This window comes from Collinsella sp. AM29-10AC (assembly GCF_003469085.1).
Classification (GTDB): Bacteria; Actinomycetota; Coriobacteriia; order Coriobacteriales; family Coriobacteriaceae; genus Collinsella.
In genome coordinates this window covers 93,776-151,446 of sequence record NZ_QSKB01000001.1, presented here as the reverse complement: position 1 = coordinate 151,446, position 57,671 = coordinate 93,776, and the positions used below count along the sequence as shown (strand labels likewise).

The following is a 57,671-nucleotide window of genomic DNA, read 5'->3' as shown; positions in this document are numbered from 1 at the left end:
GGTTTGGGTATGGCTTCGCCAGGGCGCTTGTGCGCGAAGGCGCTCCATATTCAAACCCTGAGCCCAGTTAGACAAGCACGTGGCTCTGCCCCACCGTGAACGGTATGTACAAATGCAGTTGCTAGAGTCGCGGACGTGTATCGCAAAAATGACCGTGACCCCAGCTGGCTGCGTGCGAACCAGTCAAGCGAGTACAAAACTGGACCGCACGCAAACAGCTATAGGACTGCTACGTTTTGTCATGCTTACTAACAAGTATTTGCATCTCATATCTAAATCGATGCAAATTAAAAAGTCGCATGACTTCTTTATTGGAGCTCGTGGTATTTCTAACACCGCCGTTACGACCGGATGCTGATCAACCCCGTGCTATGTGGCCTGTTAGAGCCGTGAGCACAGTTGAACTCATGTAACGTTAGGTATCCTAGCACAAACTGGTAGCGAAACTGATTTGGGTTGCGTTGGACAACATATCGTTCATTTGGCGTGCTTAAGGGGGTTGTTTTTGGATGTTGTTCACGTTGGCGCAGGATATTGGGGTGCGAGCGGTGATTAAGGGCGATCCTGAAGCGCAAATGGAACGGCGAGCTGCACTGATAATCACGTTTGTCTAACAAACTATGTACAGACATGGGAAATAAATTGTGCAACTTTTTGTTGGTGTGGGTGGGGTTTGTGGCGCGAGGTATTTTGGCATGAAAAAAGGCCTTCGGAATTCCGAAGGCCTTTGCATTCACGATGGTGGAGACGAGGGGGATCGAACCCCTGACCTCTTGACTGCCAGTCAAGCGCTCTCCCAGCTGAGCTACGCCCCCGTGACGACGAGATACTATAGGGGAAGTTGGCTCGACGTGCAAGGACTTTTTTGGGTCAGACTTTAAATGCCTAATGATATAGGTAAGCGATGGCGGTGCCGGTGTGGACTTGGATCGTGGCTGTTGATCTGACGACGTTGCTGATGCCCGTATCCGCCAAGAGTCCTAGCGGGGAATGGTTTAGCTCCCACTCTAAGCCGAGTTCGCTAACCACGGTGTTGGGGGCGATGGCGATGATGGAGAACGTCTTGCCTTCGGCGCCTTCAATAGTCCAGGATTCGCCTCCGTGCAGGATGTGGGCCGTGGTCTCGTCCTCGGCAATCCAGACGGGGGCGTCCGCATAGCTTGCCAGTAGCCCTAACACGGACAGGGCCATGTCGGGACGGCCGCCCGTAGCGCAAGTCGCAACCACTTCGGCACCTGGCCAGCGACGGCGGACGGAATCGAGCGCCAGCGCAAGATCGGTATAGTCCTTGTACGGGTCGTGGCGCTCAACTTCAAAGTCGGTGGCGGCATCGATCAGCGCGCGGCCCGCATCGCTCACCGTGTCGGCATCCCCCACATATACGTCGCAGCCCAGTCCCGCGCCCAGCAGCGCGTCGAGTCCGCGGTCCACAGCGATGACGTGGTCGCACTCCCCTGCTAGCCTACGCAACAGATCCGCGCTCGCCACCACGGGCGAACCACAGACCACTAATACCTTGCAAACCACAGCCCTCGCCTATCCCTCAAAAGTAAGCACACGGGCAAGGTCAAGCTCCTCGTAGCTGTCGATAAAGATATCGCAGTTGCCACGCACTTCGTCGCGCTTCATGCGGCCGTGCGGGTCATAGATGCCCACGCGCTTAAAGCCAGCGACCCCAGAGCTCTTTAGGCCAAAAACGGCGTCCTCAAACACCCAAGCGCACTCAAACTTGCACCCATGGCGCTCCTCCAGGCGGCGCAGCGCCAACTCGTACACATCGGGGAACTGCTTGGAGCGCCCCGCCTCGCCCGTCGTGGTAACAAACTCCATGTATGCGTCGAGTCCGGCACCAGCGAGCGCGGACTGCACCAGCTCGGCCGGCGTGGACGTGGCGACGCACATGGCAAAGCCGGCCGCCTTTGCCTGCTCCAAAAATGCCAGGAGCCCCTCGCGCGGCGGCACCTTGGAGTACCCATCGATCAAGATGTCGCTCAACTCGCGATAGAGCTCCTCGCCATTCGTGCCAATGCCCCACGTGTCGTGGTATGCCTGGCACTCATCCTCGAGCGACAAATGCTCAAACTGGGCAAAATCGTCGACTGTTACGTCAACTCCGTGGCGGCGCAATAACTCGGGCTGGGCATAGGCCCAAACGGGGGTGCTATTAACCAGCGTTCCGTCGCAATCGAAAATAAAAGCGACATTGGGAGCAGCGGTCTGGGACATAAACGAACCTTTCGATGTCAAATGGTAAACATCCTGTTAAAAACGTTTTACCAAACGTCAGACTAACAATCTTGAAACCCTAATTGGTAAAACTGTCAAGAGTTTTACCATCGCAATTCTGCTAGTGGTCTAAACATGGCGCTTACCGATTAAACGCCGCCCAAAAACCACTTTCCTTCATAAAAGTAACGTACAGGTGTTATCGTAGTTTCTGCCGAAAGTTCCACCGAGCACGCGAGGTGGAACGAATCATAGAACTATCGCCGTCCCTTCGATTCGTGCAGCTTTGGACCTTTCGCATCTAGTCACCAAGGCAACACGCTGCCGCGTCATGATGGGATCAAACGTGAGCGATACAAAGCTAAAGCCAACGGCTAAAAAGCCCGCAACCCGTAAAGCCGCCCCGCACGCACCGGAGCTCACCAAGGACGATGTCTATCTATTTGGCATCGGCACGTGGGAGCGCAGCTGGGAAAAGATGGGCGCGCACCCCGACACGCAGAACCGTACGCGCGGCTGGCGCTTTTGCGTTTGGGCGCCCGATGTAAAGAGCGTGCATGTCATTGGCGAATTTAACGACTGGGATGAAGAAGCCAACCCGCTGGTGCCCGTGCATACGAGCGCTATTTGGGAAGGCTTTATTCCTGGCGCAGAACAAGGTCAGCTCTATAAGTATCTCATCGAGACCAACGAGGGCGAAAAGCTCTACAAGGCCGATCCGTATGCCTTTAAGGCCGAGTGCCCTCCGGGTACTGCGAGCGTGCTGTGGACACTCGACGGCTATAAGTGGAACGATGCCGCATGGCTCAAGCGCCGTGCCGGCCACAACCACATGTCACAGCCCCTTAACATCTACGAGGTGCATATTGGCTCGTGGAAGCGCCATGGCGACGCACCGCAGGGCGAGCCGGACGAGTACGGCAACTACCCCGGCCCCATGGATCCCTTCCCCGCGCAGCGCGGCGATTTTTACACCTACGACGACCTGTCGGTGGAGCTCGTGGACTACGTGCGCGATATGGGCTATACGCATATCGAGGTCATGCCGCTTATGGAGCATCCCTTCGATGGCTCCTGGGGATACCAGACGACCGGCTACTATGCCGCCACGTCGCGCTATGGCGACCCGCAGCAGCTCATGCACTTTATCGATGCGTGCCACGAGGCAGGCATTGGCGTGATCATGGACTGGGTGCCCGGCGGTTTCTGCGCCGACTCCCACGGCCTTGCCACCTTTAACGGCCACATGCTGTTTGAGCACGAGATTCACCCCAACTGGGGCACGCATAAGTTCGACTTCGCCCGCGGCGAGGTCCGCTCCTTCCTAGTCTCCAACGTGCTGTACTGGCTCGAGAACTTCCACGTTGACGGCATCCGCATGGATGGCGTGTCCAGCATGCTGTACCTCAACTTTGGCATCGACGATCCGGGCCAAAAGAAGTTCAACAAGTACGGAACCGAGGAGGACCTGGATGCCAGCGCGTTTATCCGCCAGGTCAACTGCGCCGTGGAGGCCCACTTCCCTGACGTGATGATGATGGCCGAGGAGTCCACCGCGTGGCCGCTCGTGACCTATCCGCCGCAGGACGGCGGCCTGGGCTTCCACTACAAGTGGGACATGGGCTGGATGAACGACACCCTGCACTACATGCAAACCGATTTTCCGTGGCGCCCCGGCAACCACGGGCTGCTCACGTTCTCCATCATGTACGCCTTTACCGAAAACTTTATTTGCCCGCTGAGCCACGACGAAGTCGTGCACGGTAAGTGCTCGCTCATCGGCCGCATGCCGGGCGACTGGTGGCGTCAGTTTGCCGGCCTGCGCACGCTGGCTTTCTACCAGATGACGCACCCCGGCGCCAAGCTCAACTTTATGGGCAACGAGATCGGCCAGTTTATTGAGTGGCGCTACTACGAGTCCATCCAGTGGTTCCTAACCGAGGAGTACGAGACCCACCGTCATCATCAGGCGTTTATCAAGGCGCTCAACCACCTGTACACCGCCGAGCCCGCCCTGTACGAGCGCGGCTACAACGACGACGGCTTTACCTGGATCGACGCGGACAACTCCAAGCAGTCCATCGTGAGCTTTGTGCGCCAGGGCGAGGACGTCGATGACGACCTGGTGATTCTGATCAACTTTGACCCGGCGAGCTACGAGAGCTTCCGCGTGGGCGTGCCGCGCGAGGGTGACTGGGAGGTCATCTTCGATTCTGACCGTCCCGAGTTCGGTGGCAGCGGCTATGCCGGCAAGGAGCCCTACACCTGCTCGAGCGAGCCCTATCCCTGGAACGGGCAGATGGACTCCATCGAGATCAAGGTTCCCGGCCTGGCAGGTGTGGTGCTTAAGCGCCGCGGCCCCAGCAGCTATAAACCGCCAGTGGTCGAGGCTCCCAAGGCTGCGACCAAAAAGCGTACGTCCACGGTAAAGCCCAAGCCCGCGGCCACCAAGAAGGCTCCGGCTAAGACGAAGGCTACCAAGCCCGCTGCCAAGGCTTCGGCCAAGTCCACCACGGCCAAAAAGGCAGGCACCAAAAAGGCCGCTCCCAAGGCTAAGGCAGCTGCCGTTAAGGCTCCTGCTAAGAAAGCGTAACAAAGCCGTTACAGCTGTAATTACCCGCCCCGACGGGGCGTAGGATACATGTCATAACCGTTCCGGGAGAAACATCCCCGGGGGAAAGGAACGTATGAATAAGATCTTCGACAACAAGCAGGAGTTTACCGAGCTCTATCGCGATGCCGTCATGAGCATTAGCGGCAAGAGCGTCGAGGCCGCCAGTGACCTCGACCGCTTTAACGCCCTGGCCAAGCTCGTGGCCGAGAAGGCGCGCACCGTTGCCACCAAGAGCGACGCCCGCGTCACCGCCGAGGGCAAGAAGCGCGTGTACTACTTCTCGATCGAGTTTTTGATCGGCCGCCTGCTCGACAACTACCTGCTCAACTTTGGCGTGCGCGACATGGTCGCCGAGGCGCTCGAAGACATGGGCTTCGACCTGTCCGTCATCGAGAACCAGGAGCCCGATCCGGCTCTGGGCAACGGTGGCCTGGGCCGTCTGGCCGCATGCTTCCTGGATTCCATGGCAGCCGAGGGCATTGCCGGCTACGGCAACGGCATGCGCTACCGCTACGGCCTGTTTAAGCAGGAGATTGTCAACGGCAGCCAGGTCGAGGCCACCGACGAGTGGCTCACCCACGGCTATCCCTGGGAGGTCCGTCGTCAGGACAAGGCCGTGACCATCAAGTTCGGTGGCCGCGTCGAGGGCTTTGAGGAGAACGGCCGCACGTTCTACCGCACGGTGGACACGCAGGACATCCTGGCCGTCCCATATGACATCCCCGTTGTGGGCTATGCCGGCGAGACCGTCAACAAGCTGCGCGTCTGGGCCGCAGAGCCGGTCGAGGAGCACTTTGACCTTGAGGCATTCAACCGCGGCGACTACGCCCTGGCCGACGCCGAGCGCGCCGAAGCCGAGGCCATCAGCGCCATCCTCTACCCCAACGACGCCGGCGAGCACGGCCGTCTGCTGCGCCTGAAGCAGGAGTACCTGTTTGTCTCTGCCGGTATCTACAGCCTGCTCGACACCTTTGAGAAGGAGCACGGCGAGAACTGGGAGCTGCTGCCGCAGTTTGTGGCTATCCACACCAACGACACGCACCCCGCCATGTGCGGCCCCGAGCTCATGCGCATCCTCATCGACGAGAAGAAGCTCGAGTGGGACGACGCCTGGAACATCGTGACGCAGGTCGTGAGCTACACCAACCACACCATCCTGCCCGAGGCTCTGGAGAAGTGGCCCATCGGCACGTTCTCCAAGCTCCTCCCCCGCGTGTACCAGATCATCGACGAGATCAGCCGTCGTTGGCACGAGTCGTTCGACACCACGCAGGAGGGCTGGCAGGAGCGTCTGCGCCAGACCGCCATTCTGTGGGACGGCGAGATTCGCATGGCCAACCTGTCCGTGATCTGCAGCCATAGCGTCAACGGCGTGGCAAAGATCCACTCCGACATCATCAAGAACATCGTGCTCAAAGACTTCTATGCCCTCACGCCCGAGAAGTTCAACAACAAGACCAACGGCATCTCGCACCGTCGCTTCTTTGCCGAGGCCAACCCCACCTATGCCAAGCTCGTGACCGAGGCCATTGGCGACGGCTGGCTTAAGGACGCCTTTGAGCTGGAGAAGCTCAAGGAGTTCCAGAACGACACCGAGTTCCTGAAGGCCGTGGGTGCCTCCAAGCGCGCCAACAAGGAGCGTCTGGCCGCCTACGTCAAGGCCGAGACCGGTCTGGTCATCGACCCCAACACTGTCTTCGATGTTCAGGTGAAGCGCTTCCATGCCTACAAGCGCCAGCTCATGAACATCATGAAGGTGATGGACATCTACAACCGTCGCATCGCCGATCCTAACTTCCACGTGACGCCGACGACCTTCATCTTTAGCGGCAAGGCCGCCTCGAGCTACACCTTTGCCAAGGAGACTATCCGCCTCATTAACTCCGTGGCCGATGTCATCAACAACGACCCGCGCGTCAACGAGGTCATGAAGGTCTGCTTTATCCCCAACTTCCGCGTGAGCAACGCCCAGCTCATCTACCCCGCCGCCGAGATCTCGGAGCAGATCTCCACGGCCGGCAAGGAGGCCTCGGGCACGTCCAACATGAAGCTCATGATGAACGGCGCCATAACGCTGGGAACCCTCGACGGCGCCAACATCGAGATCGCCGACCTGGCCGGCCGCGAGAACGAGGCCATCTTTGGCCTGACCGCCCCCGAGGTCGAGCAGCTCTGGGCGTCGAACAGCTACTTTGCGTGGGATACGCTCAACAACGATCGCGAGCGCCTGGGCCGCGTGATGGACGAACTCAAGGACAACACCTTTGCGGGCCTTTCGGGCAACTTCGAGAGCATCTACAACGAGCTCATGAACAACAACGACCCCGACCTGGTCATGGCAGACTTCCGCAGCTACGTGGATGCATGGGAGAAGCTCACGAACAGCTACGGCGACCAGGAGACCTGGAACCGCAAGGCCCTGCTCAACACCGCCTCCTCCGGCTGGTTCTCGAGCGACCGTACCATTCGCGAGTATCGCGACGAGATCTGGCACGCGTAAAGGCGCGCGAGCTCCCTTTGCCGCACGGCATTATTCGGTGGGCGCGACCAGGCGCTGCGCCCACCGCTAATGGGTTAGGAACATCGATGACAGAAGGAGAAATCGATGAGTAAGAAAGAATGCATCGCGATGCTCCTCGCAGGAGGACAGGGCAGCCGATTGGGGGCACTCACCCAAAAGATCGCTAAGCCGGCGGTTAGCTTTGGTGGCAAGTTCCGCATTATCGACTTTTCGCTCTCCAACTGCTCCAATTCGGGCATCGACACGGTGGGCGTTCTGACGCAGTATCGCCCCTACCTGCTGCATGCCTACGTGGGCTCCGGCGAGGCGTGGGATCTGGACAGCCGCGACGGCGGCGTGTCGATCCTGCCGCCGTACGAGACGCAGACCGGCGGCGCCTGGTACGCGGGCACGGCAGACGCCATCACGCAGAACCTCGACTACATCAAGGCCAACGACCCCAAGTACGTCCTGATTCTTTCGGGCGATCACCTGTATCGCATGGACTACCGCAAGATGCTCAAGACGCACATTGATAACAATGCCGACCTCACAGTGAGCGTTATGCCCGTGCCTTGGGAGGAGGCCAGCCGCTTTGGCATCCTGACCACCGACCCCGAGGACGGCCGCATCACCAAGTTTACCGAGAAGCCCGATAAGCCCGATTCGAACCTCGCATCCATGGGCATCTACATCTTCTCGGCCGATGTGCTGATCGAGGCGCTCGAGGAGGACGCTCTGGACCAGCGCTCGAGCCACGACTTTGGCAAGGACATCATCCCCAAGCTGCTCGGTGAGAATAAGCGCCTGTACAGCTATGAGTTCCACGGCTTCTGGAAGGACGTCGGCACCATCGCCAGCTTCCATGAGACCTCGATGGACCTGCTGGGCAACAACCCCGAGTTTGATCTGTTTGACAAGAACTTCCCCATCATGTCCAACATCACCACGCGTCCGCCGCACTACATTGGCCCAGACGGCCGCCTGGACGACTGCCTGGTCTCCAACGGCTGCAAGATCTACGGCACCGCTCGCCACTCGATCCTTTCGACCGATGTCATCATCGAGGAGCGCGCCGTGGTCGAAGACTCCGTGCTGCTGCCGGGTGCGCACGTTAAGAGCGGTGCGCACATCTGCCGCGCTATTTTGGGCGAGAACTCCACGGTCGAAGAGGGCGTGAAGCTCGGCTCTGTCGATACCACCAAGGATACGGCCGTCGTTGGAAATGACGTCGTTATCGGGAAGGGGGAATGATCCGATGATCAATCGCAAGGCCATCGGTTATATCACCGCTAACTACTCTTCGTCCTACGGCAGTGTCTTGCTCAAGGACCGCCCCATCGCGTCCGTCCCGTTTTTGGGCCGCTACCGCCTGATCGACTTTCCGCTGTCCAACATGATGAATGCCGGAATCAAGACCGTCGGCGTCGTCATGCCGGGCAACTACCGCTCGCTGATCGATCACGTGGGCTCGGGCAAGGACTGGGGCTTGGACCGCAAGAAGGGCGGCCTGTTCATGGTGCCCGGCAACGCGTATGGCACCACCAAGGGCGGCATGCGCTTCCTGCTGCGCGACATCATCTCCAATAAGACGCTGTTCCAGCGCTCGGAGAAGCCCTATGTCGTGATGATGGGCACCAACATCATCTTTAACATGGACCTCAACACCATCATCGAGGCGCACGAGAACTCCGGCGCTCAGATGACCGTGGTGTACTGCAAGGCCACGCGCAACGTCGATGACGAGACCAAGCTCGAGATTAACGAGAACGGCCGCCTGACGGGCGTGAGCGCCGGTGTCGTGTACGGCGACAACGCCTCCATGGACTGCTGCATCGTCAACCGCGAGACGCTGCTCGAGATCATCGACCACTACCAGGCCGCCGACTATCTGGACCTGCTCGAGGCGCTCCAGGGCGACTTTGGCAACATCGACGTGTGCAGCTACGAGTACAAGGGCGAGGTCGTGGGCGTGTTTAGCGAGAAGTCGCTGTATCGCCGCAGCATGGACCTGCTCGACCAGACCGTGGCCGACCAGCTCTTCGATCCCGAGCGCCCGATCCTGACCAAGGCTCACGACGTGCCGCCTTCGCGCTATGCGACCGGCAGCCACGCGTGCAACTCGATTATCTCGGCCGGCTGCATCATCAAGGGCACCGTGCGCAACTCGATCCTGTCGCGCGGCGTCGTGGTCGAGGAAGGCGCTTCGGTGACCAACTCGATCATCAACCAGAGCTGCATCATCAAGAGCGGCGCCCGCGTTGAGAACGCCATTCTGGACAAAAACAACGTGGTCCCCACCAACACCGAGCTTCGCGGCACGCCCGAGAATATTCTGGTGCTGGGCAAGGCTCCGTTAACTTCTGACACCACCATCGTACGTTAACGTTGGCACCGCAACATCGCTCGTAACATGTAGAATAGCCGCCCGGTTCGCGCCAGGCGGCTATTCTCGAATTGCAACATGGGAGACAATATGGCAGATTCCAGCAAAAAGATGCAGATCGTGTTTGCCTCGGCCGAGTGCGCACCGTTTGTGAAGACCGGTGGCCTGGGCGACGTGGCGGGCTCGCTGCCTGCGGCGCTCGTGCGCGCCGGCGCCGAGGTTATCGTGATGGTGCCCAAGTACGCCACCATCAAGGCCGAGTACAAGGCGCAGATGGAGCACTTCTCCGACTTTTACGTGAGCCTGGGCTGGCGCAACGAGTACTGCGGGCTCGAGAAGCTTGAGCACGACGGCGTCACGTATATGTTCGTGGACAACGAGCGCTACTTTGCGCGCGACTATCCGTACGGCTTCTTTGACGACGGCGAGCGCTTTGCGTTCTTCTCCAAGGCCATCACCGAGAGCCTGCAGCACCTTCCGTCCGGTTTTGAGTGCGACATCCTGCACTGCAATGACTGGCAGACGGCACTTGCGCCCGTGTTTTTGCGCGAGTTTTACCAGGGCCTGCCGCTGTATGACCGCGTCAAGACCGTGTTCTCGATCCACAACGTGGCGTTCCAGGGCCAGTTTAGCGACACCGTAATGGAGGACATCCTTGGTGTGGCTCATATTCCGGCGGCCGCCTCACAGCTGCGTTGCGACGCCTGCAGCATCAACTACATGCTGGGCGCGCTGCGCTATGCCGATGCCATCACCACGGTGAGCCCCACCTATGCCAACGAGATCCAGACGCCCGAGTTTGGCGAGGGCCTGGACGGCGTTCTGCGCGAGCGCTCCTATGCGCTGCAGGGCATTTTGAACGGCATTGACGTGGCGGGCTTTGACCCGGCGACCGACAAGCGCATTGCCGCCAACTACACCGTCGAGGACCGTTCCGGCAAGGCCGTGTGCAAGGCCAAGCTGCAGGAAGAGCTGGGGCTCGAGGTTCGCGACGACCGTCCGCTCATGGTGATGGTCACGCGCCTGACGCGCCAAAAGGGCATGGACCTGGTCATGTACGCACTCGACCGCATCCTGGCCGGCGGCGTGCAGGTGGCCGTGCTGGGTACCGGCGACCGCGACTACGAGGACGGTCTGCGCTACTTCCAGGACAAGTACCCCGGCACCATGGCCGCGCGCATCGAGTTCGATCCGGCGCTGTCGCAGCGCATGTATGCCGCCGCCGACATGTTCCTGATGCCTTCGAAGTTTGAGCCCTGTGGCCTGTCGCAGATTATCGCCATGCGCTATGGCACCCTGCCCATCGTGCGCGAGACCGGCGGCCTGAAGGACACCGTGCAGCCGTACAACGAGTTTACCGGCGAGGGCACGGGCTTCTCGTTTAGCAACTTTAACGGCGACGAGATGGGCGACGCGGTGTTCCGCGCGGCGCGCCTGTTCTGGGATAACCGCGACGCTTGGAACCAGCTGGTCACGCAGGCCATGAGCCAGGACTTTAGCTGGACGCGCTCGGCTGACAAGTATCTGGACCTGTACTTCTTTATGCATCCGGAGATTGAGCGGCCGGCGGCTGTTGTCGACGAGCCTGTGGTTGTGGCTGAGAAAGTTGAGGCCGAGCCCGAGCCCAAGGCCGAGTCGGTTGTTGAGGCGCCCGCTGCTGCTGAGGAGCCCAAGTCTGAGGAGAAGCCGGCTGCGAAGCCTGCGGCAAAGAAGACCACGACTCGTAAGACGACGACTAAAAAGGCCACGACAACAAAGGCCGCTGCGAGCAAGACCACCACTGCCAAGGCAACTACCGCCAAGGCAGCGACCACGCGCAAGCGCACCACCGCAGCTGTCAAGAAGGCCGCCGAGGCCGAGGTCGTTCCCGAGGTAAAGGCCGAGACCGCTGCAGCCGAGGTTAAGCCCGCGGCAAAGGCTCCGGCCAAGACCGCCGCCAAGAAGACGACCGCGTCCAAGAGCACAACCAAGACCCCTGCCACCAAGAAAGCTACAGCTACCAAGGCCACTGCAACGAAGGCTGCCGCAAAGCCGGCCGCCAAGGTCGAGGAGACGCCTGCCGAGTCCAAGGCGGAGGCAACCGTCGAGGCCAAGCCTGCCGCCAAGACCACCTCGCGCAAGCGCACGACGACAGCCAAGAAGACCATGGCAAAGACCGCAACTCCCAAAGCAGAGACTAAGCCCGCTGCTGCCAAAGAGGAGCCCAAGGCCGAGGTAAAGGCCAAGCCGACGCCGAAGGCCGCTGAGGTCAAGGCCGCACCGAAGGCAGAGGCTAAGCCCGAGCCTGCCAAGGAGACTCCGGTCTCCCCCGCCACTCCGGCCGAGGAAAAGGCTCCGACCAAGAAGACCTCCGTCCGCAAGGCAACTGCCACCCGCAAGCGCCGCTAATCCTGACGATTAAAACTTAATCCTCAACGCAAAAGAGGGCGCCCCAAGCAGGCGCCCTCTTCTTGGTTGAACCCCGCATTAAAAAGAGGGCCGGTTTACTACGACAAAATGGCTCCGGCCGACCACGGCGAGTAATCATCGAAATTGGCAACGCTTCTACCTGCAGTTTTAATATCACTAAAATGACTGTGGTTGAGATCATTCAATTCGTCGTAGTAAACCGGAGCTGTTTTGTTTGGCTACAAATACTATCTACATAGGCGTTTTCGAGTATCGCGATAATGTGGATGGTAAAACGATTTTCTAGGACAACCGTTCGCCGATAATGAGCGGCTGTAGTTTATACAACTAAAGTGCAACGATATACTTAAGTATTGTGCGTTAAGCCCATGGCCCGCTGGCCATGATTGTATAGAACTGGACCGTACTATGAGATTGATTCACAACAGCCGTCTGCCGCAGTTTCGCACTCCGTTTGGCGCTGTGACCACTGGAACTTCCGTTGCACTCTCGGTGATTTTGGAGGATGCCGATCCCAACCAGGCAACGCTTACGCTGCGCACCTGGATCGATGAAATCGGTGAGTCTCTGTATCCCATGACGCACGAGGGCGACGGCATATTTACCGTAGAGCTTGAGTGCACCGAGCCCTGTCTTATCTGGTACAGCTTTATATGCAATATCGAGGGCCAACCCGAGGTTCGCTTGGGCGCGCCGCAAGGCCGCACCGGCGGCGAGGGCGTAACCTACGACTACGCCGAGGTCCCGTCCTTCCAGATTACCGTCTACAAGCACCGCGAAGTTCGTCCCGAGTGGTACGAGCGTGGCATGGTTTACCAGATCTTCCCCGACCGCTATGCACGCGACGAAAACTGGCGCGAGCGCACGCAGACCGAAGTCGAAAAGCCTCGCAACGGAATCCAGCGCCGCATGGTCGAGGACTGGAATGAACCGCCCGAGTACAAGCGTGCCGAAGACGGCTCCATCAAGACCTGGGATTTTTACGGTGGCTCGCTCAAGGGTATCCAAAATGACCTGCCCCGCATCGCGGAGCTGGGCTTCACGGCCATTTACCTCAACCCCATCTTTGAGGCCGCGAGCAACCACCGCTACGACACGGCCGACTACACCAAGATCGACCCGATCCTGGGCACCGAGCAGGACTTTACCGAGCTGTGCCAGGCAGCCGAGAAGCTGGGCATCTCCATCATCCTGGACGGCGTCTTTAACCATACGGGCGATGACTCGATCTATTTCAACCGCTACGGCAACTACCCCGGCGTGGGCGCCTGGCAGAGCGAGGATTCGTCGTGGCGCGATGCGTTTTATTTCCACGAGGACGGCTCGTATGACTGCTGGTGGGGCGTGGGCAACATGCCCGCCATCAATGAGAGCTCCGAGCTGGTACGCGAGCGGCTCCTGGGCAAGGACGGCGTGATCCGTAAATGGCTACGTGCCGGCGCTCATGGCTGGCGCCTGGACGTGGCCGACGAGCTTTCCGACGACTTCCTGGCCGAGATAAAAAAGGCCGTGCTCGCCGAGAAGCCTGACGCACTGTTGCTCGGCGAAGTCTGGGAAGACGCCTCTAACAAGATTAGCTACGGCCATCTGCGCCGCTACCTGCAGGGATCCGAGCTGGACTCTGCTATGGATTACCCCTTCCGCGACGTGGTCATCGGCTTTTTGATGGGCTACAAGAACGCCTACGAGGCCGCCGAGGATATCGAGACCCTGCGCGAGAACTACCCGAGCGAGGCATTGTCCTGCGCGCTCAATCTGCTTTCGAGCCACGACCGCCCGCGTATCATCTCGGTACTCGGCGGCGGCCCCGACGAGTCGCAGCTGCCCGAGTGCGAGCGCAGCAAGTGGCGTCTGGACGAGAACTCGATGGGCCTGGCCAAGAGCCGTTTTTGGCTTGCAACGCTTATGCAGATGACCTTCCCCGGCGTGCCTTCAATTTACTACGGCGACGAATACGGCCTGGAGGGCCTTACCGATCCGGGCAACCGCCGCACCCTGCCGACCAAGGACCAACTGCACGACTTCGATACGCTGGCTATTGTCAAAAACGCCTCTGCGGTACGCCGCGCACTGCCGTTTATGATCGACGGCGAGATCAAGGCCTTCGCGCTCAACGACGAGGTGCTGGCCTACAACCGCACGGGCAAGAATGGCGAGTCCGCGACGGTTATCATCAGCCGCAGCCTGCGCAATTCGCACCGCGTGACGATTCCGGCGCTCGGCGAATGCGCGAGTGACGTGATCAGCGGTCACGAATGCGAGATCCACAACGGTACGGTCACGCTCGATCTGTATCCGCTGGGCTCGTCGATCATCTATCACCATGCCGAGCAGCGCCTGCAGGAGCCGCTCGATCACGGCGCGGGCGTCGTTTGTCATATCACCTCGGTACCCACCGACGACGGCAAGCCCGGCACGATCGGCGCACCCACGCGTCGCTTTATCGACCATCTGGCCGCCATGGGCATGCGCTACTGGCAGGTCCTGCCCGTCAACCCAACGGACTTCTTCCGCTCCCCTTACGCCGGGCCTTCGGCCTTTGCGGGCAATATTGACCTGCTGCCCGAAAGCCAAGAGGAGCTGGCGGCCGACTTTGAGACTTGGAAGGCCCGTGGCGGCGAGGATGCAGACCCGCTCTACACGGCGTTTAAGCATCGCAACGCCGATTGGCTCGAGAAGTACTGCGTCTACATGGCCGTCAAGAAGTACTTTGAGGGCGAGTCGCGCCACGATTGGCCGGCAGATGTCGCGCGCTACAACGAGCATCTGATTGACGACAAACGTTTCCACGACGAGGCAGAGCTGCAGGCGTACATGCAGTACCGCTTTGACCTTGCCTGGTGCGAGCTCATGAACTATGCGCACAAGAAGGGCATCGAGGTCATCGGCGACATTCCCATGTACGTTTCGGACGATTCGGCCGACGCGTGGAGCGAGCCCGAAAACTTCTGGCTTTCCGATACCGGCAAGGCAATCGAGATCTCCGGTGCGCCGCCCGATAACTTTGCGCCCGAGGGCCAGGTGTGGGGCAACCCGACGTTCCGCTGGGACCACATGAAGCAGAACGGCTACCGCTGGTGGATGGACCGCCTGCGTCGCGCGTTCTCGCTCTACGACCGTGTGCGCCTGGACCACTTCCTGGGCTTCCACAGCTACTTTAGCATTCCCGCAGGCAAGGCCTGCGCCGACGGCCGCTGGCTGGCGGGTCCGGGCAAGGACCTGTTCCAAACCGCCTTTGACGAGCTGGGTCCGCTCAACTTTATCGCCGAGGACCTAGGCTACCTGACGCCCGGTGTTCGCGCCATGGCTTCGACCTGCGGCTTCCCCGGCATGGACGTGCTGGAGTTTAGCGATTACGACGTTCGCTGCGGCGTGCATCCAACGCCGGGCAAGATTCTATACACCTCGACGCACGATACGTCGACACTCGCCGGTTGGTGCACGCGCTCCTTTGCTGGCGGCGACGAGCCGAGCGGTGTTGAGGTGGCGGCCAAGCTGATGGGCGACGCGCTCGCAAGCAATGCTCCCCTGGTGATGATGCCGCTGCAGGATGTCCTGGGGCTTAGCGACGACGCGCGCATGAACGTGCCGGGTGTCGCCACGGGCAACTGGACCTGGCAGGCCGATGAGGCAGACGTTGCGGCCGCTGAGGGCAAAACTGCACAGCTCCTGCGCAACACCCATAGATTCTGGGGCGAAGCGTGATAAAACCCCCGATATAGGGTACAGTTACAGCTGTTTGAATTTATGCGGGCAGAGCGATCTGCCCGCTTTGTGCTGAAAAGGAAGTATTATGGCGCGCTACGATTACAAGTGCTCGAGTTGCGGCAACGTGTTTGAGGTTGAGCATCCCATGTCCGAGACCCCCGAGGTCGTGTGTCCGAGCTGCGGCGCTCCGGCGACAAAAACGTTCTCGGCAAGCGGCATCAAGTTTGAGGGCAGCGGCTTCTACAACACCGACCAGCGCAGCGGAGGCTCCAGCACCAACGCCACCAACGGCTGCTGCGCCAACTGCCCGCACAGCCACTAAGAACAACGCAGCCCCGCGACCGGCACCGATCGCGGGGCTGCTTCTTTAGCTACCCAGGTTTCCTTATGAGTTGCGGTGAAATAAGGACTGATTGGCGGCTAGAAGCCGCTATTCAATCCCTATTTCACCGCAACTTAGTCGTTACTTGCGGACCAGGCGGGCGCAGAAGTGGCCGTCGTAGGAGTCGGCGTTTACCGGCACGCTTTGGAAAAGGCCACGATCGTTTTGACGGACGGCCACCAGCTTCTTGGCCTGTGCGAAATCGGGCAGCTGCAGAATCTGGGCTTCGGAGAACGGTGCCACGGTAAAGCCGGCGCCCTCGGGAGAAGCCAGGAAGGCATCCACGACCTGCGTGTTCTCTTCATCAAAAACCGAGCAGGTAGCATAGATAAGTTCACCACCGGCAGCCACGCGCGCGGCTGCTTCCTTGAGCATCGTCAGCTGCAGACGGGGCAGCTCAGTCGTAACGTCGTTCTCGGTCAGACGCCACGGAATCTCGGGGTGGCGGCGCATGGTGCCGGTGCCAGAGCACGGCGCATCGATAAAGACCGTGTCGAACAGGGCGGGTTCGCCAAGCATCGCGTCAAAGGACGTAAGCACCTCATTGAGCTCGCAGGCATCGCCCGACACCGTACGAACACCTGAGATACCCGCCTTGTGCAGGCGCGCGAGATTCTGATCGCACTTACGATCGTGCAGATCGAGCGCAGTATGCTGACGCTCGTACCCGGCACGCTTGGCCTGGCACATCATCACGTAGGTCTTGGTGCCGCGACCGGCGCCAATCTCCAGGCAACGACCGGGACGTGTCGCGGCAGTAGCGATAAGCTGAGCGTTGAGGTCCGAGGCAACCGCGGCAGCACGCTCAAACACGCCCGATGCAACCGCGACCTGCGCATCGACCGGAGCATGGCAGCCCGGGAAGACAGGAGCGACGAGCTGCGAGATATACGGGTCGGGTTTGGTCGCAAACGCGTTCTCATGCAGGGCCAGCGGCGCGGGGGCCAGATTGCCGGCGAAGTTCAGCGCGCCCTCGGGCGTATCGAACGAGGCAATAATTCGAGCGCACAGCCAGCGCGGCAGACCCATCAGGCGCGACAGACGAACCAAGCGTCGCTCAGACTCACCCACATCGGACGCCGTGGCAAAGTCCTCAACGTTGTCCGCAACCTTATGCAGCACGGCGTTCGCCAGACCGGCGGCCGATTTAGCACCGCTGCGAACCAGCTCAACGCCCTGGCTCACGGCAACGCGACCCGGGGTATGCAGGTAGAGCATCTCGAAGGCCGAGATGCGAAGCGCCATGCGAACGCGCGGCGCGACCTTTTTGGGCTTATCCAAAAATTGATCGAGCAACTCATCCAAAATACCCTGCGTGGCGGCAACACCAAGCGCCAAACGGGCGGCAAAAGCAGAATCGCGCTGGTCAATGGCCTTGGCGGAAGCACGTGAAGACAACACGTCACGTGCGTACATACCGCGACGATCGGCCTCCATCAACACATCGAGCGCAAGCTTGCGCGCGGGAGACAACTTGCTCATGACAGTACACCCCACCTAAGTTCGGCACCCTGCAGGCCGGCAGCCCAGGCAGAGGCAGCCATTGCACGCTTGCCATCGGGCTTAACCTCGAGCAGTTCAACAGCGCCATCAGAAAGGCCCAGGTAGACACGCTTGGCCTTAACGAGAACCTGACCCTCGCCAAGCGACACATCGGAAAGCGCAGCATCGAGCACGCGAACCATCTTGCCGGCAATCACGCAACGGGCAGGCGCGGTATCGGACGAAGCGAGCACATGGCGCACGCAATCGAGCGCCGCCATCTGCGGATCCAGACGCATCTCCTGCTTGGAAATCTTGGCAGCATGAGTGACGAGCGACTCATCCTGCTCAGTCCACACGGCGGTGCCATCAGCAAGCGAAGGAAGCGTATCGGCAAGCAATTTGCCGCCAAGCTCAGCAAGCTCCATGGTCAGCGCCTCAGCATGCTTACCGGCAACCGACGTCGAGGCCTGCGCGCAATAAGCACCAGTATCAACGCCATGCCCAATGCGCATAATAGAAACGCCAGCAACCTCGTCACCAGCAAGAATCGCACGCTGAATGGGAGCAGCGCCACGCCAACGAGGCAACAGCGAAGCATGAACATTCACAATACCAAGCGGCGCCATATGCAGCACCTCATCAGGCAAAATGCAGCCATAGGCAGCCACACAGAAAATATCAGCCTGCGCAGCCTGGAGCGCCTCAACAACCTCAGGCGTCATGCGATTTGCCTCAATAACCGGCAACCCCAGCTCAAGCGCCTTGGCCTTAACAGGAGAAGGCTCAAGCTTCTTACCACGCCCACGAACAGCATCGGGACGAGTAATAACAAGCGCAATCTCGTTCCCAGCCTCAACAAGCGAAGTCAGCGAAGGCACAGCAAAATCAGGCGTACCCATAAACACAATACGCATAAAGAACGTCTCCCCTCAACCAAAGCCGAGACGGCTACAAACAACAGCGGAAAGCCAAGTACCCAGCCCATCCGCAATAACAATTCAACAAGAACAAATATACCCAAAACCAAAGAAAGAGCCGCAATAAAAGCAGCTCTCTCTCAACAAAGACTATCAGCGAAGACGCCCCTCCCTGGCCCGACGGCACCCGGGCGAAAAGGAGCACGAAAACGCAGTCCCCTTCCGCCGCAGGGCTTAGGTTATTGCTCCACGCGCAGTTCCGCACGAGCCGAAGAGCACTTAATGTGCTCTTCGTGCGAGCAGGACTGTTTGAGCATGGAGCAAAACCTAAGCCCTGCGGCGGAAGGGGACGGTGGGACCTACTCCGTCTCGCCCGGTCGAGCGCCGCGGGCCAGGGCGTCCTGGTACTCCTTGACTGCCTTGATGCGCTGCATCGGCTTGAGTCGCTCAAACATGGTGTTGCCATGCAGGTGATCGATCTCGTGCTGCAGGCACACGCAGAACAGGTCGCCCGTTGCCTCATAGCGAATCAGGTTGGCGTCCAGGTCATACGCCTCGACGACGACATGATCGGGACGCTCGATCTCGCAGCTAATGCCGGGGATGGACAGGCAGCCCTCGCTAAACGGCACCAGATGGTCGCTCTGCTCAACAATGACAGGGTTGATGAGCACGTACGGGTCGTAGTCGTTCTTGTCGCTGTAGTCGCAGTCGATGGTGACGAGTTGAATAAGCTCGCCGATCTGCGGAGCAGCCAGGCCGCAACCGCCGTTGTCGAACATCATCTTCTTCATCTTCTCGGCAAGCGCCTCGATCGCCGGGGTGATCTCCTCGATCACGGCGCACTCCTGACGCAGGCGAGGGTCGGGCGACAGTACGATTCCGTTGGCTTCCATGGCCATCCTTTCGGGTTGTTACATCAAATCATAGGCATCGACGTCAACGCTCACGCTTACGCCGCGCACGGAGCCCACCTCTTTGAGGCAGGCGTCGATATCATCAGAGACATGGTACCCCACGGGCGACTTCACAAGCAGATGGAAGCGGTAACGGTCCTTGGCTCTCTCGATTACACACGAAGCCGGGCCCAGCACCTGCGGCATGGCACTCCCCGCCCTCAAAAAGTCGGGCGCGGCGGCATGCCAGCGGCGCTTAAGAAGCTTTGCAATGCGCCCAATGTAGTCCTGCGCGTCGTCTCGGTTTGCCGACCACACCAAGATGTTGACCAGGCGCACAAAGGGCGGATACAGCGCGTCGCGCCGCTGGTCCAGGTCGTAGTCGGTAAAGATCGAACGGTCGTGCTCAGCGACGGCGCGAATGACCGGATCCTCGGGCAGGTAGGTCTGGATGATCACCTCACCGGGACGATCGCCGCGACCGGCACGGCCCGCCACCTGTTCCAGCAGATCGTAGGCGCGCTCCCCTGCGCGGAAATCGGGCAGCTTGAGGGCGAAGTCGGCATTGACCACGCCCACGAGCGTGACCTCGGGAAAATCGAGACCCTTTGCGATCATTTGGGTGCCCAGCAACACGGCGCAATCGGCCGCATCGAACTGCTCGAGCAGCTTTTTGTGCGCATCCTTGCCGCGCGTGGAGTCGGCATCCATGCGGATGATGGCGACGTCCTCGGGCAGCATCTGGTGCAGTGCGTCCTCGATCTGCTGCGTGCCCAGCCCCATTTTTGCCAGGTAGCGACTGCCACATTTGGGGCAACGGCTTGTGGGCGCCGGATAGGGCTGCACGCGCCAAGACGAACCGCATGTGTGACACTGCAGCGTGTGCGTGCGCTCGTGATACGTAAGCGCGGTGGAGCAGTGGTTGCAGGTGGGGACGCAGCCGCACTCGCGGCACATCAGGAATGGCGCAAAGCCACGGCGGTTATGCAGAAGCACGGCCTTCTCGCGGCGCTCGACCACACGCTCCAGGCCTTCCATCAGCGGTTTTGAGAACATGGAGCGGCTGCCGTGTGCGAACTCGCGACGCAGGTCGGCAATGCGGACCGTAGGCAGCACGGCGTGTCCGGGGCGCTCGGGCATCTCGACGCGCGTCCACGTGGCACCGCCGTACGTTCCGCGACGGCAGCGATCGAGCGCTTCGGCAGAAGGCGTGGCCGACCCCAGCACGAGCGGGCAGCGATAGCGGCGCGCCATCTCGGCTGCCACCTCGCGCGCATGGTAGCGCGGACTGGAGCCCTGCTTGTAACTGGTCTCGTGCTCCTCGTCGATGATGATGAGGCCCAAGTCGCTGAGCGGGCAAAAGAGCGCCGAGCGAGCGCCGACGACCACGCGGGCCGCACCGCTAGCAACCATATCCCACTGGTCCAGGCGCTCGCCGGCCGAAAGCCGCGAATGGAACACGGCGACCGTCTCGCCAAAGCGCGAGCGGAAGCGGCCGACGGTCTGGGCCGTCAGCGAAATCTCGGGCACCAGCACGCAGGCCGAGCGACCGGCTGCGAGCACGCGCTCGATGGCGGAGAGGTAAACCTCGGTTTTGCCGGAGCCGGTGACGCCGTCGACCAGCACCACGTCGCCATGAGCGTCCAGACGGGCGCGCTCAATCTGCGCGAGTGCCTGTTGCTGGCCGTTGGTAAGGGAGACCGGCGCCTTGCCGCTTGCCGAGGACAGCGTGGTCTGCTCGCTGCAGCCACGCCAGGCGCGGCGCTCTTCCACCACCACGACGCCGCGTTTTTCGAGCGACTTGATGGTCGCCGACATACTGTTATAGAGAAGGTTGAGGTCGCGCGTCGTGACAGGACCACACTGGAGCGCCTCGATGAGTTGGCGCTGGCGGACCGCGGTCTTGGGTGGCGTGTAGTCAAAGCCTTCGGGCGTAAGCATCACCCAGCGGTTTTGGATGGGTTTGACGGCTGGACGTTCAACCGTCCACACGCCGTCGTCGCCCTTGACCACACGCGGGCTGCCGCCCGGTGGCAAAAACAGGCGCAGGCACTCGGAAAGCGTTGCGACGTACTCGTGGCTCATCCAACGCGCGATGCGTGCAGCCTCGGCGGTAAAGAGCGGTTTGCTGAGGATAGACTCGATGGGCTTGATGCGCACGGGGTCGAGGGCGTTGTTGCCCGGCAGATCGCCCAGATCAGGCGCAATGTCGACGACATAGCCCGCGGCGGCACGGTTACCAAAGTGGACCAGGACTGTGGATCCGATCTGGACCTCGTTGGCAAGGGACTCGGGGATGCCGTAAGCAAACGGTTCCGACAGCGCACGGGTGGGGATGTCGAGGACCACGCTCGCGTAGGCGGCAGGGGGCTCGGGCGCAGGCTTAGACTGAGCCGAGGCAGCGGCAGGCTTGGGCTTCACCGGAGCTTCCTCCGGTTCCGGCGAACCAAACAGCGACAGTTGTTGAGCCATACACCACCTCTAACGAACGGACCTGAAAGGGGTGGGACAAAATAATCAGTAGAGTTTGTCCCATGGCCGATACGAGTGTCGAGCTCGTTGCGTCACTCGAACATGGGACAAACACTACTGATTATTTTGTCCCAGCAACCCACTCATCGGTACAGAAACAAGAGCCCCGCTCGGGTGAACGGGGCTCGGATACAAACGTTTGCGCAGCGATTACAGCGCCATCGTGCGGGCGCGGTCGATGCGCGCCAGGCAGTCGTCGCGGCCGACGAGCGCCATGGTCTCGCCCAGCGGGGGGCTCACCATGTTGCCGCAGACGGCGACGCGCACGGCCTGGAACACCACGCGCTTCTTAAGGTCCATCTGCTCGGGCAGCGGCTCAAGCGCGGCGTCGATGTTGGCAGCCGTCCACTCGTCCACGCCCTCGAGCGCGGCCTTGGCGGCATCGAGAATGGCGCCCATGCCTTCCTTGGCCAGGCCCTTGTTAACAGATTTCTCGTCATACTCGAGCGTCTCGGGCGTAGCAAAGATGGGAGCGGCGACGGTCACGGCGTCGGCCGGCATCTTGGTGCGCGGCTTGACGATGGCGGCAAGCGCATCGATCCAGTCCTCACCGTACTCGACGTTGCCCTCGATGAGACCCGCCTCGTGCAGCTCGGGGACCATGATCTCGTCGGCAAACTGGGCATCGGACATGCCGTTGATGTACTCGGCATTGACCCAGTCGAGCTTCTTGGGGTCGAAGGTCGCCGGGTTCTTGGAGATGCGGTCGAGCGAGAACTTGCTGGCAAGGACATCGCGCGGGATGATCGTGGTCTCGCCGTCGAGCGACCAGCCGAGCAGCGCCAGATAGTTGACGAAGGCGTCGGACAGGTAACCGGCGTCGCGGTACTCCTCCACCGAGGTGGCGCCATGGCGCTTGGAGAGCTTCTTGCCGTCGGCGCCCAGGATCATGGAGATGTGGGCGAACGTGGGCACGGGCGCGCCGAGGGCCTCGTAGACCATGACCTGACGCGGGGTGTTGGACAGGTGGTCGTCGCCGCGGATGACATGGGTGATCTTCATCATGGCGTCGTCGACGACGGTCGCGAAGTTGTACGTGGGCGTGCCATCGGAGCGGAAGATGACAAAGTCGTCGAGCTCCTTGGCGTCGAAGGTCACCTCGCCGTGGACGGCATCGTGAATGACGACGTCGCCGCGGTCCTCGGGCACCTTGATGCGTAGGACATAGGACTCGCCGGCCTCGATGCGACGGCGGGCCTCCTCGGGATCAAGATCGCGGCAACGGCGCTGATAGCCCTGGAAGGGGTCCTTGCGCTCCTGCGCGGCCTTGCGATCGGCGTCGAGCTGCTCCTTGGTGCAGAAGCAGGGATAGGCCTTACCCTCGTCCCAAAGCTTCTGGGCAGCCTGCTTGTACAGGTCCAGGCGCTCGGTCTGGGCGTAGGGGCCAAAGTCTCCGCCCACCTCGGGACCCTCGTCCCAGTCCAGGCCCAGCCAACGCATGGCGCGCAGGATGATCTGCGTGTTCTCGTCGGTAGAGCGGGTGGGATCGGTGTCGTCAATGCGCAGGATGAACGTGCCGCCGTTAGCACGGGCGAAAGCCCAGTTATAGATAGCGGTGCGGGCGCCGCCGATGTGCAGCTTGCCCGTCGGTGAGGGTGCAAAGCGGACGCGAACGTCTGATGCCATGGAAATCTCCTCGATTGCAGGATGGATGTCTAACCGCACCAGTATAAAGCAGCAATGCCCACCTCCGCACAAAGGGCACCGACCCAGTCATTGGGGACAGACTTAAATGACCAATCTTTGGGCAACCTGTCGGCACTTAGGCAAGGCTGCTCATTTAAGTCTGTCCCCAATGAGTAGGTGCGGAAAGGGTGTGAATATTCGATTAACGCGATATCATGTGCCCTTGCATACAGAGCCCGGCGGAATGGTAACGGTCGCCGGGACACGTTTTTGAAAGGACAATCATGTCAGAAGAGCTTCGTTCCATCCCGCCCCAACACGGATCGTTTGTGTTTACGTCGGAATCGGTGACCGAGGGTCATCCCGATAAGATCGCTGACCAGATCAGCGACGCCGTACTCGACGCAATCCTCGCCAAAGAAATAGAGCTCCAGGAGCAGGGCTATATTGCGCCCAACGGCGTGCCCGCCAACGTGGAGAACGTCCGCTGCGCCTGCGAGACCCTCGTGACCACCGGCACCGTCATCGTCGCCGGCGAGATTCGCACCCAGGCCTACGTCGACGTACAGGAAATCGCCCGCGGCGTCATCCGCCGCATTGGCTACAACCGCGCCAAGTTCGGTTTTGACTGCGACACCTGCGGCGTTATGAGCCTCATCCACGAGCAGTCGCCCGATATCGCCCAGGGCGTTGACGAGTCCTTCGAGACCCAGACCGGCGCTACCACCGACCCGATCGACCTGATCGGCGCCGGCGACCAGGGCATGATGTTCGGTTATGCCTCCAACGAGACCAAGACCCTCATGCCCATGCCGCACTACCTGGCAAGCCGCCTGGCCGAGCGCCTGGCTGCCGTGCGCCATGACGGAACCCTGCCCTACCTGCGCCCCGACGGCAAGACCCAGGTCACGGTGCGCTACGAGGAAGGTAAGCCCGTGGAGGTCACGACCATCGTCATCTCCACGCAGCACGCCGCCGAGATTGAGGACATGGGCAAGATCAAGGCCGACCTCATCGAACACGTCATCACCCCGGTCATGGCCGCCGAGAACATGCCGTGGGACAACGCGGACATCTACGTGAACCCCACCGGTCGCTTTGTCGTGGGCGGCCCCATGGGCGACACGGGCCTCACCGGCCGCAAGATCATCGTCGACACCTACGGCGGCTACGGCCGTCACGGCGGCGGCGCCTTTAGCGGCAAGGACTGCACCAAGGTTGACCGCTCCGCCGCGTATGCCGCGCGCTGGGTCGCCAAGAACGTGGTCGCCGCCGGTCTGGCCGACCGCTGCGAAGTCGAGCTTGCCTACGCCATCGGCGTTTCCAAGCCCCTCTCAATCATGGTCGACACCTTCGGTACCGCGCATGTTGCCGAGGACAAGATCGTCGAGGCCGTCGAGAAGACCTTCGACCTGCGCCCGGGCGCGATCATCCGCGACCTGGACCTGCGTCGACCGATCTACGAGAAGACGGCAGCCTACGGCCACTTCGGCCGCGAAGACGCCGACTTTACCTGGGAGAAGACCGACCGAGTCGAAGAACTCAAAGCAGCCCGCGGACTGTAATTGGGAACCACCAAGGTCACAACACGCACACGCTTTCAAAAGAAGTACCGCCCCCAAGCGGTACTTCTTTTTTATTTATCCGGTAGTGAAGATGTTTCGATATGAGCCAACGCTGCGTCACTAGCTAATGAATTTTGCAGCACGGGCACTCCAACCATGTATCCTTAGTCCCGAGGGGCGGGGCATAAGGTTGATCGCGAGTTCCGCACGAGCCGGAGAGCACTTAATGTGCTCTCCGTGCGAGTCAGGACTGTCCGAGCAGGCGACCTTATGCCCCGCCCCTCGGGACGATGGGATAGAACAGGAGCGCATATGGCAGGCAAGCCACAAACACTAGCAACGACCTCGGCATTCGAGATCTTGGGCCCCGTCATGGTCGGCCCCAGCTCATCGCACACCGCCGGCGCCCTGCGCTGCGCCCAAGTTGCCGCCAGCCTGCTGGAAGGCCGCATCACCAAAGTCACCTTTGGCCTGTGGAACTCCTTCGCCCACACCTACCGCGGCCACGGCACCGATCGTGCGCTCGTCGCGGGCATCCTGGGCCTCGACACCGACGACGAGAACATCAAGCAGGCCTTCGACCTCGCAAGCGAGCAGGGCCTCGAATATCACTTTGACATCAAGGGCGACGATGCCTCCATCCACCCCAACACCGTCGACATTGACATGGTCGACGACACGGGCGCCACGGCACAGGTCCGCGGTGAGAGCCTGGGCGGCGGCAAGATGCGCATCAGCCGCATTAACGGCGTCGGCGTTGACATCTCGGGCATGTACTCAACGCTCTTCGTGGCGCACAAGGACGTCCCCGGCGTGCTCGCCGCGCTCACCAACCTGCTCGCCTACGCACACGTGAACATCGCCTTCTGCCGCACCTACCGCACCGAAGTGGGCGGACAGGCCTACTCCGTCTTTGAGACCGACGGCGCGCCCGACGACACTGTTGTCCCGATGCTGCGTAAGCTCGACAATGTCGATTACGCGACCTTTATCGAGCTCCCCGGTTCTGCCTCGTCGCTCTCCCCCGGCGTCTCGGCAAAGGAAATCTTCGACGACGGCGAGCAGCTGCTCGATGCGTGCGCCGAGCTCGGCCTGAATATCGGCGCCGTTATGGCCGTGCGCGAGGCGCGTCTGACCGGCGAGGCCCACGCCGTCGCCGCCATGCGCCGCGTGCTCGACGTCATGCGCGAGGAGACCACGACCCCCATCGTCAATCCGCAACGATCGCTCGGCGGGCTTATCGGCGGCGAGGCTAAACTCGTCGATGCCACCGGCCGCAACGATTTGAGCACGAGCCTGATGGGCACCGTTCAAACCGACGCCGTGGCCCGCGCGATGGCCGTGCTCGAGCGCTCCGCCACGATGGGAGTGATCGTCGCCGCTCCCACGGCAGGCTCCGCGGGTGTCGTGCCCGGCTGCGTGCTGGCGCTCGCCGATCACCTTCAGCTCGACGACGAGCAGGTCATGGACGCGCTCTACTGCGCAGCCGCCATCGGCCTCAACCTCACCACGAGCGCCTGCGTCGCCGGTGCCGAGGGCGGCTGCCAGGCTGAGGTAGGAAGTGCGGCCGCCATGGCAGCCGCCGCGCTGGTGCAGATGCTCGGCGGCACGCCCGGGCAGGCGCTCGACGCCAGTTCCATCGCGCTGAGTAACTTGCTGGGCCTCGTTTGTGACCCCGTCGGTGGCCTCGTGGAGGTACCCTGCCAAAACCGCAACGCCATCGGCGTGGCAGCCGCCTTTAGCTCGGCGCAGCTTGCACTTGCCGGTATCAAGAGCCTGGTGCCGTTTGACCAGATGGCGCACGTCATGCTCTCCGTGGGCCACGCGTTGCCGGCCACGCTGCGCGAGACGGCAAAGGGTGGCATCGCGCAGGCTCCGGCCGCACTTTCGGCCTGTGCAAAATGCGGTGTGTGCGGATAGCGACAAAGAAAGACTCGAAGGTGGGACAAATGTCCCACCTCTTTTGAATGCCACCGTTTCCATACCACAAACAACTAGGTAATCGCTATAATGCAAGCCCAGTAAAAACACGATGAGCCGCAAGGCGAAATTCGAAGGATATGCATACGATGTCGCAAAACGATCGAACTCAACTGATTCCCGATCCGCAGCAGCCGAGCAGGCACACCGGCGGCGTTCAATCGCCGCGTCCTATCGCGCCGAGCCGCGGTCAGCAGCGAGGTGCGGCAAACGTTTCCCAACATCCGAACAAGCAGCATCAGCAGCGCCAGACAAATGGCAATGCGCCCAAGCAGCCCCCCACGCACGCTCGAGGCGATCGCGGCCCCGCACGCAAACCCGCCGAGAACAATAAGTCGGGCAAAAAGACGACGCTCTTTGTCGTTCTGGGTCTTATCGTCATTGTCTATATCGTAGGCGTCGTAGCGTTTTCGCAGGTAGCCTACCCCAACACCACTATCGCCGGCGTCGATGTCTCGTTCTCCAACGCTTCGTCTGCCGCCACCAAGGTCAACTCGGCTTGGAAGCACTATAAGCTCACCGTGACAGGCGATGACTTTAGCTGGACCTATCAGCCCGAGTCCGATGAGCCCATTGTCGACGGCGAAGCTGCCGCAAAAGAGATTATCAGCCGCAACGAAGCCATTGTATGGCCGGTTCGCCTTGTAGAATCCTTAAGCGGCAAGACCAAAACAACCGCTAGCTCCAACGAAGTCGATCTTGATCAAGACGTCGACCTGTCCATGCTCTCCGACACCTTTGACCAAAAGCAGTTTGAGAAGGATCTGGGCGCCGCCATCGACGAGTTTAACGAGGGGCGTTCGGGCGCGTTCGAGGCCAATAGCTCCTATGACGAGCAGGCCGGCAAGTTTACCGTCGAGAAGGCGCGCTCCAACGAAAAACTCAACCGCGAGCATGTCATTAAGTATGCCGAGCTCGAGCTTGCCTCGCTGGCCGAGACCTTAGATCTTTCCAAGCTCGGCAACGATGCCTATGAGCCGCTCAATGGAACGCTGACCGATGATCAGATTCAGTCTGCATGCGATGCCGCCAACAACTTCTTGGGCGTCAACGTGACCCTCAAGCTCAACGGCGAGGATGCCGGCAAGGTTGATGGCAGCTCCGTGTTGCAGTGGATCAGCTTTGCCGATCCGGCCAACCCCACGCTCGATACGTCGCAGATCAGCAGCTGGGCAGCCGAGCTCGCCAACGGCTTTAATACCGTGGGCTCCACTCGCTGGTGGACGCGCGCCGATGGCAAGCAGTGCGCCGTCGAAGGCGGCGACTTTGGTTGGTCAATCGACAGCAGCTCGCTCGCCAAGCAGGTCGAGGACGCCATCAACAACAAGCAGACCGGCGAAATCGAGATCAAGTACTCCCAGAAGGCCGACACATTTACCGCCAAGGGCGAGCCCGACTGGAAGGCCTATATCGACGTCGACCTGTCCGAGCAGCATGCGCGCTACTACGACGAGAGCGGCAACATCGTGTGGGAGGCCAACTTTATTTCTGGCAAACCGGGCGAAGACGCCACCACCGAGGGCGTATGGCAGATCAACAGCAACGATGGCGCCAGCAAACTCATCGGTGCCAAGGACCCCGAGACCGGCAAGCCCAAATACGAGAGCCCGGTAAGCTACTGGATGCCGTTCGAGGGCAATATGGTCGGATTCCACGACGCCACCTGGCAAAACGATTCGAGTTTCGATAACGCCGAATCGTACAAGTGGTGCGGTAGCCACGGTTGTATCAACCTGCGTCTGGCCGATGCCAAGTCGCTCCACGAGCGCATCAAAGTCGGCCTCTGCGTGGTCGTGCACTCGTAACGCAGCTAACGTCTACAACAAGTAAACAGCACGGCGACAAAACTTACAGTACCGTCATCCGCAACTTCTATACGCCCGCCTATCGCGACGGGCGTATATACTTATCAGAGCCATATCGATAAAGGAGACGCTATGTCCAAGGTCCCCACGATCAATCCGGGTCCTGACGATTCCGATCGCATGCCCCAAGATGCCACCGAGACCCTGCCGATTATCAGCGCTGCAGACACCAAGCAGCCCCAAACGAGTCTCGACGATTCGACCGATATCTCCGATGAAGAAGCCTATGCAAAGCTCAAGGCAAAGCGTGCCGAACGTCGACGCAAAAAGCTGATTCGACGCGGCATTGCCGCCGGCATCGTGGGTGTCATCGCGCTCATTGCAATTGTCGCAACCCTAGTTATCAATGCGCAGCCGCAGGGCGCTAGCGGGCCTGTGACCGACATGGTGACCGAGGGCACGTTTACCACAACGGTCGAGGCGAAAGGCCAGCTCAAACCCATTTCGTCCTCAGTGGTCTCCCCTTCTGTCGACGGCACGGTCGATTCGATCAACGTGCAGGCAGGCCAATCCGTCAACGAGGGCGACGTGCTCATGACCATTAAAAACGACGAGCTCGATCGCAACGTTGCCGAGGCGCAGCGTGCAGTAGCAGCCGCTCAGGAAGACCTCGCCAACGCGCAGAAAGCCGCAGCTGCCGCGCAGGCCACCCCAACGACGGACGTCGATGGAGCTTCCGCAGCGGCTGGCATCTCCGCCGCATCAGCGGACACGAACGCTGTATCGGCCGCGCAGCGCAGCCTCGCATCGGCCCAGGCAAACCTCGATCAGGCGAACGCCAAGGCCGCCAGCCGTACGGTCACGGCCCCGAGCTCGGGCAGCATCGTGGAGCTCAACGCCAAGGTCGGCGCCACGGTAACAGGCGGAATGATCATGGGCGAAAGCGATACGAGCGGCGGCAAGCAGTGCATGCAGATCGCCGACCTGTCCAAGATGAAGGTGACGGTTCAGGTGGGCGAAAAGGATATCGCCAAAATTGCCGTGGGCCAAAGCGCCAACGTGACCTATCCCGCGTTTCCCGATATCGTGAGCCAGGGCACCGTCACGGCTATCGCCTCGGTGGCAAACTCTGACTCCGGCTCCGGTAGCGGCGGCAGCGTGACCTTTAACGTCGACATCCTCATCGAAGCACCCGACAGTCGCCTTAAGCCGGGTATGACTGCCGAGGTCTCGGTAGTGACCGAGAAGCTCGACGACGTGGTTATGGTGCCGACCATGGCGCTGATGACCGAAGATGGCGAGCACTATTACGTCAATCTGGCCACCGATTCGGAAGGCAAGAAGACGCGCCGCGTGAAGGTGACCGTCGTGACGCAAAACGACAACGAAGCCGTAGTCGGCAAGACACAGATCAAGCGCGACGACCAGGGCAACGAAATCAATCCTGGCGTGCCCACAACCAAACTGCGCGACGGTGACACCCTCGTCATGGACACCGGAGCGGGCGCAACGGCTGACGGCGGCTACAGCGCGGATTCGGGCAGTATGTCTGCCGACGAGGGTATGTAATGCGTCCCGTCATCGACATCCGCAACGTGCACCGCATTTTTGAGAGCGAAGCGGGTTGCGCCCACATCTTGCACAACGTGAGCCTAGCGGTAGATCCCGGCGAGTTCGTCGCCATTACCGGCCCCTCGGGCTCGGGCAAGTCGACGCTCATGAACATCCTAGGCTGCCTGGATAAGCCGACGGCGGGCGACTACTACCTGCAAGGGCTCAACGTGGCCGAGCTTGACGATGACGAGCTCACCGAAGTTCGCGCCCTGAGCATTGGCTTTGTCTTTCAGAGCTTCAACCTGCTGCCGCGCCTGTCGGTTATCGAAAACGTCATGCTGCCGCTGGCCTACACCAACGTACCCCGTAGCCAGCGCGAAATGCGCGCCGTGCACGCGCTGCAGGCCGTCACGCTGCCCGTCGACCATTGGGACCACCGCATATCCGAGCTCTCGGGCGGCCAGATGCAGCGTGTCGCCATCGCACGCGCCCTCGTCAACGATCCGCCCATCATTTTGGCTGACGAGCCGACGGGAAACCTGGACTCCGCAACCGGAGCGCTTGTGATGGAGACCTTCCATAAGCTCCAGGAGCGTGGCAAAACCATCGTGCTTATCACACACGACCCCGGCATTGCCGCCGAGGCCGACCGTGCCATGACCATCCGCGACGGTCGTATACACGACGGCGCGTATATTCCACATACACCGCGGACCCTGCGCAGCGCCGTAGATAGCCTGCCCATGATTTCCGCCTCCGCCAACCCGCCGAAAGGAGTGGTGGCATGAGCGCCCGCGATCTCATCCAGGAAGCACTTCACTCGCTCGAGGCCAACAAGGGGCGCAGCCTGCTCACCATCCTGGGCATTGTCATCGGCATCGCATCGGTCATCGCCATGACTTCGCTCATCGGCGGCATACAAAACAGCCTGGTCAACAGCTTGGGGCTCAATGCAGCCCGCATGGTGCAGATCTATTCGTCCCAAGAACTCACGGAGTCGGATATCGAGAAGCTACAAAAACTGGTGCCGCAGATAGAGCAGATCGGCATTGTCGACAGCGCGTATACCGAGTACAAGTCTGGCGATAAAAGCTATACCGTCATGGCACAGGGTGTCGACAGCGACATGCTCGACGCCGTGGGTGCCAGCAAGCTCGTTGCAGGACGTGTCTATTCACAGGCAGAGTCTCAATCAGGCTCGCGCGTGGCGCTCATCAGCCGCGGCGGCGCCGATCAGCTTTACGGCAACGAACAGGACGCACTGGGGAAAACCATCAAGGTGTCCAACGGCGAGGTGCAGATTGTAGGCGTGATTGATGGCGGCAGCGACTCCATGGGCTCGCTCACGCTGTATATGCCACGCGAAACCATCTCCGGCCTGTTTGGCGACGAGAATCCTTCATTCCCCAGCGTGACGGCACTTGCCGCCGAGGGCACAGACATGGACGAGCTCTGCAAGACCATCGAGTCTAAGGTGCGCGCGATGAAGGGCATCTCGGAGGATGATGAGTACGACAGCGTATCGGCGACCTCCATGAAAAGCGCCATCGATGCACTCAACTCGTTTATGGGCGCCTTCTCGCTCATCATGGGCGCTGTCGCCAGTATCTCACTGCTTGTCGGCGGAATCGGCATTATGAATATGATGCTTACCAACGTGACTGAGCGCATCCGCGAGATCGGTATTCGCCGTGCCTTGGGCGCCAGTCGCCGCGATATCACCGCGCAGTTTTTGGCCGAGTCCTCGGCGCTGTGCGTCACCGGTGGCCTGCTGGGTGTCCTGATTGGCTATCTGCTGGCCTGGGGCCTCGCGATGTTTGCCGCAGGATCAGGGGTTCTCAACGAGCTCGGTGCCAGTGGGCAGATCACACCGAGCTTTTCAATCGCCACGGTGCTGCTGGCCTTCGGCGTCTCCGTCGGCATCGGCGTAATCTTTGGCTTCTACCCCGCTCGCCGCGCGGCAAAGCTCAACCCGGTGGAGTGCCTACGCTACCAGTAAGCCACCACCAGCTACCAGTAAGCCACCACCAACAAGTTGCGGTGAATTAGGGACTGAATATACTATCTAGCAGCAAAAACAGACACTATTTCACCGCAACTTATTGAAGGGCTGTTAGCGCCAGTTCTGGGCGTCGTCCTCGAGCTATTGATGGATGACGGGCTTGTACGGGTCGAGCTTGCTCGGGACGCTCCTCCTCGCGGGCGGGAGGGCGCGCAGGCGCGGCAAGCGCCTAGCGCGCGAACTCCCGTAAGAGCGCGTCTTCCACTTCCCGAAGCGAAAGGGCCCCGCCTCCCTCGGCGGGACGGGTGACCACGATGCAGCGCGCTCCCACGTCGCGCGCGGAGGCGAGCTTCTCGGCCGTGCCGCCTACGGTTCCCGAGTCCTTGGTCACAAGCCACTGGGCGCCCACCTGCCGAAGCATCGCCTCGTTGAGCTCGCGGGTGAAGGGCCCCTGCATGCCGATGACGTGCGACGGCGAAAACCCCGCGTCGATGCACTTCGTTATAGCACCGGGCAGCGGGAGCACACGCACGAAGAAGCGCTCCGCGAAATCGGCGACGCGCGTGTAGGGAGCAAGCTCCTTGCTCCCCGTCGTGAGAAGCGCGCGACCCGGGTTCTCGGAGAGAAAGCGCGCCGCGCAGGCGATCGACGCGACCGACACGATGCCTTTGGGCAGCGCCTCGACCGGGCGCGCAAGGCGCAGGCATCGTGCACCCGCGGCGAGCGAAGCGGCCCGGATGTTGCCGCTTGCGAGCGTAGCGAAGGGGTGCGTGGCGTCGACGACGATGCGCGCGCCGGAAAGCTCGCGCTCCATGTCGGCCTCGTCGAGCCTGCCCGCATGCACCTCGATGCCCGGAAGCTCGCCCAAAAGCTCGCCTCCGTACTCAGTTGCCGCGTAGGCACGAGCGGGGATGCCCACCCCGCTCGCCCATTCGCACAGAAGGCGGCCCTCGGTGGTCCCGGCGAAGATGCGCAGCGCCGTCACTTCGGGCCGCCTGTGCGCGTGATCTGGTAGAGTAGCGCGTTCATAATGGCGGCCGCCACGGTCGAGCCGCCCTTGCGACCCCTCGCGACGATGGCCGGCACGCGTCGCGCGAGTAGCTCCTCTTTCGCCTCGACCACGTTCACAAACCCGACCGGCACCCCAACGACGAGCGCGGGCGCGATCTTCCCCGCGTCCATGAGCTCGGCGAGGCGCAGAAGTGCTGTGGGAGCGTTGCCGACGGCCACGATGAGCGGACCCTCGATGCCGCAAGCTTTGTCCATGCTCGCAACGGCGCGAGTCGTGCCCGCGGCGCGCGCAGCCGCGGCGACATCAGGGTCGGCCATGTAGCACACGGCCTTGCAGCCGAGCTTCGCGAGCGCGGGCTTGCTAATGCCTGCGAGCGCCATGTTCGTGTCGGTGAGCACCGTGGCCCCTGCGCGCAGTGCGTCGAGCGCACAGTGCGCGGCGTCATGGGTGAACACGAGGGAATCGGCGTACGAGAAGTCGGCAGTGGTGTGGATGACGCGCTTCACGACGGGCTCTTCGAGCGGCAGGAACGTGCGGCCGCTGAGCTCTTCGGTGATAATCTCGAAGCTGCGCCGCTCGATGTCGCCGGGCGCCATCTCCTTGGAATCCAACTAGTACTCCACTCCTTCCCTTGCACATATCCCCTGCTCGTAGGGATGTTTCTCGCACCGCATCTCGGTTATGTAGTCGGCCTTCTCCACGATCTTGCGGGAAGGCGCGCGCCCGGTGAGCGCTACTTCGACGCCGCGCGCGGACATATCGAGCGCGCGGTCCACGAGCGCCTCGTCGACAAGCCCCTTCGAAAGCGCGTCGAGCGCCTCGTCGAGCACGAGCAGTCCCTCTTGCGCGCCCTCGAGCTCGGCGAGCGCGGAAGCGAGGTTCCCATCGTGCAGCTCGCACGTCGCGGCAAGTTCTTCCGACGTCATCGACCAGGTAAACTTGTCCGACGCCTTCCCCGCGAACACGGGCACGCCGAAATGCTCAGCGAGCAGGCGCACCTCCCCGCTTTCGCCGTCTTTCAGGAACTGCACGACGACGACGCGGCGGCCTGCGGCGATCATGCGAAGGGCGAGGCCCATCGCCGCCGTGGTCTTGCCTTTGCCGTCGCCATGATACACGTGGATCATACGCCCTCCTCGATAATGCGGTAGACATACTCCATGTCGAGCGCCCCGCGCACGACGTCGGCCAGGCGGTCGAACTCGCGCGCACGGTGATCGGCCGCGGACGCCGCGCCCGCAGCACCCACGACGTTCTCGGGCAGGCCGCGCATGCGCGCGAGTGAGCGCGCGAGGGCGAGCGCCACCCCCGGTTCGTCGAACAGGCCGTGGAGATAGGTTCCGAACACGTTTCCGCAGGCCGCGCCTTCTGGTTTGCCGCCAATTGTGCCCGCAGGGGCGCAGGAGACGGTCGTTTCGCCGTCGTGAATCTCGTACCCGCGCGCCGTCATGCCGTTCCACGCCGAGAACGCGCCTTGGGCGCCCGTGATGCGCAGCTCCGACTGGGCGAGGCGCTTTTCCTCCTTGAACACCGTACTTGCAGGGATGAGCCCGAGCCCGCGCGCGGTGCCAGCGCCTTCCCTGCCGTGCGGGTCGGAAAGCTCGTCTCCCAAAAGCTGGTAGCCTCCGCATATGCCGAGCACCGGCGTGCCCGCGCCCGAAAGCGCGCGTACACAGGCTCCGATGCCGCTAGCCGCAAGCCAGCGCGCGTCGTCGAGCGTAGTTTTCGAGCCGGGAAGCACCACCAGGTCGGGTCGGCCCAGATCGGTCGTCGAGGAAACGTAGCGCACGCCCACGCCGGGCACGCGCGAAAGCGGGTCGAAGTCGGTGAAGTTCGACAAATGCGGAAGGCGCACGACGGCGACGTCGATGACGCCGCGCGCCTCGCGGGCAGATAGGCGCGGCGCGAGCGAGTCCTCGTCGTCCAGGTCGAGCGTAAGATACGGCACGACCCCCACGACGGGAACCCCGCACATCTTCTCGAGCGGGGCCAAACCCGGGCGCAGGATTTCCACATCGCCGCGGAACTTGTTCACCACAAGCCCCCGCAAAAGCGCGCGGTCCTCGGGCGCAAGGAGCGCGACCGTGCCGTAGAGCTGGGCAAACACCCCGCCTGGGTCGATGTCGCCCGCGAGCAGCACGGGGGAGGACACGGCGCGCGCGAGCCCCATGTTGACGATGTCGTTTTCGGAAAGGTTGATTTCGGCGGGGCTGCCGGCGCCCTCGATGACGATGACGTCGTTTTCCTCCGCGAGCGAATCGAACGCCTCCAAAATCTGCGGCATGAGCGCCTTCTTTCGCGCGAAGTAGTCCCTCGCAGCGAAGGCTCCCTGCGCCTTGCCGGCCACGATGAGCTGGCTTCGGTGGCCGCTTTCGGGCTTGAGCAGGATGGGGTTCATGCGCACGTCGGGCGCGATGCCGCACGCCTCGGCCTGCATGATCTGGGCGCGCCCCATCTCGAGCCCGTCGGCCGTGACACCGCTGTTGAGCGCCATGTTCTGGCTCTTGAAGGGAGTCACGCGCAGGCCGTCCTGCGAAAGCACACGGCACAGCCCCGCCGCAAGCAGGCTCTTCCCCGCGTTCGACATGGTGCCCTGGATCATGATGGGCTTCGCCCTACCCACGGGTATCGACCTCCTTCGCCGAGCCTCGGCCATCCGCGCCCGCCATAGCGCCGCTGCAAGAAGCACCGCCCCGTTCGTCGGGTTGGCCTTCGTCCGATGCACCTTCCGCCCGAAGTGCGCGGCTGAACGCCATCGCAAGCCGGGCATTCTCCTTGCGCGTGCGCACCGCGACGCGGCACCAGAAACGGGACAGTACCGAAAACGAGTCGCACGTGCGGACCAAAACCCCCTGTTTATACAGGCGCTCGGGGATGTCTTTCGCCGGCGTGCGGACTAAAAGGAAGTTCGCATCCGATGGCACGACGGAAAGCCCGAGCGAGGAGAGCTCGTGGGAAAGCCACGCTCGCTCACCCGCCAATACATCGCGCGTGCGCGAGACGTATTCAACGTCTTCCAGGGCGGCGATGCCCGCGGCCTCGGCGACCGAGGAGACGGGCCACGCCTGCCCCGCCCGGCGAATCCCCTCGATGAGTTGGGCGTTTCCGCTGATCAGATATCCCAGCCGCAAGCCCGCCATTCCGTAGAGCTTGGTGAACGCGGAGAGCACGGCCACATGGCGCGAACACGCGGCGCGTGCGGCCACGCTCCTTTCGCGGGCGTCGAGCGCAAATCCGAGGAAGCACTCGTCCACGACGAGCAGCGCGCCCACCTGCTCGCAGCGGCAAGCCGCGGCATCGATCACGCTGGGGTCGACGAGACGCCCCGTCGGGTTGTTCGGATTGCAGAGGTACGCCACGTCTCCCGGCCCCTCGATCGCGCGGGCGAAGGAGGCGGGCACGTCGAAGTCGTCCGCTTCGGAGAGCGGGAACTCCTGCACGCATGCGCCGTAGTACGATGCCGCCTCCGCATATTCAGAGAACGTCGGCGCGCACACGACGATGCGTTTCGGGCGCACCGCCGCGGCGAGCCGCCAGATGATGTCGGACGCGCCCGCGCCGCAGACGATAGTATCTTCGGGAATGCCCTGGGCGCGCGCTAGGGCGCGAACGAGGGCGAGGCTTTCCCTATCGGGGTAGGCGTCGATTCGAGAAAGCGCCTTGCAAGCTGCGGCGACGGCGCGCGGCGAGGGGCCTGCCGGATTCACGTTCACCGAGAAGTCAATGAGGTCGGAGGCGCCCCCTTTGCAAGCGATGCCGAGCGATTGCGTGCTACCCCCATGCGCACGGGCACGCAGGATTCCCCCGGCAGCCCGGGGCGCGACGTGGTCTTCCCTCATGCCATCGCCCCCACGGCGAGCACGACCGCCGCGCGCGCAGCACCGAAGACGACAAGCGCGCATACGGACGCGGCGAGCATGAGCCTTGTCGCCCGGGCGATGTCGCCCCACTCGATTTCGCGGGACGCGTCGCCTATCGTCGGTTTCTCAACGAGCTTGCCGAAATACACCGCGGGTCCTGCCAGGCGCAGCCCGAGCGCGCCCGCGCACGCCGACTCGGTCTGCGCCGCGTTCGGGCTCGCATGGCGACGCCTGTCGCGGCGCCAGATGCGCGCCGCCCCGCGCGCGTCGAGCCCGACGATCGGGCACACGGCGATCATGAGCAGGGCCGATAAGCGCGCGGGAATCCAGTTCGCCGCATCGTCGAGGCGCGCCGAGGCGCAGCCGAAGTCGATGTAGCGCTCGTTTTTGTAGCCCACCATGCTGTCGAGCGTATTCACCGCCTTGTACGCCATGCCCAAGGGCGCACCCCCGATCATAAGGTAGAAAAGCGGCGCGATGACGCCGTCGCTCGCGTTCTCCGCCACCGTTTCCACGGCGGCACGTGCGACGCCGTGCTCGTCGAGAACAGACGTGTCGCGTCCCACGATGAGCCCGACGGCTTCGCGCGCCGCGACAAGGCCGCCCTTCGAGAACGCGCGGGCCACGGCCAGGCTCTGGCGGCGCAGCTCGCATGTCGCGAGAATCTGATAGCTCGCCCATGCCTCGGCAACGAAGCGCAAGCCGGAGTGAACCATGCCGCAAAGATACAGGATGCCCCAGGTCAAAAGCCCACACGCAAGCGGAAGCGCCACGGCGAGCACAAGACCTGCGGCGCGCGTGCCCGCGGACGTTTGCGGGAATGCGCCCCGCAGGCGGCCTTCGGCCCACGTGATCGCGCGCCCCATGGCGACGACGGGATGGGGAAGCCAGCGCGGGTCGCCGAAGGCAAGGTCGGCCGCGAACCCGGCGGCGACGGCAAGAATCGTCATCACCGGGCATCGCCCCCCGAAGCGGGACGAACGTCGCGAAGGCAGCGCCCATCCCAGGTGGCGGCCCATGCGCCGCCCGGCTCGGTATGCACGTCGAAGTATCCAATTTTCGGGACAGCTAACTCGGAGAGCAGCGCTTTCACGGTACCCGCGTGAACGACGAAGACGGCGCGCCCACTCCCCTGGGCACGCTCCGATTTGCACGCCTCCCGAAACGCCGCGACGACGCGGCGGGTGAAATCGCTCTTGCCCTCGCCATGCGGGCAGCGCGTCTCGCACCAGGAGTCTACCCAGGCGCGGTAGCGCGCATCCTCTTTAAGCTCGGCGGCGCTTCGTCCCTCGAAGTCGCCGAAATCCATCTCGCGCAGACCGGGGCACGCCATAAGCTCCGCGTTCGGGAAGAGGATGCGCGCCGTCTGGTCGGTGCGGGCCATGCCGCTCGTGATAACACGGAACACGTCACGATCGCACGCGAGGTCGCGCAAAGCGCGCTCGCCCGCGCTCGACAGGGGCTCGTCGGTGCCCGCCCCGCTGTAGCGATGGTCTTCCGTGCCCGCCGTGGCACCATGGCGCACGAAGACGACTTCCAAAGGCGCGCCCGCGCCCTGCGTCCCTCGAGGCGCATCATCAAGATTTCCCTTGATGACCTGGGGAATCCCGCACGTCATGCGCACGACGACGTCGGCGCGCGCAGCGAGCGCGCATCCCAGGCGCCCCGCGCGCTCGCGCCATTGGGCGTCTTCCGCACGCATAGGGACGACCCCCGAGCCGACCAAGGACAGAATCACTACGTCGAAGCCGATCAGCCGCTCGAGCGCCCGGTCAGCGTCGAGCGCGCGTACGAGTTCCTCAGCACAGTAAGCGACACGGCCGGCAAAAGCCGCGGGCACGCCGCCCTCCGCAAACTGCGCCGCGTCGACGAAATCGTCCGCCGCGAACCCGAGCTTTTCGCGCACGAAGGTCCTCTTCCCCGAATGCGCGCCACCTACCACGAGCATCATAGGAGCATGCCCCCCGCCACCAGCATGGCAAGCATCGCGAGCTCGGCCCATTGCAGAAACCATCCGGCCAAATCCCCCGTCACCCCGCCGAAGCGGGACAGGGCAACATGGCGGTACCACGCGAGCGCCAAAAGCCCCGCCACCGCCATAAGGGCGCCGACGGCCTGAGCGCACGCGACCATCCCTGCAGCCGAAGCCGCAGCGAAAGCGCAAAGCGGCACGACGATCGCCGCGCGCTTCTTAGCAGGCGAGAGCCCCGCGGCCATGCCGTCCGCACGCGCGGCAGGCCAGCATTCAACGGCGAGCCCCGAAAGCGAGCGGGAGAACACGAGCGAGCACAGAAGCGCGAGGAACGCCCCCGCCGTAAGCGGCAGCGCGGTGAACAGGGAAAACTGCAGAATAAGGTACACAACAACACCGATGACCCCGAAGGCGCCCGCCCGCGGGTCGTGCATGATCTCGAGCTTTCGCTCGCGCGGGGCCCAACTTGCAAGCGCATCGGAGGTGTCGCAGAGCCCGTCTAGGTGGATGCCTCCCGTCACCGCCACAGGCAGCGCCACGAGCACGGCCGCGACGATGGTCGCGGGCACGCCGAGCAGGTTCGCAACGTGTCCCCACGCCGTCATGAGGAACCCTTCCGCAAGGCCCACCAGGGGAAACGCGGCAAGCGCATGGGTTGACCCGAAATCGGTCCAGGCCGATTTCGGGACGGGGATGCGCGAGAACGTTCCGAACGCCGCGCCGATTGCCTCTGCTATCTTCACCTTGTAGGTCCTTCACCTTTCATCCACACGGGAATCCCGCATACCACCTCGACTGCGCGGTCGGCCAGCGCCGCCACGCCCGCGTTCACGCGCGCGAGCGCGCGCCTCCATGCCTCGGTCCCCTCATCGTAGCGCATCTCATCGGCGAACACGTCGACGGTGACCACCACCGTATACGCAGCGGCCTGAGCGAGCCGTTCGATGCCTCCGAGCACCTCGCGCGCCACAGCGTCAGGGTCACGCGGGGACAAGCCGCCTTCCGCGAAAAGCTCGTTCGCAACCAGGTTGCCCACGTCTTCCAAAAGAAGCGTGCAGCCGCGCGGAAGCTCGGGCACTGCGGTGCCCACGTCACGCGTGCGCTCGAGGGTGGAAAACCCCTTGCCCTCGCGCAGCGCCCGATGGCGCGCGATGCGGCGGGTGCCCTCTTCCCCGAAGGGCTCCATCGTTGCCAGGTACACGCGGGGGCCGTCGTGCCCGAGGCACAGAGACTCGGCGTAGGCGCTCTTGCCGCTCGCGGCGGCGCCGATAACGAGCGTCACCGTCATTTCACGGCCTCGAAATGCTCGTAAGCAGCCATGCCAGTCGCCGTGAACGTCTTCCCATCCCGGTATACGCGCAGCGCCGAATCCAGAAGGGGCAGATACGCCATGGCGCCCGCGCCCTCGCCCAAGTGCATGCCTGCGTCGAGGGGTGCCTTTATGCCGAGCTCGAGAAGGAGCTCCTGGCTTGCGGGTTCGCTTGATGCGTGGGTGCCCACGAGGTAGCCCAAGGCGTTGGGGCACAGGCGCGCCGCGCACAGAGCCGCCGTGCAGGATATGACCCCGTCGAGGAGCGCCGGCGCCTTCGAGGCCGCGGCCCCCAGGTAGAAGCCGCACATCGCCGCGATGTCGAAGCCGCCCACCTTCGAGAGCACGTCGATCGGGTCGGCGGGATCGGGCGAGTTCGCGTCGATAGCGCGCTCGACCACGTCGCGCTTGCGCGCGAGCGAGGCGTCCGAGAGCCCCGCGCCGCGCCCGACGAGGCTCCGCGCGTCCGCCCGGATGAGCACTGCGGCCACCGCCGCCGAGGTGGTCGTGTTGCCGATGCCCATCTCGCCCGCGGCGAGAAGGCGCACGCCGGCGCGGGCAAGCCCGCACGCGACGGCGATTCCGACCTCGATCGCGCGCACGGCCCCATCTCGAGACATAGCGGGGCCGTGCGCGATGTTGCCACTCCCCCGCCGCACGTTCGCGCGCACCATGCGCGCGTCTTCTATGCCCCGGGCCATACCCACGTCGACGGGCACGACCTCGGCACCCGCGAACGCCGCCATGCGGCAGGCGCTCGTGGCCCCCTCGCACATGTTGCGCGCGACGGCTCGCGTCACGTCTTGCCCGCTTTGCGACACGCCTTCGGCAACGATCCCGTTGTCGGAGAAGAATACCGCGAGCGCACGGGGAAACTCGGCCACCTCGGCGCTCCCCTGAGCTGCGGCGATACACGCGACGGCGTCTTCAAAGTCGCCCAATCCCCCCAAGGGGTGCGCGATGGAGTCCCACGCGGCGTACGCGGCGGCGCGGGCGCACTCGTCTGCGGGCTCGATCCGGGAGAGCGTGGCTTCGAGCACGGCGCCCGGCGCCGACGAGAACGCGCGCTCGACTTCCTCGCGGATGCAGGCAAGCGCGGTTTCGGTTGCTTCAGCCATGCCGTCTCCTCTCTGCAAACGACGCTGCGGCAGACGCGAACGCGCGCGCAACGTCGGGGTTCGCAGGATAGTACACATGCGGGAAGCCCGCAACCAGGGACGGGGTGGTCGACATGCACGGCCAGCCCTTGTCGCGCCGGGGCTTCTGCGCCCAGAAGTCGCCGCCCGGGCAGGTGGACTGCCAGTAGTGGAACTCGTGCGCGCGGATGCGTGTGCCGCGCGGCCCGTAGAGCCCGTCGCGTTGGGAAGTGAGCTCCACGTACCCGAAATGGGACAGCCTTCCCCCATTCTCGCTTGCGCCCTCAAGGGCGCCCGCAACAGGCCAGCGCCGCCCCTCGCTATCGGCGATTTCGCGCTGCAGGTACAGAAACCCACCGCATTCGGCGACCGTCGGCATGCCGGATTCCACCGCGCGCCGCACCGCCTCGCGCATCGGCGCGTTCTCGGAGAGCTGCCGTGCATGGAGCTCCGGGTAGCCGCCCCCCAGATAGAGGGCGCTTGTCCCCCGGGGCAACTCGCTATCACACAGGGGGCTGAAAAAGGCCAGCTCGCAACCCAGGTCCTCGAGCGCGCGCAGGTTCTCCTCGTAGTAGAACGAGAACGCCTCGTCACGCGCGACGGCGACGATGGGCCGCGCTCCCGCGATCGGCTCCAACCGGTAAGGTTCCTCGCGGATATCGGGTGCCGTCACCGCTATTTCGAGCAAGCGGTCGACGTCGACGCTCTTTTCCACCAGCTCGGCCATCTTGTCGATGCGCGCGGAGAGCTGCTCGACCTCGTCGGCGGTCACAAGCCCCAGATGCCGGCTTTCGAGCGAGAACGCCTCGTCGGCGGGGATATTCCCCAAAACCGCGACGCCCGTGTGCTTCTCGATCGCAGGCGCCGCGTAGGCGCAGGCAGCGGCGCTCGTCTTGTTCAGCACGACGCCGCGCACGTTCGCACAAGGCAGGAACTCGGCAATGCCGCGGATTACGGCGGCGAGCGATAAAGACGCCCCGCGCCCGTTCACCACTAAAACGACCGGCGTTTCCGTGTCGCGCGCAACCTGGTAGCTGCTTGCGTCGGCCACGCCGGGCGCCATGCCGTCGTAGAAGCCCATAACCCCCTCGAGCACCGCGACATCCGCGCCCGCGGCGCCGCGTGCGAGCAGGGCGCGCAGCGTCGGGGCGTCGGTGAAGAAGCCGTCTAAATTGCCCGAGCGCGCACCCACGACGCGGCGATGAAAGAGCGGGTCAATGTAGTCGGGTCCGCATTTGAAGGCCGCGCATGCAAGGCCGCGACGCGCGAGCGCGCGCAGGAGCGCGCACGTGACGACCGTCTTGCCGCTCCCGCTCGAGGGCGCAGCGACCATGAAGCGCGGGATGGACGTGCTCACTGGGCGCCGCCTTCCCCACCTGCGGCGTTGCAGTTAGCAAGCGAGACCACCTCAACGGATGGTTTCCCCTCGGCAGAGGGGTCCTCCCCGACAGGTGACTCAACAAGCGCCCCGACATCGGCAAGCTCCTCGGCATCCGCGCCCGCACCACGCGCGCTGACGAGGAACACGGGGTTTTGCGCCTTCATAAGATGGTGCGAGCCTACAGCCTCGGCGCGGGCGGCCGAAACCTGGCACGCCTCGAACTCCTTAAAGCGCGAACCCGAGAGGAGCGCGCACGCCTCGGTGAGCGTCTCAACGGTGACGCATGGCACGCACAGGCGAACCTGCGAGTTCTTCTCGAGCGCCGCCTCCACGATGGAGGGAAGCTCGCCCGCGCTCCCGCCGACGAACACGGCGTCGGGGACGGGCAGTTTCGCGAGCGCTTCGGGGGCGACACCGGGGACCGCATGCACGTTGCCGCACCCGAATGCATCCGCGTTCTCTCGGATGAGCCGCACGCCGGCCGCGTTGCGCTCGACCGCCCATACCGACCCCGCTCGCGCGACGAGCGCCGCCTCGATCGACACGCTCCCCGTGCCGGCGCCGACATCCCACACGGTGTCGGTCGCGGTAAGGCGCAGCTTCGCGAGCGCGACGGCGCGCACCTCCTGCTTGGTCATGGGAACGTCGCCGCGGATGAAGAGCTCGTCGGGAATGCCCGAGGAAGCGTACGGCCAGCGGGAGCTCGCGGCGCGGGATGCGCCCGCAGAGTCCGCCGCGAAAGAAGCCGCCGCGGGCGCAGACGCGCCGGCCGGCGCCTCGGAGGCTGCGCTAGAGCCCGCAGGCGACCCGGCGCAGCCTGCGAACTCGATAAGCATCACGTTCAAGTCGTCGAACGTCTGACCTGCGATTTCACTTGCGGTCGCGCAGGTGATGCGCTCGTCGGGGTACGACAGGCGCTCGGCCACCGTCACGCGCGCGTCCGCGAAGCCCGCCTGCACAAGCTCGCCCGAAAGCCGCGAGGGGTCTTCCCCGCCCGACGTGGCGAGGAAGAGCTCACCTGCGCGCTCGGCCTCGGCCACGATGTCGCACGCCACGCCGTGAGCGCTCGCGAAGCGCCAATCCTGCCATGGACGCGCGAGGCGCGCGGCGAGATACGACGCTGAGCTTATGCCGGGAATGACGCGCACGTCCACCCGCGCGTCGCCGGAGAGCGCCTCCACCAGGCGGCGCGCGCCGCTGAACAGCCCCACATCGCCCGTCATCACGACCACGGCGCGCTGCCACGACGCCGCATCAGTGAGCGCGGCGACGATGTCCGCCGTCTTCACGAGCTCGCATCTCACCACGTCGGGCGGCACGTCGATGCCGACAAGCGCGCGATGAGCGCCGATGACCACGTCGGCGATGTCGATCGCGTCGAGCGCCGCACGCGAGAGCAAGTCGGGGTTTCCGGGCCCCGCCCCGATGATCGTTACCTTTCGCATGGAATCTCCCGATACCCGCGCGGCGTGACCATACGGCCGCCTACGCGCTTCGTGTCCGCGTTGCCGACGAACACGGTGGTGAACATGTCGGCGTCGAACTCCCCCAGCTCGGAGAGCCTGCACATGCCCGACCGCTGCCCCTCGCGCCCGATGTTGCGTACCCAGCCGCAGAGCGTGTCGGGGGCCTTCCATTCGAGCATAATCTTCGCCGCGCGCGAGAGCCTGTCGGCGCGCTTTCTGCTGCGCGGGTTGTACAAACAGATGCAGAAGTCGGCGCTCGCCACGGCAGCGAGCCTGCGCTCGATGACCTCCCACGGCGTGAGCAGGTCGGAGAGCGACACGACCGCGAAGTCGTGGGCAAGCGGGGCGCCGAGCACCGCCGACCCGCTCTGAGCCGCGGTGGCCCCGGCGATAACTTCCACGTCTACATCGGGGTAGTCCTCCGCAAGCTCCAGCACGGGGCTCGCCATGCCGTACACGCCCGCGTCACCGCTGCACACGAGCGCCACGGCTTCTCCGCTCTGCGCGCGCGAAAGCGCCAGGCGGCACCGTTCGACCTCGTGCATCATCGGCGTCGCGAGATGCGCCGCGTCGGGCACGGCGGCGAGCGCGAGCTCCACGTATTTCGTGTACCCCACAACGATGTCGGCCGCCTCGAGCGCGCGCCGAGCCGCAATCGTCATGCCGTCGGGGCCGCCCGGGCCAATCCCCACCACGAAGAGCTTTCCCATCACCGCTCCTTAAACGAAAGTTCGATAGTTACCTTGGAAAACGCGACGGTCACGCCGCCGTGAGCGAGCTTCGGGAAGAAAAGTTTGCCCCCGCCCGCGAGCGCCGCGCGCTCGCACACGTTGTCGACCCCCACCGTCGCGCGCACGAAATCAGATGGCGAAACGCTGCCTTCGACCTGCGACAACTCCTCTGCGGAATACGTCGCGAGCGGGATACTGCGCGCGTGGCAGAAGGCGAGCAGACCCTCCTCGCGCGCCTTAACGTCGATCGTCGCCGCCTCGCGCACGGCCGAAGGCGAGATGCCCGCCTGCCCGCACGCGAGAAGAAACGCCTCCCCGATCGCTTCGGTGCACGCACCGCGACGGCACCCTATGCCCGCAACGATGCAGGGTAAGACAAGGTGAAGCGGCTCGGGCGCAGGCGCCTGCGCCCGCACGCCCGCCGGCTTCCCCGTCACACCGGCGGGCACGACCTCGCCCGTTGTCTCCGCCGCGCGAACGGACGCACCTGCATTCGCGCCAGCGAACGGCGACACGACGATATCGGCCCGAGCGCGGTCGGACGCAATGTCAACCCCCTCAGGCGGCTGTCCCGAAATCGGCATGTCGGAATAGAGCGCCACGCGCCCGCCCGAAAGCAGCCGCGCCGACACTCGCTTGATAGCCTCGGGATTCGAAACGGCGAGCCCAGCACAGCGCGCCCACGTATCCACCGCCCACACGCCGCGGACGTCGGTCGCCGTGGTGATGACGGGGATGGCCCCTGCCGCGCGTGCCACAGTTTGCGCAAGCTCGTTCGCACCGCCCAAATGCCCCGACAAAAGCGAGACGGCAAAGCGCCCCGCCTCGTCGATCACCACAACCGCGGAATCGTTTGCCTTCGAGGCGACATGCGGCGCGATCGCCCGCACGGCGATGCCCGCCGCGCCCACGAACAGAAGCGCGTCCGACGCTTCCCACGCGAGCGCCGTCCATGCGCGCAGGTCGGCCTTCCCCTCGCCGAACCCGCGCGAAACGGAAACGTTCCAGCCAGAGTCATCTTCACCTGTCTGCGCGCAATCGGAAAGCGCGCGTGCGGTGCGCTCCGCCAACGCATACCCCCTCTCAGTGAACGCTATGCAGGAAACCCTCATCTAGCGCACCACCATCGTCGAGAAGTAGCTGCCCCGATCGGGCACATCGTCGAGCGAGCGGTACACGCGCTCGCCCGGAAGCCCACAGTCCTCTACGAGCTCGGCACCGTCGAAGGCACCCTCCTCGCGAAGGATGCGCTTCGTGTCCGCAAGCGAGCGGCGCGCCTTCATGACCACCTTCGTCCCCGGCCAGCCGATTGCGCGGCGAACGTCATCGTAGCCGCCGGGCACGATGTGCAGAGGCGACGACATCTCGGGCGTGAGGTCGCGCTCGAGCGCCGCGGCGACCGCGCAGAAGCTCGGCACGCCGGGAATGGCGCGCGCCTCGAACCCGCGGGCGCGCACGTCGGGCGCTATGCGCTGGAAGGTGGCGTAGATGCTTGGGTCCCCCAGGTTCAGCAGCGCGACGTCGCGGGCCGCATCCAGGTGCGCGACAAGCTCGCGAACAAGCGAGGCATGCTCGGCCGCGCGGCGCTCGGCGTCGCGCGTCATCGAGAATCGCACGGGGATCACCGTCTTGCCTGTAAGGTCGACGGCGCCGCGCACAATGTCAAGCGCGACCATGACCCCGTCCGCCGTTTGCGGTGCGGCGATGACCGGACACGATTCGATTGTGCGGACGGCCTTGATCGTGAGCAGCTCGGGGTCGCCAGGCCCCGTGCCCACCCCGTACAGCACGCCTTTACTCATACGTCGCCCCCAATTCCCCGATAACAGCATCGGCGCCCGACGTGCGGAAAAGCTCGCGGCGCCCGGCGTCGAACACGACCGCGGCGATGTCGCATGCGCCCGCCGCGCGGCGGCGCAACCTGTCCTCGATTGCCGCAGCGAGCGAGGCGCGCACAGCATCCCCCACGCCGGCGGCCTCGATTACCTCAAGCGCCGTCGTGGTCGTGACCGACGACATGATCTCGTGCACGGTCTTCGCGCCCGCGCCGGCCAAGGCCGCGTGGGCGGCCAGAATCTCCGCGCGGCAGTCGGCGGTACGCGAATGGGTGTCCATGATGCCGCCCGCGACCTTCACTAGCTTGCCGATGTGTCCCACAAGAAGGACATTGGTAAATCCCTCGCGAACGCAGCAATCAATCGCATCGCCCACAAAGTTGGAGATGAAGACCACCGGCGCACCGTTTAGGTGGAAATGCCCCGAGATGAACTGCCCGCCGTAGTTGCCGGGCGTGAGCACGACTCCGCGCCGCCCCATAGCCGCATGCTGCCGGATCTCGAGCTCGATGCTGTCGCGCAAGGCAGCGAGGCTGCGCGGCTCGACGATGCCCGTCGTACCCAGGATGGAGATGCCGTCCTCTATCCCCAGGTGCGGGTTGAAGGTCTTTTCGGCAAGGGCAACACCCTCGGGTACCGAAATCGTCACAGCAATATTTCCAGAAAAGCCGTGCGCGGCGCACACCTCGCGCACCGCCGAAGTGATCATCGCGCGCGGCGTCGCGTTGATGGCGGCCGCCCCCACCGGCTGCTCAAGCCCGGGCAACGTCACGCGCCCCACGCCCACGCCGCCATCGACGGAAACTTCCGATTCGCGCGCGGGCACGCCCTTGCTGCCCGCAGCGCCCGTGCCCGGCCCCGCATGTTCCACGAGCGCGTACACGAGCACGCCGTCGGTCACATCGGCATCGTCGCCTGCGTCCTTTCGCACGGCGCACTGGGCGCACCCCTCGCCGATGCATACGTCGACCACGTCCGTCTCGACGGGCAGCCCGCCGGGGGTGACGATCGACACGCGGCCCACGGTCTTTCGTGACAAGAGCATCTCGCAGGCCGCCTTCGCCGCGAGAGCGGCGCAGCTCCCCGTGGTGTAGCCGCAGCGCAGGCGGGTCGTCCCGGTATATATGTAGTGCTCGAAGGCCACGCTAGCTGCTCGCCTTCCGATACCCCGTGGCAAACGAAGGGTCGTAAAGCTTGCTGCGCTCGTACGACTCCGCTTGCGCGCCGTCGTGCGCAAGCCCGCCGCGAGCTCCGAGCACGCGGCCCACCACCACGAGCGCCGTGCGGTCGATGCCCTCTCGCGCGCCCGCATCGGCGAGCGTGCCCACTGTGCATCGCACCACGCGCTCCTCAGGCCAGGTCGCCTTATACACGAGCGCCGCCGGCTCGTCGGAGCTGCGGCCCGCGGCCAAAAGCTCGGCGGAAAGCTCGGCGAGCATACCCGAGCTCAGGAAGATGACCATAGTCGAGCCGCTTTCCGCCATGGTGCGCATGCCCTCGCCCGCAGGCATGGGGGTGCGCCCGGAAAGCCGCGTGATCACGACCGACTGGCTGATTCCCGGCAGCGTGTATTCCTGGCGAAGCGCCGCCGCGGCACCGCAAAAGCTCGACACGCCGGGCACCACCTCGTAGTCCACGCCGCGCGCGTCGAGCGCGTCCATCTGCTCCTGGATGGCGCCGTACAGGCACGGGTCGCCCGTGTGCAGGCGCACCACTTCCTCGCCCCGCGCATCTGCCGCGCACATCACGTCGAGCACTTCCTCCAAGGTCATGTGCGCGCTGTCGTAGACGATGCAGGATTCCTTGCACTCAGCGAGCAGCTCGGGGTTCACAAGGCTCCCCGCCCAAACGACCACGTCGGCCGCGTGCAGAAGGCGCGCCCCGCGCAGCGTGATAAGGTCGGCGGCGCCAGAGCCTGCGCCAACGATATGAATCATCCGAGCCTTCCCTTCCCGTTTCTCATCGCAACCGTTTACGCCGCCATTCGCGCAGCGGGCAAAACACGGCGCCTGCGGCAGCAATCGGCGCAAATACGCAGGCAGGAGGCGCAATGCCGCCCGCGCTGGCTTTGACACGTTCACAAGTGCCCACTATCATAGTAAAAGTTTCGGCAACGAGCATATGACAATCGGATAAAAGGAAATGACCGGCGCGGCGCCTGCACAGCCCGCGCTGGCTTGCGGAGGGAACCAGGTGGGAATCCTGGGCAAGGGACATTACTGTATAGGACGCGCGGGCGAACCGCCTCGCGCCCCAAGCCAGACTGCTTCGCCTTTTCCTCACGGCATCGCCGTGGCGTTAGCTCCTTGTGAACCCCGAGGGGTGCGCTTTTCTTTCGCTTGTGCCGACAAGCAACTGTCGCCGGGGGACCGGCAAACCGAGGAAAGGAAAAACCATGTCCGACCAGATGTCACGCCGCGGCTTCATGGGCGCCGCAGCAACCGGAGCCGTCGCGCTCGCCGGAGTCGCGCTCGCGGGCTGCTCCAACACCTCCGCGAGTTCCGAGAAATCTAGTGAAAAGGAGAAGGCCGCGAAGCCGGTCATCCTCGTCACGAGCTTCGGCACGAGCTACAACGACTCGCGCCACATCACCATCGGCGCCATCGAAGACGCTATCCGCGAGAAGTACTGGCAGGACTACGACATCCGCCGCGCCTTCACCGCGCAGATCATCATCGACAAGCTGAAGAAGCGCGACGGCATCACGATCGACAACATGACCGAGGCGCTTGACCGCTGCGTGGAAGACGGCGTGAAGGAAATCGTCGTGCAGCCGACGCATCTCATGGCTGGCCTGGAATACGCCGACGTGAAAGACGAGCTCGACAAGTACGCCGACAAGTTCGACAAGATCTCGCTCGGCGACCCGCTGCTCACCTCCGACGACGACTACAAAAAGGTGGCCGCAGCCATTAAGGAGAACATGGCGTCCTTCGACGACGGCGAGACGGCGCTGTGCCTCATGGGCCACGGCACCGAAGCCGATTCCAACGCCGACTATGCCAAGATGCAGGAAGTGTTCAAGAACGAGGGTTTGACGCAGTTCTTCGTCGGCACCGTCGAGGCTGAACCGACCTGCGAGGATGTTATCGCCGCCGCGAGCGCCGCAGGCTACAAGAAGGCCGTGCTCGCGCCGTTCATGGTGGTCGCGGGCGACCACGCGAACAACGACATGGCAGACGAGACCGACCCCGACAGCTGGGCTGCGAAGTTCGTGGCCGCCGGCTTCGAAGTGACGTGCCTGCTCCAGGGTCTGGGACAGAACGTCGCGGTCGACGACATCTACGTCTCGCACGTGGACGACGCCATCGCCAAGCTGTAAACTCGCCGCGCACGGGGGCGCCGGTCGCGTCCCCGTGCAACGGGCATGCGCCTTTCCCCGACTGACGACGCATGCCCGTTGCATTCGCATCCCGACCGCCCACCGCACGGCGCGGACGGTCGAAGCGATTGAAAGGAACCCCCTCCATGTTGAAGAAAACCCTCGTCTTCGCCCTGTCGGCGGCGCTTTGCGCGTTCTCGCTCGCCGGCTGCGCCGGAAATTCAATCGACAGCGCAAAGGCAAGCGATGCCGATTCCCAGGAAAAGACCGAACAGGCGGCCGATGCGCCCGCGGGCGCAAGCGCTGCCCCCATCACCGCCGACAAGGTGGCCGACGGCACCTATCCAATCACCGTAGATTCCAGCTCGAACATGTTCAGGATCGTGGACGCCCAGCTCATCGTGGAAAACGGCTCCATGCACTGCGTGATGACGCTTTCCGGCACGGGCTACGGCAAGCTCTTCATGGGCACGGGCGACGAGGCTGCCGCCGCGAGCGAGGCCGACTTCATCCCCTATGTGGAAAACGCGGAAGGCAAGTACACCTACGACGTGCCCGTTGATGCGCTCGACGAGGACACCGCCTGTGCCGCGTGGAGTATTAGAAAAGAGCAGTGGTACGACCGCACACTTGTGTTCGAATCCGCCGGCGTCGATCTGCGCGCCGACGCACTGAAGTAACGCCATGCGGTCGATTCTTCCCAAGGGGGAAAACAGGAAGCTCCACAGCATCGCGGCGCGCGCGATCGCCTGCGTTCTCGTCGCCCTGCTCGCGCTTCCCTTCGCGGGGTGCAGTGCGAGCCCGAACGCGACCGGTGGCACGGCGGGCTCTCAGGAATACACGGTGAGCGTCTCGCTTTCCGGCGGGTCAGGGCGCGCAAGCATCGCCTCACCCACCACAATTGTGAAGGATGGCGACACCTACACCGCGACCATCACCTGGTCGAGTTCGAACTACGACAAGATGACCGTCGACGGCGTGGACTACGCGCCCGTAAACGACGGCGGCAACTCCACGTTCGAGATACCCGTCACGCTCGACGAGGACATCGCCGTGTCGGCCGAGACCGTCGCCATGTCGACGCCGCACACCATCGACTACACGCTCCACTTCGACTCATCCACCATGAAGGAGAAATCGGGCGACGATGCAAGCGGCGGCTCCCCTGCGGGAACGGCTTCAAGCGCCGCGGCCGACTTCCACAACGCCGATTTGGGCTGCGGCTGGGAGCCGACGGGAGCGCTTCAGCTTGAATACGCCGAGCACTTCACTGTCGACGAGTTCGAAGGCGGCCTGCGGCTTATCTGCATTTCGAACGGGGAGCGCTTCCTCGTGGTGCCGCAAGATGCGAAGGTACCTGATGGGTTAAGCTCCGACATCGCGGTCATAAGGCGCCCCGCCGACAAGGTGTACCTCGTGTCGTCGGCGACGATGTGCCTGGTCGACGCGCTCGATGCGAACGACAATATCTTAATGTCGGGCACGAAAGCCGACGATTGCTCGGTCGCGGGCTTCAAAAGCGCGCTCGGAAGTGGGGCGATCGCCTACGGCGGCAAGTACAGCGCGCCCGACTACGAGCGAATATCGGCCTCGGGCTGCACGCTCGCCATCGAGAACACCATGATCAACCACACGCCCGATGTGAAGGAAAAGCTGCAGAAGCTCGGGCTCGTCGTGCTCACCGAACAGTCGTCGAGCGAGCCCAAAGCACTCGGGCGCGTCGAGTGGATTAAGCTTTTCGGCGTCCTGTTCGACAAGGAAGACGAGGCCACGCACCTGTTCAACGAGCAGAAGGCCCGCGTCGAGCAAACGTCGGGGCTCGCGTCGTCAGGTAAAACCGTGGCGTATTTCTACATTAACTCGAACGGGGCCGCCGTCACGCGGCGGGCGGGCGACTACGTGGCGCAGATGATCGAGCTTGCAGGCGGCAGCTACGCGCTCGATGACGCGCAGACGGCGTCGACGTCAGGTTCGTCAGTAACGCTCGAAATGGAGCGCTTCTACGCGACAGCGAAGGATGCCGACATCATCGTCTACAACGGCACCATCGACGAATCGGTTGCCACCTTGAACGACTTCGTAGGCAAAAACGCGCTATTGTCGCAGTTCAAAGCCGTGAAGAACGGCAACGTCTGGGTCACAAGCGCCGACATGTACCAGCAGATGACTTCTACCGCCGACATTATCGACGAGCTGCACGGGGCGTTCACCGGCGATGACGCGAGCGACTTCCATTATCTGAGGAAGCTCGGTTAGCGCCATGAGAAGCCGGCTTTCCATGGCATACGACGAATCGGGGCGCGCCGCGCGGTGTCACGTCGTGACGGCGCTGCTCGCTGTTGCCCTCATCGTGCTCGTCGGGGCCAACCTGTGCATCGGGAGCGTGCTCGTGCCCGCAGACCACATCCCCGGCATCCTTTCGGGCGGCGCGGCCAATTCCATGGAAAGCCAGGTCATCTGGGAGATTCGCCTGCCGCGCGTGCTTTCAGCCGTGCTTCTCGGCGGGGCACTTTCGCTTTCCGGGTTCCTGCTGCAGACGTTTTTCAACAACCCCATCGCCGACCCGTTCATCTTGGGCGTCTCCTCGGGCGCAAAGTTCGTCGTCGCGCTTACGATGATCGTACTTCTAGGCGCGAACCAGGCCATGTCCTCGCCGGCCATGGTGGCCGCAGCGTTTCTGGGCTCGCTTATCACCATCGGCTTCGTGCTCCTCATCGCACGGCGCATAAGTTCCATGGCCATGCTCATCGTGGCGGGCGTCATGGTGGGATACATCTGCTCGGCGGCGACGAACTTCCTCATCGCCTTCGCCGACGACCAGTCCATCGTGAACCTGCACAACTGGTCTTTGGGTAGCTTCTCGGGTTCGAGCTGGGACGACATCGCGGTCATCGCGGTCGTGGTGATCACCGTGAGCGCATGCGTATTCGCGATATCGAAGCCCCTTTCCGCCTTCCAGCTGGGAGAAGCCTACGCGAAAAGCGTCGGCGTGAACGTCGAACGCTTCCGCGTGGTGCTCGTCCTTCTAGCGAGCATGCTCTCCGCCTGCGTGACCGCGTTCGCTGGTCCGGTGTCGTTCGTAGGCATCGCGGTTCCGCATCTCGTGAAGTCGGCGCTAAAGTCGTCGAAGCCCATCCGCGTGATTCCTGCGTGCTTCTTGGGAGGCGCCATCTTCTGCGCGGGCTGCGATTTGATCGCGCGCACGCTGTTCTCTCCCGTCGAGCTTTCCATCAGCGCCGTCACCGCCATCTTCGGCGCTCCGGTGGTTATCGCGCTCATGTTGAAGAAGCGGGTGAGGTAGATGCGGGAATTCGTGCCGCGGCCCAAAACGCTCGGAGGGGACATTCCATGCTTAGACAGTCCTGAGCTCGCACGAAAGCGCCAGAAGGCACTTTCGGCTCGTGCGGAACTGCGCGCGGAACGCCTCTTCCGAGCGGAGCCGAACCTCGAAACTACGGTCGAAACGCAGGCTGACGGAGCGCCGCTTTTCCACATAAGCGACCTGTCGGCGGGCTACGACAAGAAGGTCGTAGTCGGAGGCGTCGATCTGGAGGTTCGCGCGGGCGACGTCGTGGCGCTCATCGGGCCGAACGGCTCGGGCAAGTCGACCATCTTAAAAACCATCACACGCCATCTGGCACCGCTTGCCGGCGCGGTCGAGCTCGACGGGCGGGAGATTTCCCGATGGAAGACGGCGGAGTTTGCAAAGAACCTTGCCGTTATGCTGACAGATCGCCCCCGGACCGAGCTCCTCACCTGCCGCGATGTCGTAGAGGCGGGAAGGCACCCCTACACCGGGCGAATGGGCACACTCTCGCCCGACGACCATAGTCGGGTCGACGAGGCCATGAAAACCGCACGTGTGGAAGAGCTCGCCGAGCGCGACTTCATGCAGATAAGCGACGGGCAACGCCAGCGCGTCATACTCGCACGCGCCATCGCGCAGGATCCGCGTGTGCTCGTGCTCGACGAGCCCACGTCGTATCTCGATATCCGCTACCAGATCGACCTGCTGCGAATACTTCGCCACCTTGCGAAATCGCGGAATGTGGCTGTCATCATGTCCATCCACGAACTCGAGCTCGCGCAGAAAAGCGCCGACAAGGTGATTTGCGTGAAGGACGGCCGGGTCTTCCGCGCCGGCGTACCCGAGGACATATTCACGCGCGAGACGATTGGCGAGCTCTACGGCCTTCAACATGGCACCTTCAACGAGCGCTTCGGCAGCGTGGAAATTGGACGCCCGCACGGCGATGCGCACACGTTCGTCATCGCCGGCGCAGGTACGGGGTCGGCTGTGTTTCGCCAGCTCATCCGGCAGGGCAAGGCGTTCTACACGGGCGTTCTGCACGAAGGGGACATCGACTGCGAGCTAGCGCGCGACCTGGCGGCGGAATGCGTGGCCGAGCGCGCCTTCGAGCCGATCGGGGATAAAACCATAGCCCGCGCCAAAGAGCTCCTCGTCCACTGCGCGCGCCTTATCGTGTGCCCCGCCGCCTTCGGCACCATTAACGCCCGCAACGCAGAGCTCGTCGAGTTCGCACGCTCGCACGGTATCGAGGTCATGCGAGCGTGCGAAGGCGCATCGGAGGATTCCCAATTGGGGTGGAAAGGATAAACTGGACTTTCTTTTAAGGATCCTCAGGCTACAGCTCCTACGCCGGCGAGGTCTACAAGGCGCCGGAGAACCTCGTAAACAGGAATTTCCACGCCGACGAGCCCAACCTGCTGTGGCTCACCGACATCACCGAGTTCAGGCTCCCGGGCGGCGAGAAGGTCTACCTGAGCCCGGTCATCGACTGCTTCGGCGGGATGCTCGTCGCCTGGTCGATCGGGCTGCACCCCGACAAGCGCCTCGCGAACTCGAGCCTGCGCCTAATCCAAGCGAGATTCCAGACTCGACAGGCCATTGAGAGTCAGGTCGTTGGCGACCTCCGAGACGCGCTCGATAGGAACCGAGCCGTCAGACAGCGCCCATGTGCGATAGATTCCGATAATACCCGACAGCAAAAACGCCAGATAGTAGTCGAACATCTCGTCCTTGAGACCGTGGGGCAGCAGATCGCGCTCGGCAATCTCGTGCTCGAGCGGCGCACGAAGACGAGCCATAAAATCATCGAGCGGAATGTTCTCGATCAGCTGACGATTGAGCACCAGGTTGTTGCACAGCGCCTCGTTAACGGTTTTAAAGAAGGTCGCCGCCGCGCCCAGGGCGCGCTCGTTGGTGTCACCGTCCATGGAAGCAAGCGTTTTCTCGACCGAGTCGACAATCATCTCCACCACATCGACGGCAATGGCATCGAGCAAGCCATCAACCGTACCAAAGTGCACGTAGAAGGTTTTACGGTCGACATTGGCCTCGCGCGCGATGGCACTCACCGTAATGTCTGCCAGCGGCTTTTCCATGAGCAAGCGCTCAAAAGCGGAAAGGATGGCATTGCGGCTGCGAACGATACGGCGATCAATACGCGGTTTACTGGTGGCCATGGGTGTGTCCCTTCGATATGCGAGCATTCATCAACAGATGAGAGATAATCTACGTAAGAGGATTATCCCCCATACAGCTCAAATATGCCCCGCATCATGAAGAACGCACGACTGCCCTACCGCGACTTAGGGTGCTTCTTCTTATTGAGCGCCGACGGAGATACGCGGATACCGTCGCCCGTCTGGCGCACATAGGCTTTATGAGCCGGCTTAGCGGTCCCAGAAGCCTTCTGAGCGTGCTTCCTGGGATCAACGGTAACAGCATTCGTGGGGTGCGGCTTAGTGGGCGCAGAGGGCGTCTGAGGCTCGCGGCCGATTTTGCGCATCACGCGATCCCAGCGCGCATGGATGCTCTCGTTGTGGGCGCTCTTAAGTCCCAGCAGGGGCGCAGCCAAAATGGTCGGCGCAATAAACGTAATGAGGCGCCACAGCAGATAGCCGGCGGTCGAAGCCGACCCAAAGAAATGACCCAAGAACAAAGCAAAGCCGCCCTCAGCGCCACCAGTTCCACCGGGCAAGGGAACCGCAGAGCTCAGCAGCTGGACAAAGGCGCTCGCGGCCATGACCGAGAAAAAGTCGACCTCGTGATGGCCAAAGGCAAGCATCAGGAAATACGGAACCAGATAGAAAAACGCGAGCTGCAGCATGGTGATAAACACGGTGAGCAGCATGGACGAAAAATGTCCGGCCGAAAGCTTGAACTTCTCGGAGAAGGAGTAGATCTCGCCGTCGACAAACGTGCGCCATCCCTCGATCTTAGTGGCCGAGACACCTATGCGCTCGAGCCAATTGATGATGCAATGGGCAACGCGCGTGACGGTCTTAGGCATGAGCGCGACGGCGAAGATGCCCAGCAAGATGCAGCAATGCCCACCAAAGCTAAAGACGCACAGCAGCGTCATGTCGCCATAGCGCTCGGCAAAAAACGGCATGCGAGCAAGCAGTAGGATAGCCCCCCAGGCAACGAGGCCAAACTGGTACACGATAAAGCGCGTGAACTGCGTGGCTCCGGCCTCGCCGACATTTTGGCCCGCCTTGGTCAGGCGGTAGATCTGGGCGGGAGTCGAGCCCATCATCATAGGCGTGAGGTTGCCAAAGAAGATGCCACTCGCCTCGACCGAGATCAGGTCGCGAATGCCGACGGGTGAATTGGGGTCAAGCCATACGGCGATCGCATAGGCCACAATGCCAAAGAACAGATACATGAACATGCAAAGACACGCGACAAAGAGCCATGACGCCTGCACGCTCGACATAGCGGCCCAGAACTGCCCCATCTGCCCGGTTACCACCAGATAGACGATATAACCCACCAGCACGACGCCGATAAAGATGGCGCCGCGGCGTGCGCTCTTATTGTCATCTCCGCCCGAGGCCTCAACCTCGACCTGGGGCTTAGACGTATGCTGAGAGGACTCCGTCATGAGACTCCTTCTAACAGTCAAAATATCTTGGTTATTGTACCCGTAAGGGCCATAGGAAGAACGCAAAGCTCTGGTTCAAACGGGAATTGCAGACGGTTGTTTGGAAATAAAAAACCCGGGCTTCCATGGGAAGACCGGGTATCAGATGC

General features: G+C 62.9%; 44 protein-coding genes, 1 tRNA gene and 1 pseudogene. 19 read left to right on the top strand and 27 right to left on the bottom strand.

The genetic code is table 11. The features are described from left to right. Positions 1-739: 739 nt before the first annotated feature. From DW754_RS00665 to DW754_RS00655, 3 genes are all read right to left on the bottom strand, one after another. Positions 740-815: transfer RNA gene (locus DW754_RS00665), tRNA-Ala, on the bottom strand. A 70-nt stretch (positions 816-885) separates the two neighbouring features. Then, complete coding sequence (locus tag DW754_RS00660) at positions 886-1,527, bottom strand: thiamine diphosphokinase (protein ID WP_117758097.1); 642 nt, start codon at positions 1,525-1,527, stop codon at positions 886-888. A gap of 9 nt (positions 1,528-1,536) precedes the next feature. Beyond that, the gene (locus tag DW754_RS00655; protein ID WP_117758098.1) at positions 1,537-2,226 is read right to left on the bottom strand and encodes an HAD family phosphatase; all 690 of its coding nucleotides are present in this window, start codon (positions 2,224-2,226) and stop codon (positions 1,537-1,539) included. 331 nt (positions 2,227-2,557) lie between these two features. On the opposite strand from DW754_RS00655, the gene glgB reads away from it, so the two are divergent. From glgB to DW754_RS00620, 7 genes are all read left to right on the top strand, one after another. Continuing rightward, complete coding sequence (glgB, locus tag DW754_RS00650) at positions 2,558-4,819, top strand: 1,4-alpha-glucan branching protein GlgB (protein ID WP_117758099.1); 2,262 nt, start codon at positions 2,558-2,560, stop codon at positions 4,817-4,819. A 94-nt stretch (positions 4,820-4,913) separates the two neighbouring features. Further along, positions 4,914-7,340: a glycogen/starch/alpha-glucan phosphorylase gene (locus tag DW754_RS00645; RefSeq protein ID WP_117758100.1), complete on the top strand. Its 2,427-nt coding sequence runs from the start codon at positions 4,914-4,916 to the stop codon at positions 7,338-7,340. Positions 7,341-7,445: 105 nt separating this feature from the next. Then, the gene (locus DW754_RS00640) at positions 7,446-8,594 is read left to right on the top strand and encodes a glucose-1-phosphate adenylyltransferase (RefSeq protein ID WP_117758101.1); all 1,149 of its coding nucleotides are present in this window, start codon (positions 7,446-7,448) and stop codon (positions 8,592-8,594) included. Between the two features lie 4 nt (positions 8,595-8,598). Then, positions 8,599-9,726: a glucose-1-phosphate adenylyltransferase subunit GlgD gene (gene glgD / locus DW754_RS00635; protein WP_117564079.1), complete on the top strand. Its 1,128-nt coding sequence runs from the start codon at positions 8,599-8,601 to the stop codon at positions 9,724-9,726. Positions 9,727-9,816: 90 nt separating this feature from the next. After that, positions 9,817-12,114 carry a glycogen synthase GlgA gene (glgA, locus tag DW754_RS00630; RefSeq protein ID WP_199411420.1) on the top strand — a complete coding sequence of 766 codons (2,298 nt, stop codon included), beginning with the start codon at positions 9,817-9,819 and terminating at the stop codon, positions 12,112-12,114. A 429-nt stretch (positions 12,115-12,543) separates the two neighbouring features. After that, positions 12,544-15,840, top strand: coding sequence for a 4-alpha-glucanotransferase (locus DW754_RS00625; protein WP_117758102.1), 3,297 nt, complete (start codon positions 12,544-12,546; stop codon positions 15,838-15,840). An 88-nt stretch (positions 15,841-15,928) separates the two neighbouring features. Continuing rightward, positions 15,929-16,165: an FmdB family zinc ribbon protein gene (locus tag DW754_RS00620; RefSeq protein ID WP_117758103.1), complete on the top strand. Its 237-nt coding sequence runs from the start codon at positions 15,929-15,931 to the stop codon at positions 16,163-16,165. Between the two features lie 141 nt (positions 16,166-16,306). On the opposite strand, the gene DW754_RS00615 is transcribed toward DW754_RS00620, so the two are convergent. The 5 genes from DW754_RS00615 to gltX all read right to left on the bottom strand — a co-directional run bounded on the left by DW754_RS00615 (position 16,307) and on the right by gltX (position 23,681). Further along, positions 16,307-17,707 (bottom strand): RsmB/NOP family class I SAM-dependent RNA methyltransferase, encoded by a 1,401-nt coding sequence (locus DW754_RS00615; protein ID WP_117758104.1) that lies wholly within the window; start codon positions 17,705-17,707, stop codon positions 16,307-16,309. Continuing rightward, positions 17,704-18,624, bottom strand: a complete 921-nt coding sequence (gene fmt, locus DW754_RS00610; RefSeq protein ID WP_117758105.1) for a methionyl-tRNA formyltransferase — start codon at positions 18,622-18,624, stop codon at positions 17,704-17,706. The genes DW754_RS00615 and fmt overlap by 4 nt, the downstream gene beginning before the upstream one ends. Before the next feature lie 362 nt (positions 18,625-18,986). After that, a complete protein-coding gene (gene def / locus DW754_RS00605; RefSeq protein ID WP_055250379.1) occupies positions 18,987-19,523 on the bottom strand; it encodes a peptide deformylase in 537 nt (178 codons plus the stop codon). A gap of 18 nt (positions 19,524-19,541) precedes the next feature. Then, positions 19,542-21,995, bottom strand: a complete 2,454-nt coding sequence (gene priA, locus DW754_RS00600) for a primosomal protein N' (RefSeq protein ID WP_117758106.1) — start codon at positions 21,993-21,995, stop codon at positions 19,542-19,544. Positions 21,996-22,205: 210 nt separating this feature from the next. Then, positions 22,206-23,681, bottom strand: a complete 1,476-nt coding sequence (gene gltX, locus DW754_RS00595) for a glutamate--tRNA ligase (RefSeq protein WP_117758107.1) — start codon at positions 23,679-23,681, stop codon at positions 22,206-22,208. Positions 23,682-23,965: 284 nt separating this feature from the next. On the opposite strand from gltX, the gene metK reads away from it, so the two are divergent. From metK to DW754_RS00565, 6 genes are all read left to right on the top strand, one after another. Then, positions 23,966-25,246 carry a methionine adenosyltransferase gene (gene metK / locus DW754_RS00590; RefSeq protein WP_117758108.1) on the top strand — a complete coding sequence of 427 codons (1,281 nt, stop codon included), beginning with the start codon at positions 23,966-23,968 and terminating at the stop codon, positions 25,244-25,246. A gap of 312 nt (positions 25,247-25,558) precedes the next feature. Continuing rightward, the gene (gene sdaAA, locus DW754_RS00585) at positions 25,559-27,166 is read left to right on the top strand and encodes an L-serine ammonia-lyase, iron-sulfur-dependent, subunit alpha (protein ID WP_117758109.1); all 1,608 of its coding nucleotides are present in this window, start codon (positions 25,559-25,561) and stop codon (positions 27,164-27,166) included. Between the two features lie 149 nt (positions 27,167-27,315). Next, complete coding sequence (locus DW754_RS00580) at positions 27,316-29,031, top strand: L,D-transpeptidase (protein WP_158561592.1); 1,716 nt, start codon at positions 27,316-27,318, stop codon at positions 29,029-29,031. 132 nt (positions 29,032-29,163) lie between these two features. Continuing rightward, the gene (locus DW754_RS00575) at positions 29,164-30,600 is read left to right on the top strand and encodes an efflux RND transporter periplasmic adaptor subunit (protein ID WP_117758111.1); all 1,437 of its coding nucleotides are present in this window, start codon (positions 29,164-29,166) and stop codon (positions 30,598-30,600) included. After that, a complete protein-coding gene (locus tag DW754_RS00570) occupies positions 30,600-31,373 on the top strand; it encodes an ABC transporter ATP-binding protein (RefSeq protein ID WP_117637734.1) in 774 nt (257 codons plus the stop codon). Before DW754_RS00575 ends, DW754_RS00570 begins: the two co-directional genes overlap by 1 nt. Next, entirely contained in the window at positions 31,370-32,584 is a 1,215-nt protein-coding gene (locus tag DW754_RS00565; RefSeq protein ID WP_117758112.1) for an ABC transporter permease, read from the top strand. Before DW754_RS00570 ends, DW754_RS00565 begins: the two co-directional genes overlap by 4 nt. A gap of 232 nt (positions 32,585-32,816) precedes the next feature. On the opposite strand, the gene cobK is transcribed toward DW754_RS00565, so the two are convergent. From cobK to cobM, 17 genes are read right to left on the bottom strand one after another with little or no spacing between them, the layout of a single operon-like run. Then, positions 32,817-33,572, bottom strand: a complete 756-nt coding sequence (cobK, locus tag DW754_RS00560) for a precorrin-6A reductase (protein ID WP_117758113.1) — start codon at positions 33,570-33,572, stop codon at positions 32,817-32,819. Continuing rightward, a complete protein-coding gene (locus DW754_RS00555) occupies positions 33,569-34,210 on the bottom strand; it encodes a precorrin-8X methylmutase (protein WP_117833454.1) in 642 nt (213 codons plus the stop codon). Before DW754_RS00555 ends, cobK begins: the two co-directional genes overlap by 4 nt. Continuing rightward, on the bottom strand, positions 34,211-34,726 hold the full coding sequence (locus DW754_RS00550; protein ID WP_117833453.1) for a cob(I)yrinic acid a,c-diamide adenosyltransferase: 516 nt from the start codon (positions 34,724-34,726) through the stop codon (positions 34,211-34,213). It abuts the gene before it with no gap. Further along, positions 34,723-36,222: a cobyric acid synthase gene (locus tag DW754_RS00545; protein ID WP_233508821.1), complete on the bottom strand. Its 1,500-nt coding sequence runs from the start codon at positions 36,220-36,222 to the stop codon at positions 34,723-34,725. Before DW754_RS00545 ends, DW754_RS00550 begins: the two co-directional genes overlap by 4 nt. Beyond that, complete coding sequence (locus tag DW754_RS00540; protein ID WP_158561593.1) at positions 36,215-37,438, bottom strand: histidinol-phosphate transaminase; 1,224 nt, start codon at positions 37,436-37,438, stop codon at positions 36,215-36,217. Before DW754_RS00540 ends, DW754_RS00545 begins: the two co-directional genes overlap by 8 nt. Further along, entirely contained in the window at positions 37,435-38,409 is a 975-nt protein-coding gene (gene cbiB / locus DW754_RS00535) for an adenosylcobinamide-phosphate synthase CbiB (protein ID WP_117758116.1), read from the bottom strand. The genes DW754_RS00540 and cbiB overlap by 4 nt, the downstream gene beginning before the upstream one ends. After that, positions 38,409-39,473 carry a histidine phosphatase family protein gene (locus DW754_RS00530; RefSeq protein WP_233508820.1) on the bottom strand — a complete coding sequence of 355 codons (1,065 nt, stop codon included), beginning with the start codon at positions 39,471-39,473 and terminating at the stop codon, positions 38,409-38,411. The genes cbiB and DW754_RS00530 overlap by 1 nt, the downstream gene beginning before the upstream one ends. Continuing rightward, the gene (cobS, locus tag DW754_RS00525; RefSeq protein ID WP_117758118.1) at positions 39,407-40,174 is read right to left on the bottom strand and encodes an adenosylcobinamide-GDP ribazoletransferase; all 768 of its coding nucleotides are present in this window, start codon (positions 40,172-40,174) and stop codon (positions 39,407-39,409) included. The genes DW754_RS00530 and cobS overlap by 67 nt, the downstream gene beginning before the upstream one ends. Further along, positions 40,171-40,719, bottom strand: coding sequence for a bifunctional adenosylcobinamide kinase/adenosylcobinamide-phosphate guanylyltransferase (locus DW754_RS00520; protein WP_117758119.1), 549 nt, complete (start codon positions 40,717-40,719; stop codon positions 40,171-40,173). Before DW754_RS00520 ends, cobS begins: the two co-directional genes overlap by 4 nt. Then, positions 40,716-41,858, bottom strand: coding sequence for a nicotinate-nucleotide--dimethylbenzimidazole phosphoribosyltransferase (locus DW754_RS00515; protein WP_117758120.1), 1,143 nt, complete (start codon positions 41,856-41,858; stop codon positions 40,716-40,718). The genes DW754_RS00520 and DW754_RS00515 overlap by 4 nt, the downstream gene beginning before the upstream one ends. Then, on the bottom strand, positions 41,851-43,233 hold the full coding sequence (locus tag DW754_RS00510) for a cobyrinate a,c-diamide synthase (protein ID WP_233508819.1): 1,383 nt from the start codon (positions 43,231-43,233) through the stop codon (positions 41,851-41,853). The genes DW754_RS00515 and DW754_RS00510 overlap by 8 nt, the downstream gene beginning before the upstream one ends. Next, positions 43,230-44,702 carry a precorrin-6y C5,15-methyltransferase (decarboxylating) subunit CbiE gene (cbiE, locus tag DW754_RS00505; protein WP_117833452.1) on the bottom strand — a complete coding sequence of 491 codons (1,473 nt, stop codon included), beginning with the start codon at positions 44,700-44,702 and terminating at the stop codon, positions 43,230-43,232. Before cbiE ends, DW754_RS00510 begins: the two co-directional genes overlap by 4 nt. Continuing rightward, positions 44,690-45,433 carry a precorrin-3B C(17)-methyltransferase gene (gene cobJ, locus DW754_RS00500; RefSeq protein WP_117758122.1) on the bottom strand — a complete coding sequence of 248 codons (744 nt, stop codon included), beginning with the start codon at positions 45,431-45,433 and terminating at the stop codon, positions 44,690-44,692. Before cobJ ends, cbiE begins: the two co-directional genes overlap by 13 nt. Continuing rightward, on the bottom strand, positions 45,433-46,566 hold the full coding sequence (locus DW754_RS00495) for a cobalt-precorrin 5A hydrolase (RefSeq protein WP_117758123.1): 1,134 nt from the start codon (positions 46,564-46,566) through the stop codon (positions 45,433-45,435). The genes cobJ and DW754_RS00495 overlap by 1 nt, the downstream gene beginning before the upstream one ends. Beyond that, positions 46,567-47,256 (bottom strand): precorrin-2 C(20)-methyltransferase, encoded by a 690-nt coding sequence (cobI, locus tag DW754_RS00490; protein WP_117758124.1) that lies wholly within the window; start codon positions 47,254-47,256, stop codon positions 46,567-46,569. Then, complete coding sequence (gene cbiD, locus DW754_RS00485; RefSeq protein ID WP_233508818.1) at positions 47,249-48,433, bottom strand: cobalt-precorrin-5B (C(1))-methyltransferase CbiD; 1,185 nt, start codon at positions 48,431-48,433, stop codon at positions 47,249-47,251. The genes cobI and cbiD overlap by 8 nt, the downstream gene beginning before the upstream one ends. A gap of 1 nt (position 48,434) precedes the next feature. Further along, the gene (gene cobM, locus DW754_RS00480) at positions 48,435-49,226 is read right to left on the bottom strand and encodes a precorrin-4 C(11)-methyltransferase (protein WP_117758125.1); all 792 of its coding nucleotides are present in this window, start codon (positions 49,224-49,226) and stop codon (positions 48,435-48,437) included. Between the two features lie 458 nt (positions 49,227-49,684). Between cobM and DW754_RS00475 the strand changes: the two genes are divergently transcribed. From DW754_RS00475 to DW754_RS00450, 6 genes and pseudogenes are all read left to right on the top strand, one after another. Then, positions 49,685-50,611, top strand: a complete 927-nt coding sequence (locus DW754_RS00475; RefSeq protein WP_117583469.1) for a sirohydrochlorin cobaltochelatase — start codon at positions 49,685-49,687, stop codon at positions 50,609-50,611. A 146-nt stretch (positions 50,612-50,757) separates the two neighbouring features. Then, positions 50,758-51,291 (top strand): hypothetical protein, encoded by a 534-nt coding sequence (locus tag DW754_RS00470; protein ID WP_117716075.1) that lies wholly within the window; start codon positions 50,758-50,760, stop codon positions 51,289-51,291. Between the two features lie 4 nt (positions 51,292-51,295). Beyond that, entirely contained in the window at positions 51,296-52,867 is a 1,572-nt protein-coding gene (locus DW754_RS00465) for an ABC transporter substrate-binding protein (protein ID WP_118071983.1), read from the top strand. Positions 52,868-52,889: 22 nt separating this feature from the next. Then, positions 52,890-53,912 (top strand): iron ABC transporter permease, encoded by a 1,023-nt coding sequence (locus DW754_RS00460; RefSeq protein WP_117758127.1) that lies wholly within the window; start codon positions 52,890-52,892, stop codon positions 53,910-53,912. After that, on the top strand, positions 53,913-55,229 hold the full coding sequence (locus tag DW754_RS00455; RefSeq protein WP_117758128.1) for an ABC transporter ATP-binding protein: 1,317 nt from the start codon (positions 53,913-53,915) through the stop codon (positions 55,227-55,229). Between the two features lie 29 nt (positions 55,230-55,258). Next, positions 55,259-55,483, top strand: a pseudogene (locus DW754_RS00450) (DDE-type integrase/transposase/recombinase); the annotation flags it as partial. Between the two features lie 3 nt (positions 55,484-55,486). Here the strand turns inward: DW754_RS00450 and DW754_RS00445 are convergent. Continuing rightward, positions 55,487-56,098 carry a TetR/AcrR family transcriptional regulator gene (locus DW754_RS00445; protein WP_055250431.1) on the bottom strand — a complete coding sequence of 204 codons (612 nt, stop codon included), beginning with the start codon at positions 56,096-56,098 and terminating at the stop codon, positions 55,487-55,489. Positions 56,099-56,214: 116 nt separating this feature from the next. Then, the gene (locus DW754_RS00440) at positions 56,215-57,522 is read right to left on the bottom strand and encodes a lysylphosphatidylglycerol synthase transmembrane domain-containing protein (RefSeq protein WP_117758129.1); all 1,308 of its coding nucleotides are present in this window, start codon (positions 57,520-57,522) and stop codon (positions 56,215-56,217) included. Between the last annotated feature and the right edge of the window lie 149 nt (positions 57,523-57,671).

What these genes read in the sequence shown, in the direction of transcription:
- DW754_RS00655 (WP_117758098.1), bottom strand. Translation starts at nt 2,226, where the DNA reads ATGTCCCAGACCGCTGCTCCCAATGTCGCTTTTATTTTCGATTGCGAC.
- glgB (WP_117758099.1), top strand. Translation starts at nt 2,558, where the DNA reads ATGATGGGATCAAACGTGAGCGATACAAAGCTAAAGCCAACGGCTAAA.
- DW754_RS00645 (WP_117758100.1), top strand. Translation starts at nt 4,914, where the DNA reads ATGAATAAGATCTTCGACAACAAGCAGGAGTTTACCGAGCTCTATCGC.
- DW754_RS00640 (WP_117758101.1), top strand. Translation starts at nt 7,446, where the DNA reads ATGAGTAAGAAAGAATGCATCGCGATGCTCCTCGCAGGAGGACAGGGC.
- glgD (WP_117564079.1), top strand. Translation starts at nt 8,599, where the DNA reads ATGATCAATCGCAAGGCCATCGGTTATATCACCGCTAACTACTCTTCG.
- glgA (WP_199411420.1), top strand. Translation starts at nt 9,817, where the DNA reads ATGGCAGATTCCAGCAAAAAGATGCAGATCGTGTTTGCCTCGGCCGAG.
- DW754_RS00625 (WP_117758102.1), top strand. Translation starts at nt 12,544, where the DNA reads ATGAGATTGATTCACAACAGCCGTCTGCCGCAGTTTCGCACTCCGTTT.
- DW754_RS00620 (WP_117758103.1), top strand. Translation starts at nt 15,929, where the DNA reads ATGGCGCGCTACGATTACAAGTGCTCGAGTTGCGGCAACGTGTTTGAG.
- DW754_RS00615 (WP_117758104.1), bottom strand. Translation starts at nt 17,707, where the DNA reads ATGAGCAAGTTGTCTCCCGCGCGCAAGCTTGCGCTCGATGTGTTGATG.
- fmt (WP_117758105.1), bottom strand. Translation starts at nt 18,624, where the DNA reads ATGCGTATTGTGTTTATGGGTACGCCTGATTTTGCTGTGCCTTCGCTG.
- def (WP_055250379.1), bottom strand. Translation starts at nt 19,523, where the DNA reads ATGGAAGCCAACGGAATCGTACTGTCGCCCGACCCTCGCCTGCGTCAG.
- priA (WP_117758106.1), bottom strand. Translation starts at nt 21,995, where the DNA reads ATGGCTCAACAACTGTCGCTGTTTGGTTCGCCGGAACCGGAGGAAGCT.
- gltX (WP_117758107.1), bottom strand. Translation starts at nt 23,681, where the DNA reads ATGGCATCAGACGTTCGCGTCCGCTTTGCACCCTCACCGACGGGCAAG.
- metK (WP_117758108.1), top strand. Translation starts at nt 23,966, where the DNA reads ATGTCAGAAGAGCTTCGTTCCATCCCGCCCCAACACGGATCGTTTGTG.
- sdaAA (WP_117758109.1), top strand. Translation starts at nt 25,559, where the DNA reads ATGGCAGGCAAGCCACAAACACTAGCAACGACCTCGGCATTCGAGATC.
- DW754_RS00580 (WP_158561592.1), top strand. Translation starts at nt 27,316, where the DNA reads ATGTCGCAAAACGATCGAACTCAACTGATTCCCGATCCGCAGCAGCCG.
- DW754_RS00575 (WP_117758111.1), top strand. Translation starts at nt 29,164, where the DNA reads ATGTCCAAGGTCCCCACGATCAATCCGGGTCCTGACGATTCCGATCGC.
- DW754_RS00570 (WP_117637734.1), top strand. Translation starts at nt 30,600, where the DNA reads ATGCGTCCCGTCATCGACATCCGCAACGTGCACCGCATTTTTGAGAGC.
- DW754_RS00565 (WP_117758112.1), top strand. Translation starts at nt 31,370, where the DNA reads ATGAGCGCCCGCGATCTCATCCAGGAAGCACTTCACTCGCTCGAGGCC.
- DW754_RS00550 (WP_117833453.1), bottom strand. Translation starts at nt 34,726, where the DNA reads ATGATCCACGTGTATCATGGCGACGGCAAAGGCAAGACCACGGCGGCG.
- DW754_RS00540 (WP_158561593.1), bottom strand. Translation starts at nt 37,438, where the DNA reads ATGAGGGAAGACCACGTCGCGCCCCGGGCTGCCGGGGGAATCCTGCGT.
- cbiB (WP_117758116.1), bottom strand. Translation starts at nt 38,409, where the DNA reads ATGACGATTCTTGCCGTCGCCGCCGGGTTCGCGGCCGACCTTGCCTTC.
- DW754_RS00530 (WP_233508820.1), bottom strand. Translation starts at nt 39,473, where the DNA reads ATGGTTTCTGCAATGGGCCGAGCTCGCGATGCTTGCCATGCTGGTGGC.
- DW754_RS00520 (WP_117758119.1), bottom strand. Translation starts at nt 40,719, where the DNA reads ATGACGGTGACGCTCGTTATCGGCGCCGCCGCGAGCGGCAAGAGCGCC.
- DW754_RS00515 (WP_117758120.1), bottom strand. Translation starts at nt 41,858, where the DNA reads ATGGCTGAAGCAACCGAAACCGCGCTTGCCTGCATCCGCGAGGAAGTC.
- cbiE (WP_117833452.1), bottom strand. Translation starts at nt 44,702, where the DNA reads ATGCGAAAGGTAACGATCATCGGGGCGGGGCCCGGAAACCCCGACTTG.
- cobJ (WP_117758122.1), bottom strand. Translation starts at nt 45,433, where the DNA reads ATGGGAAAGCTCTTCGTGGTGGGGATTGGCCCGGGCGGCCCCGACGGC.
- DW754_RS00495 (WP_117758123.1), bottom strand. Translation starts at nt 46,566, where the DNA reads ATGAGGGTTTCCTGCATAGCGTTCACTGAGAGGGGGTATGCGTTGGCG.
- cobI (WP_117758124.1), bottom strand. Translation starts at nt 47,256, where the DNA reads ATGAGTAAAGGCGTGCTGTACGGGGTGGGCACGGGGCCTGGCGACCCC.
- cobM (WP_117758125.1), bottom strand. Translation starts at nt 49,226, where the DNA reads ATGATTCATATCGTTGGCGCAGGCTCTGGCGCCGCCGACCTTATCACG.
- DW754_RS00475 (WP_117583469.1), top strand. Translation starts at nt 49,685, where the DNA reads ATGTCCGACCAGATGTCACGCCGCGGCTTCATGGGCGCCGCAGCAACC.
- DW754_RS00470 (WP_117716075.1), top strand. Translation starts at nt 50,758, where the DNA reads ATGTTGAAGAAAACCCTCGTCTTCGCCCTGTCGGCGGCGCTTTGCGCG.
- DW754_RS00465 (WP_118071983.1), top strand. Translation starts at nt 51,296, where the DNA reads ATGCGGTCGATTCTTCCCAAGGGGGAAAACAGGAAGCTCCACAGCATC.
- DW754_RS00460 (WP_117758127.1), top strand. Translation starts at nt 52,890, where the DNA reads ATGGCATACGACGAATCGGGGCGCGCCGCGCGGTGTCACGTCGTGACG.
- DW754_RS00455 (WP_117758128.1), top strand. Translation starts at nt 53,913, where the DNA reads ATGCGGGAATTCGTGCCGCGGCCCAAAACGCTCGGAGGGGACATTCCA.
- DW754_RS00445 (WP_055250431.1), bottom strand. Translation starts at nt 56,098, where the DNA reads ATGGCCACCAGTAAACCGCGTATTGATCGCCGTATCGTTCGCAGCCGC.
- DW754_RS00440 (WP_117758129.1), bottom strand. Translation starts at nt 57,522, where the DNA reads ATGACGGAGTCCTCTCAGCATACGTCTAAGCCCCAGGTCGAGGTTGAG.